Here is a 56,905-nt window from a genome sequence, read left to right on the forward strand (position 1 = left end):
CTGAACCGGTCATGCCCGTCTTGCTGCCATCAACAACGGCGCTTCTACTCCAGTCCACTCAAGTCAGACACCGCCACGACTTTGCCGGGGCCCTGAAGCCCGACCCCCGAACGGGGATCAAGCCGAACTCATCACTGCCAATGCCTTCGGCAGTAGTTAAAGGTGCCGACGAAACCACGAGAACTCCTTGGTTGAACCTGTGGGATGTGATGTTGCTGGCGTGGTCGGATGACCACAGCGCCGCCGGAGCGGAAAGGATCCGGTGAGAGATGCATCCCGGCGCCGCCCCTGCCTTGGTCGCCGTCAGCGGCGCACGCGTGCCGGCCGCCGGGAGCATCGGCGAGACGAATGGCGCGGAAAAGCGCGGAGGTCCGGTGGCGGGGTGAGGGCTAGCCTCTAGGGTCATGTCCGCCCCTGCGCCGCGTCCGTTGCTGTTCCTTGACGTGGACGGCACCCTCATCCCGTTCGGCACACCCGCGGCGGCTGGGCCGGGCATGTCACATGGTCGCCCCGTCGCCCCGTCGCCCCGTCGCCCCGTCGCACCGGCTCTACCGGCCGATCCCCATCCCCTGCTGCACAAGATCGATCCGGGACACGGCCGCCGGCTGGAGGCCCTGCCGTGTGACTTGGTGTGGGCGACGACCTGGATGAGCGACGCGAACGACGTGCTCGCGCCGCTGCTGGGGTTGCCGCCTCTGCCCGTCTTGGGCTGGCCCGACTCCGACGAGATGGGGCCCGTGCACTGGAAGACCCGTGGGCTGGTCGAGTGGGCGCAGGGACGCCCCTTCGTCTGGGTCGACGACGAGATCTCCCACGCCGATCAGCAATGGGTATCGACTCATCACCACGGCCCGGCCTTGCTACATCGGGTCGACCCAAGCCGCGGGCTGACCGAGCACGACTTCACTGTCATTGAAGGCTGGCTCATGCAGGCGCGGTAGTGCGAGCTCCATGCCGTCGCGGTTGCTGCGCTTGACGGCTGTGTGCCACTCGGGACTGCCGTTGGTGAGGTCCAGCACCGCAGACCGTGCTGCTGGCGTTGGCGGCGGCAGGGGCATCCATCGTGACGTGGTGCGGTCAGGATCCGACCTCGATGAGGCGACGCCGGCCATTCTCGCCCGGCACCTGCCATACCTGCTCGTCCGGCCATTGGCGATACAACAACTGCTCCGTGGTCGTAGCGAGAACGTTCCGCAGCGGCCGGCGGAGCAGGTCGGCCCGCAGTCGGTCCTCCCGCTCGGCATCCTGCGCGATCAGAAGAACCACCCCGACCGGCACCAGCCGGTCCGCACGCCGGTAGCCGGCCAGCAGTCCACCCAGCCCTGACACCGGCCGCTCGTGCTCGGCGACAACGTCGCCGATCGGCCCACGGTCGACGTGTACCAGGAACCGCAGGCACCGCCCGTCCTGCAGCCATACGCCGTACCCGTCGGCCCGCAGCTGCGCCAGGTCGTGCTGGCGCAACCACGACGAGGTCTCCATCGTCGCCAGCCACTGGAACAGCTCGCACCGCCCCGGGTTGCGCCGCGACACCTCGACCAACGGCAGGAACAACAGGGCATCCGCCACACCAGAGGACCGCTGACCCAACCGCAGTGGAACCGGCCGCCCCGATCCCGTCAGGGCGCGGCGGAGCACGTCGGTCCCCTCGGCCGTGACCCCGTACCACCAGGTATGGGTCCGGTCCTCCGGCGAGCGCTCGCGGCGCACCAGTCCCGCCTCGTGCAGCCACACGAGATCCCGGTGAGCCGTCAGCCGCGACACCGCACAGACAAGCGCCACGTCCAGCGTCGACGCGGAACCATGCTGCGCCAGGTACGACAGGATCCGCCACGGCCGCGGAGACAACCGCCGCGTGGCACCCTGCTCACCCATCCCCCGATGATCCCTCCGGGTGCCGACAGTCCGACACCCCGTTCCCGAAGACCGCAACAGAGAGTATTCAATGCGCCAACCGGGATACCGAAATTCAGGGCCACCGTGACCGGAGACAGCGCTCGCCGCGGGCCGCTGGGCGACGCGTCAGCGGGCCGTGCGAGCACCCACATATCCAAACCGTGGTTTTGGGGTCGATTTTGAAGATCACTGTTCAGTGAATCAGCCGAAGAGTTGAGGACAGAAAACACAGTACGGTCAAATCGGACCGCCACTAGTTGATCTCCACGATTAGCGCCATACTGCGGCGCCGATCTTCCAGAAGCACGCGACAAGCCTCGTCCCGACTCGGCGATGACGCGCCACGCGCCGAAGCGGCTGTTACTGAACGTAACAACGCCAGCGGGTCATTCCTGCGTCTTCCCTCGGTAACGAGCTATGCGCCAAGGGCCCATCCAGGTAGACGACCGGACTAGCCGTGGACGGTGTCTGCGACGAACTGGCCACTCGCTCGATCTCGCGGCTGTTGCCTCAACCAAAGCCGCAGCCGGTAGCGGCGTCAGCGGTCGTGGCCCCGCGCCGCGTCGGCACGGATGTCGATGCTCAGGGCGTCGATGGCCATCCGGGTCAGCTCGGGAAGCTGCTCCTCGGTGAGGACGACGCCCTGCAAATTGTCCAGTGATGCCGCGAAGGCGTGCAGTCGACTGCCCCGCAGGTCAGCGCCGTCGAGACGGCAGGAGTCCAGTTCCAGATCGCTGAGGTCGCACGACCGCAACACAACACCGGAGAGCCGGCAGGATGACCAGGTGCCGTGGACGAGGGTGCAGTCGATGAAGGCCACCGAACCGGCGGCGCTGACTCGGTTCAGGGTGGCGTAGTCGAACCGGCAGTTGTCGAACAAAACGTCTTTCAGGCGAACGTCGATGAGTCGGGTTCCAGTGAGGCGGGAGCCGGTGACCGAGCACCGCTCGATGCTGACGCCGGTGAGGGCCGCTCCGGACAGGTCCGTCTGGACGATCTCGCAGCCGTAAAGGGCACCACCCTCCCAGGCGATCTCACCGAGATCCGCTCCGGTGATCCGGCAGCCTCGGATACTCCAGTCGGCGATCTGTCGACCTCGCCAGGAAGCGTCCTGCACGAGGCCGTCGTGAAGGTCGTCGTCGGGTAGGTCGCTGACTTGGTCGAGGTCTTCCGGGTCAAGGTCGGGCAGGAGGATCGTCACGTCGCCCACGGTGGTCGTACGCATGTCTTTCCAACCTGTTCGGACGCGGGGTGGGCACGCCACCCCGCGCGTCGACTCGAGCCGCCGGTCGGCGGGCTACTTCTTCTTGTTCCAGTTGTCCCAGCCGGGGCGGCTGTCGAACTTCCCCTTGTTGTCCCAGGCGGGTCGGTTGTCGAACTTCGCCGCGTCGATCGACGCTACCGCGCGCTGCGGGTCGACGCCGAGGAGGGCGAGGCGGTCCGACGGTGCGTCGAGAAGCGCAGCGAAAGCGTTGGTCATGACGGTCCTCCTTGAGGGGTGAGGTCATCCGCGGCGGCGCGGATCAGGGCTTGCCGAGTCGTGCGGCAGTAACCGGTCTCCCGGGCGGTGAAGTTGCCGTGTTCGAAGTAGCGGTTGCCGGCCTGAGCGCCCCGGCAGAAGTCGTAAAACGCGCAGCGGTCCGCACAGTCATTGAGCGCCGTCACGAACTCAGCGACGTATCGCAACTCACCGGCGCGGGCCACCATGTCGCCGATCGCTTCACCGAGCACGTTGCCCGCGATGAAGTCGCCGTACCGCGGGCTCTTGATACCCAGCAGTTCCGGTGACAGCAGAACCACCTGGCCGTCGTGGGCGACTGTGGGGATCGGTTCGTACGGGCCGTGGTCGGTGAGGCCGGCGCGGGTGGCGCCGAGGTAGTCGGCCAAGCGATCCAGGTCGCGGATCCGCAGCGGACTACCGGCAAGTCGGTTCCGGACGAGTCGACTCCAAAACCGGTACGCGGCTTCCTCCGGCACCGGCGTGCGGGCGGCGCCTTCCTGTTCCTCGATGTTGAAGCCCACCGACTCGCATCCCGGCAGTGCGGTGAAAAACTCGACGAGGTCATTGGCGTGGTCGATGGTTTCGGGTGTGACGACGCAGATCACCGAGTACGGCAGGCCGGCCTCGGCCAGTGCACGCGTGCCGCGGATCGTCCGGGCCGTCGTCGCATGTCCGGCCCGGTCGAGCCGGTTCCTGTTGAGCATGCCGGGCCCGTCGATGCTGACGCCGATCGCGAAGTCGTAGGCGGCGAACAGATCGCACCACCGCTCGTTCATCAGCGTCGCGTTGGTCTGGATCTCGTGGCGCACCCTCCCAGCCCGCCTCAGAGCCTCGAAGGGAGCGAGCAGCTCATGGAAGACGTCGATCGGGGTGGCTGTGGGCTCGCCGCCGTGCCACACGACGCTCACCGGATGTGCGCTGTCCTGCTGCTCGATTGAACGGGCGCAGGCGGTCGCAACGGAGACGGACATGAGCTGGCGCGAGCGCCGGTCGGGCAGGTAGCAGTAGCTGCAGTCCAGGTTGCAGAAGCTGGTGGGCTGCAGGACCAGGGTGTGGAAGGTCCCGGCGATGGCCGGCTGCCCTGTCATGGCGATAATCCCGATCTCCCGGCCGGTCATGTCTCCTCCGGTCTCTGCGGTTCGGCGGTGGACGGGCGGCGGCGATGCCGGGCCGGCCAGCCGAGGAAGCGGTCAAACAGGTGCCTGACGTCGCCGGTGGTGCTCGGGTTGAGTCGGTGCAGGTCGTCGATGGCCTCGTGCAGGCAGCCGGACAGGTAGAGCAGCAGGTTGAGCCGGCTGCCCTGGTAGCTGGTCAACAGGGCGAGCTTGGCCCGTCCACAGGGCCAGGGCTGCCCGCAGGCCCGGCACAGCCAGAGCGGACGCAGCGGCACATGCTCCGACTGCAGTTCCGGGTCCGTCTGAGCGGCAGACACTCCGTCGCCGCTCATCGGCGGTCGCTTTCCCGCGCCTGCCGCTCGAACACGATCCGCCAGACGTGTGTCAGCAGTGGCGGATCGGTCTTGCCCCGCCGCGCCGACGCCGCAGCTGCGGCTGCGCGGTCTGTCGTCAGCTCGCCGGTCGCCGCGTAACGCGACACGTACACCGTCATAGCCCGCTCCCGGTCGGTGCTGGCGCGTGTGTGCGGTGGGCTTGCCGGCATTCCGGCAAGCCCACCGCCGTAGGCCGGCGGCTGGGAGCAGACCGCCCGTCACCCGCCCACGCAGCCCTGCTGGCGGTACGCGAACGGGGAGTCACCCGTGCGGTCGACGGAGCGCCCGGCGCGAGCACTTGCCGGTGCGTCGGGTCGCGTTCCGACCTGTCGCCGATCGGCACATCCATCTGGGTCTCCCTGGCGTGACATTGCCGCTGGCCCGTCGGCGCGCCATGGGGGTCAGGATGTTCCTGGACCGTTCCGCCGACGTGTTCCTGACGTCCACGATCGCTACCGGCACCGGCCGGAAATAGACCCAGCGTGGTGGGGCACGGTGGGCCTCACCGTGTCCCGCCTGCGCCAACGCGGAGAGGACAGGCAGTGCCCGCCCTACGAGACTCGGTTCAGAGGATTTGCCAGCGGCGGAGTTCCGCCGGGTCGTCGACGAGGCCAGCGATCCGGTGGCGCACCTCGTCGGCGGCCTCGGTTCCGGGCCGGGACTTGCGAGCGTTGGTGGCGATCATCTGCAGCTCACGGAGCTGGCACAGCTCCTCGAACCTCGGCCAGGATGTGGCATCCCAGCCGTAGGCGGCGGTGAAGCCGGCGAAGGCATCGGGACCGGGCGGGTCGAACCGGCGGCAGTGGACAGCGACCGTGGCGATGTCCCACTCCCGGGGCCCGAGGGCGGCGCCGTCCCAGTCGGCCAGTACGGGCGTGCCGTCGAAACGCCGGAGCGCGTTGCGGATCTGCGGATCGGACTGGATCATGCTCGTGCCGCGGGGAAACCGCATCGCCTCCCAGCCGGCGGCCAGCGCCTCGAGCCGGCCCATCAGCAGATCCTGTTCCTTGCCGTTCAGGATCTCCGAACGGGTGACGGCCCGCTCGATGCCGTGGATCGGTCGCAGTGAAGGCAGCGGCACCGGCGGAGCGGGCAAGGCGTGCAGGTCCCGGAGAAGGCTTCCGAGCTCGGAGACGGTGATGGGGTCGTCGTGTGCCGGGTCCAAACGCTGCCAGACCGTAACGGCGTACCCGCCCACCCGCATCGGCTGGGACACGCCCGGATGAAGGCCCACCGTGGGGAAACCTCGGGCCACCAGCCAGTCGACCACGGCCACCATCCCGCGCACCCGTTCCAGGTCATGATCGCCCGGGGCGATCTTGACGACCACGTCACCGACTGCGTAGACGGCGTTGGTGTGGTGCCGCAGCAGGATCGCGTTCGAGTCGGGGTAGCCGAGGAGACGACACACCTCGGCGAGCACCGGCCGGGTGCGCGCCTCGACGAACATGGGGCTCCTAGGGACCGAGTGCGGCTGTGGTCCCAAGACTACGGGCGCGCTCGCGGCACGCCCGTAGGTAATCCGTCAAGCTGGCGACCTCGCCGCGCCCGTTTTTCTCGGGGATCGCCGTGGCCACGTCGTTGGCCCTGGTCAGGATGATCTCCGTACGCTGCGTCTCGGGCAGGTCCGCGACGGCATCACGCGCGGTCAGCGCCGCTTCGGTCGCCCGCCGGTCCTGCGCGAGGCACATCGACCGGTCCAGGGCGATGAGCGCCACGTCGATCGGTACGGCCGGAGCCGCGCCGTACAGCCGCAACGCCTCGTCCTGGATCCGGTACGCCCCAGCCGTGTCACCGAGCCACGTGTGGGCCCCGGAGAGGTAGAACAGCAGCCGCTTCGCCGGAAACCTGAACGCCACGTCAGTGTCCCCGTCGCCAGCCTGATCGAACAGCCGGCGTGCCTGATCGATGGCCGACCGCGCCTGCTCGGTGGCGCCGATTCGGGCCAGGGCACGCGCCCGGCCCGCAGCTGCCAGGGCACTCGGCGACGATGCGATCGGCGTGACTGCCAGAGCCGCATCAGCCAGGGCGACGGTTTGGGTTGGATCCCCGAAGTAGTACGGCAGCATCGCCGCCTGGGCGCGCACGAGTACCTTCATTCGGGCCTGCCCGCTGTCGTCCGCCGCGTGGATCGCCGTGCCGTACCACCGTCGAGCCTCGGCCACATCCCCGAGCCTCATCAACGCATCAGCGCACATCGTCGCCAGCAGCGCCGCCACCTCGGACAGCCGGGATTGGACCGCCGCCGGCTGCCGCCGAAGCGACAGCACCTGAACCTCTCGGCAGTCGGCGGCCAGCAGCGACAGCATGCTCTGTGGCGAAGCTGAGGGATAGACCTTCAGGTGCTCGCCAGCAGCCTGCTCGATCAGCTCAAGCTGCCGAGAAGCGACGCTCGACGCCGCCAGAGCCTCGTCCAGTCCCAGACGGAGTCTGACCAGACTTCCGACCTCGCTGGCCCCCACGCCGGCAGGCGATCGATCCGCCCCGCCCTCCCCGGCCACGCGGCTGGCGTCACGCGGCATGACGCTGTCCTCGTCGCGCCCGAGCCCCATGGCCGGACGCGGAATGTTCAAACCAACCGCGATCCTCTCTAATACGTCGTACGCGGTAACCTGCCGGACGCCCTTGGCGATCTCAGTAGCGCGGTGGGGCGAGACGCTGACGAGAGCCGCGATCCTGCCGTAGGACACGCCCCGGGCGTGAAGGAAGCGGAAGACGGCAGTGATGTCCCGTCGTCGCAGAAAGTCACTGATCGGTCGGCCATTCCACAGCCCCGAACTCCACCACTCGGGATCCACCTGCGCGGCCACGATCACCTCCAATCGGACGACGACCACCTGTCAGCACAGCGCATCCGCGCCGTCACATCAAGTCAATGGCGGTCGATGGCGGTCGAGTCGACCGCCCATCCAGAGTCGACGCTTGGGGTGGCATCCGGAAGACCCACGATGAGCCCTCACGGTGTCCCTCATGGGATCAAGCGCAGGCTCCGGAGTGCCCCGCCGCCCGCGCCGCGTTACCGCGAGAAACCAGGCCGCCCTCGCCCTACACCAAACCGCGGCGAACCGCAACACAGAAAACAGCTCATTTCGAGATGATCACAGGTCACAACAGTTCGTTCATTTCAATTCTCAAGCTTCTTCAGAAGTAAAGATCCTAGCTGCTGGGAGCGAATTCGGCGTGACCCCAGGTCGGACGAATTCCTAATACCTGCCATATAGCCTTCGATGGCCTTATCAACTTCCTCTGGTGCCATTTCGAGCATTACTGAAAGAGATGCGGTGAGGTCGGCGCTTTCACCGTTCTCACTGTTTCGCTTCCTGGCCGAAACTGCGCGCTGAAATAGGTCCAGAAAATCCCGAATCTGCTCCGTCTGAACCGCGTCGGCATTACCGAACTGCTCCCGCAGCCCCCAAGAAACATGTAGCAGCGTGAACATATCGACAATGTTCGACCACCTGGTTCTGCCTGCCCACTTAATAGTGTTCTTCAGGAACGTCAGTAGCGCGAGGAATTCTATTGAACGATCCTGGTAATCTTCGAAATCTGCGGATATTTTGTCATAGCGCTCGTCAAGTTCAGTCTTTTTATTGGACAGCCCGAATATGCAGGTGCCGAATACCTCGGCATAGAACTCTAGGTCACCGCCCCGCTTGCGTCGCTCACCACTGAAAACTCCGGACACCGCGCTTATTGGGTGAGCCACACAGTCCTTCAGAAAATCGTTGAACGGGCCAGGCAACAGAGCGTTTCGGAGTTCTTGCTCCGTTAGCACCATATTAACCCTGTTGACGCGGGCGAAAACTGCGCGCACGAACTCATCGGCAAGGTTCGATAGGCGCCGAATCGGGAAACGGTACTGGAAGAACTCTTGACGCACATCGTCAGGGAGTTCCGTGAACAACAACCCCTCGAACTTCTCCCTCAGCTTTTCGTCCTCTAGCCCATCCAGCGGGAATTTGTTGTTCAAAAACCCAAGCAGTGAGGTAAGGCGCTGTTGACCGTCAACAACGGAAGCTTTTTGCTCACCTTCCGGCGAGGTCTCGTAAGCGAGATAGATCTCAGGGATTGGATATCCGAGGAGGATGGTCTCCATCAAGGACACCTTGGCCCGTTCGGGCCAAACTGCTTGACGCTGGTACTCAGGCTGAAGGATAAGTTCGCCGGATTTGTTCAGCGACCGAAACTCCGCTACAGTCTTCGACTCGATCTCGAACTTGAGCCCGTGATCAGCCATTGTGCACACCCTCCTCGATCGCGCGATTCCGCGCGATATTCACACTCTTCACCTGATAGACCCTGAGTGACTTATGGTTGCGGTACAGTCGATAATTGACTTCGCAATTTATGAAAGCCTCGCCGAGGTCCTCGATGAAGCTATCTCTCGACCGTGACCACCGCTCACCGAAAGATAGGCGAGGCAGTATGACGTCGAGGGCGATACATTCTTCGAAAACCAGCTTCCGGAGATAGTTCTTCTTATTGGAAAAGAATTCGTCCTCGATGATATCTCGGAGCTCGCCCCACGCTCGATCGAACAGCTCTGGCGAGATCACCGCGATGTCCAAGTCCGAGCTTTCATGGAACTTCCTAAAGTTCTTTCTTGGGTTGAGCGAATAGCCCAAACGGGCGCTTCCGACCAGCTGGACCGCCATAGGGTCGACGCCAAGTTCGGTTGCAACCCGATGCCGCCATTTGATGTAGTTAAGCTCGTGAGGCCATGCCGCGGGTGTCCCGTCGAATAGCCGGGCGGTTACAAAATAGTCAACTTCCTTTCCTAGGGAACAAAACTCCTCCCAGAATTCGGGTAGTCCTGAAATCTCGTTCATGCTCTCCCTAGCGAACATCGAACTGAATACGTCCCTTGTGCGTCTTAGCGATTGACGAATCGCCTTCGGTCATCCGCGATCTCCCCGAATTCGTGCTAAGAGGGTAGCGTGTCTTTCCCAATCGCCGCACCGGCAGAGAGCCAGGGCCCCGGCAACATCGTGGTGATGTCCGACTTAAGTAGACTGGAGCGGAAGCGCCGTTTTTGATGCCAGCTAGACGGGCATGGCCGCCACGTTCGCTACCGGCTCTCGGTGGTGGTTTGCGCGGGGGTAGCTGGCCACCGGTCGTACGCGGCGATCGCTGAATGGATCGCGGACGTGCCGGCGATACCGGACAGCAGCAACGCGTCGCCAGTGGGCATCCCTGCCGGGCCTGGATCCACGCCGCGACCCGCTACCGAGGATGCCGTGACGGTGTATGGGTCCACGCAGCCCGATAGCTGATCTTACTAATCCAGGCAGCGCTGTCGCCACAGGCTTAGCCCGGTTGAACCGCTCCCGAGCACCCGCCGAGCGACCACCCACCACCGCCGTACACGAAAAAGGCCCCGAGCCGGTGTGAACCACCAGGTCAGGGCCTTGATCGTTGGTGCGCCGCCAGGGACTCGAACCCCGAACCCGCGGATTAAGAGTCCGCTGCTCTGCCAGTTGAGCTAGCGGCGCTCGTCGGCAACGGAGAGAACATTAGCACCCCGCCGAGCCGGGCTCCAATCCGGTTACCCGGGTCCCCCCTTCGGTCGAGCTTACCGGGCAAAAAGGGTCAAACCGTCCAGGGCGTCCGTGACGGGGGCGTGCGCCGACGTCGTGATACGGCACGATGTCCGCCAGGTACGCGAGAACAGAGGTGGGGATGGCACGGTTCACGCGAGCCGGGGCGGTGGTGGGCGCTCTGACCCTGGTGGCGTCGCTGGCACTGACCGGATGCGGCGACGAGCAGAAGAACCCGGAATTCGTCGGCGGGACCGGGCCGAGCGCGAGCGCCGGCGCCGAGTCCGGTACGGCGGAGCCGACGGCGCCGGCCGCGCCGAGCGGGCCCGCGCTCGCGCTGAGCCCGGGCGATGGCACGAAGAACAAGCCGGTGAGTACGGAGATCAGCGCGAAGCTCCCGGACGGCGCGAAGGTGTCCACGATTACCCTGACCGCCGCGGGCGGCGGCACGGTCGCGGGCAAGCTGCGCACCGACGGCTCCGCCTGGGTGCCGTCCGCCCCGCTGAAGTACGGCACCAAGTACACCGCCACGGTGACGGCGACCGGGGCCGACGGGACGAGCAGCCAGGGCACCAGCAGCTTCACCACGATGGCCAAGCCGAAGTCGACCATCGGGTCCGGCCTCTACCTCTTCGACGACAAGAGCTACGGGGTGGCCATGCCGGTGGTCACCGAGTTCCATCCGGGCATCCCGAAGAAGGACCGGGCGGCGGTACAGAAGCGGATGTTCGTCCGCACCGACCCGCCGCAGCCCGGGGCCTGGCACTGGGTCGACAACGGCACGCAGGCCTACTACCGGGCGCCGGAGTACTGGCAGCCGGGTACCACCATCACCGTACGGATCGCGCTGGCCGGCGTGCCGCTGAGCAACGGCCGCTACGGCGACGTCGATCGCAAGGCCACCGCCAAGATCGGCCGTTCGTTCGTGATGAAGGTCGACAACGCGACCAAGAAGATGTCGGTGTACGAGAACGGCGCGCTGGTCCGCACCGTGCCGGTGAGCCTGGGCAAGAGGAGCACCCCTTCCTCCAGCGGCACGATGGTGGTGATGGAGAAGAAGGAGTCCACGACCTTCGACACCCGCGACGACCCGGACCCGGCCAACCGCTACGTCACCGAGATCGACTTCGCTCAGCGGCTCACCTGGGGTGGCGAGTACATCCACGCCGCACCCTGGTCCGAGCACGTGCAGGGTCGGCAGAACGTCTCGCACGGCTGCGTCAACGTGTCGATGGCGAACGCCCGGTGGCTGTTCAGCAAGACCCGGATCGGTGACCCGATCACGGTGAAGGGGACCGAACGCAGGCTCGCCGCCGGCAACGGCTGGACGGCGTGGAGCCTGAGCTGGTCGGAGTTCGTCAAGGGCAGCGCCCTGCCGGTGCCCAAGGGAGGGTCCGGCCCCGCGCTCTGAGCCGTCCGGCGACCCACGCCGGCCCGTGCGACCGTACGGGCCGGCGCGTACTCTTTGCACTGCCCGCGGCGCGACGGCGCCCGCGGCGACCCCTCAGTCCCGGCACGGAGACGAGCCAGGCTCACGAATCGCCGGATTCTAACAAAATTCCGGCATCATCGTCGGCGTGTTCCGGTTCACCCTCGGCAACCGGGACCAGTCCTGGTGCGTCAGTAGGACGATGGGTCAGGGACCACGACTGTGAGGGAATCATGCGAGCTAGCCACGACCAGCTGATCCGGCCCGGTGGGCGACGCCGCGTATTCGCGGCGGGGCTTCTTGCCGTAGCACTGGCCTTCACCTCCGCCTGCACGGATAGTGACGGCGGCAAGCCGTCCTCGTGGCAGGGCGGCAGCGAGAGTCCGGCGCCGAAGGCGGCGGCGACCATCAGCGAACCGGCGACCGACGCCAAGGACGTGCCAGCGTCCACCGGCATCACCTTCACCACGACGGACGCCGTCGAGACCGCCGTCGAGCTCAAGGACGCGGCCGGCAAGGCGGTCGAGGGCACCCTCGCCGCCGACGGCAAGACGTGGCTGCCGGCAGGGGCACTGGAGTACGGCACGAGCTACACCGCCACGGTCACCGCCACCGGTGACGACGGCCGTCCGGCCACCGCGACCAACACCTTCACGACCATGGCCAAGCCGGGCAAGCAGGTGCGGGTGAGCAGCTTCCTCGGCGACAACCAGGTCGTCGGGGTCGGGATGCCGCTGATCGTGAAGTTCAGCCGGGCCATCGGAGAGGACTACCGCGACGACATGCAGCGCCGGATGACGGTGACCTCGACGCCGGCCCAGGAGGGCATCTGGCACTGGGTCAGCCCCACCGAGATCCGGTACCGGCCGAAGGTGTTCTGGAAGGCCAACAGCAAGGTCTCCTACCGGGTGCAGGCCGGCGGCCTGCCACTGGGTGACGGCTGGTACGGCCGCGCCGACCTCACCGTCGACGTCAAGATCGGCGCGTCGCTGATCATGACGGTGGACAACAAGACCAAGCGGATGACGGTGACCCGGAACGGCTCCGTGGTGAAGACCATCCCGGTCAGCCTGGGCAAGAAGAGCACCCCGTCGTCCAGCGGCACCATGGTGGTCATCGAGAAGCTGCGCAAGACGGTCTTCGACACCATGGAGGAGCTGGGCCCCGAGGAGGGCTACCGCACCAAGATTGATTTCGCGCAGCGGCTCACCTGGGGCGGGGAGTTCATCCACGCCGCACCCTGGTCCGAGGGCCAGCAGGGCAGTGTCAACGTCTCACACGGCTGCGTGAACGTGTCCATGGCCAACGGCGACTGGCTGTTCAAGAACACCCAGATCGGCGACCCGATCACCGTCAAGGGCACCGAGCGGAAGCTTCAGAACGGCAACGGCTGGACCGACTGGAACATGAGCTGGGACGAGTACGTCAAGGGCAGCGCGCTGCCGTACGAGCCGCCCGCCGACCCGGACACCTCGCCGACGCCGGAAGCCGGCACCCCGACGCCCACGCCGACCGCCTGAGCAGCCCCAACGACGAAAGCCCCCTCCGCGACGGAGGGAGCTTTCGTATGTGGGCCGATCCACGCATGACCCTTTGATCTTCGATCCCACAAACGGCTCAGGCCCCCTCGTCGGAGGGGGCCCGAGATCCACTGCTGGGTGACTGATGGGAATTGAACCCACGACAACCGGGACCACAACCCGGTGCTCTGCCAACTGAGCTACAGCCACCATGCCGCCGTCGCCCGGTGAATCGCCCCGGGCGGGGTGCGGACCAATAATAGCCACACCGCCGTCGACCCCGTCCAGCGGGTTCCCGGCTCCCCCGGGCTTCACCGCGGGTCAGAGGTCGGCGGCGATTCCCTTGGCGGTCTCCACGTCCGGGCCGGGCAGCGGCACGAAGATGGTCCGCCGGTAGTACTCCAACTCCCGGATGCTCTCCCGGATGTCGGCCAGCGCGCGGTGCGCCAGGCCCTTCTGCGGCTGGCCGAAGTACACGCGGGGGTACCAGCGGCGGCACAGCTCCTTGATCGACGACACGTCGATCAAGCGGTAGTGCAGGTGCGCGTCGAGGCGGGGCATGTCCCGGGCGATGAAGCCGCGGTCGGTGGCGATCGAGTTGCCGCAGAGCGGCGCGGTACGCGGATCCTTGACGAAGCTGCTGACGTACTCCAGCACCCGGTCCTCGGCCTCGGCCAGTGTCACCGGCGAGCGGCGCACCTCCTCGGTGAGGCCGGACTTGGCATGCATCGTCCGGACGATCTCCGGCATCGCGTCCAGCGCGGCCTCATCGGCGTGGATCACCACGTCGACGCCATCACCCAGCACGTTGAGGTCAGGATCGGTGACCAGTGCCGCAACCTCGATCAGCTTGTCCCTGCCGAGGTCCAAACCGGTCATCTCACAGTCGATCCAGACGAGGAGATCAGCCACCGGGACAGCCTACGCGCCGCCCACGACCCGCGGCTGCGCGCTCTCGACGGAGCAGCCCGCTAGGGTTTCGGAGTGCCAGCCGAACCCGTCGTACCGCCCGCCGTCACCGACGACGACCCCGGCGGCCGTGCGGTTCGTCGCCTGGTCGCGGTGGTGGCGCTGATCGCCGTGCTGCCGGCGCTCTACCTGCCCGGTCTGGTGCACAACTTCTTCGACCTGAAGATTTACATGTCCGCGATGGACTGGTGGACGGCGGGGAACCCGCTCTACGACTACGTCCAGCCGGATCGGGTGCAGGGTGAGCTGTATTTCACCTACCCGCCGTTCGGCGCGCTGCTGCTCTGGCCGTTCGGGCTGATCCGGCTCGGCGTCACCGTGGCGATCTTCACGGTGCTCACCGTGCTGGCCGTGGTGGTGACCACGCGGTGGCTGGTGCTGCCGGTGATCGCCCGGCACAACCTGCCCCGGACGTTCACCCTGACCGTCGCCGTGCTGCTGGTGCTGGCGGTGGAGAGCACCCGCGAGACGATCACCTTCGGGCAGATCAACATGCTGCTGGTCGTGCTGATCCTGGCCGACCTGCTGTTCGCGGTGCCGCAGGCGCGGCGCTGGGCCGGGGTCGGAATCGGGCTGGCGACGGCGCTCAAGCTCTTCCCGGGCATCTTCATCGTGTACCTGCTGGCCACCCGTCGGTGGCGGGCCGCGGTGGTGGCGAGCGCGACCGCGGCGGCGGCGACCCTGCTGGCGGCGGCGGTCGCGCCCGGCGACTCGTGGCGCTTCTGGACGCAGGAGCTGTGGGACAACGACCGGGTCGGCCGCACCGACTACGTCGGCAACCAGTCGCTGTTCGGCCTACTCAGCAGGTTCACCGCACCAGAGAAGCCGGACCGGCTGCTCTGGCTGCTGGTGGTCGCCGTGGTCGCCGGCTACGGGCTGTGGCGGGCCGCCCGCGCGGCTCGGGCCGGTGATCGTTTGACGGGTCTGACGTTGACCGGATTGGTCGGCGCCCTGGTCAGCCCGATCACCTGGACCCACCACATCTACTGGTTCGTGCCGGCGGTGGTGCTGCTCGCGGACGCGGCGCTGCGCGCGGACCGGCCGGACGAGGTACGCCGACGTCGGTGGTTGGTCGCACTCGCGCTGGGCACCGCCGCTGTGATCATCTACGGGGTGGTGACGTTCCAGGACTGGGGTACGGAACCGGTCCGCACCCATGACCCGGTGGACTTCGTCGTGCAGAACGTCTACGTGCTCCTCAGCCTGCTGCTGCTGGTGACGCTGCCGGTGCGGGCGGGTCGACGAGTGGAAAAGTCGCACCAAATGGACAGATCTCCCCAGTAGCGACCATCGGCGCTAACCTGGTCTCATCTACCTCAAGCGTCGCTCGGGTAGCACCGATCCCCCGGTGAGGGTGGCCCTCCGCGTCGGCAGCGCGGAGGGCCACTCGCCGTTTCGTCCACCGTCACCGGCTGGGCCGTCGGCCCCGGAGCGGCCGGCGGCCAGGCCAGACTCAACGCCACCTCCGGTGGACGGGGCAGTCGGGCCGGCGCCTCCAGGTCGGCGAGGGTGCTCGGCCGGGCCGGTTCGATCGCCGACCTCGGCCGCTCACCGGCCCCGGAACCGACCGGGGTGAGTTGCCGCCCGGCCGGCAGGGACCGTGCCACTGGGGCGTCCCCGACGGACGGGCCGCCCAGTCCACTCAACGAGCTGACCCCGAGCCGGCCGGCGAGCACCGGCACCTGGTCCGGCTCGACCACGAAGACCACCTCGCGCGGGCGTGGCGGGCGCAGCAGGAGCACCGCCGCTCCGACCACGAGCAGCACCCCGACCGCCAGCAGCCCCCAGGTGGCCGGGGTGGTCCAGCCGGCCCGCAACTCGGCGCGCAGATCCAGGGCCAGGTCGCCGGCGCCGTCGGGTCGCATCACCACCAGGCTCATCGGCGCACCGGCCAGGTCGTCCGCACTCCACTCCAGCGAGCCGATCCCCTCGCGTACCCAGAACGGGCGACCGAGCGGGGTGACCGGCCCGGCGGTCGGGGCGTCGGTGGACGGGCCGGCCGGGTCGAGCCGGACGGGCAACGGACCCCGCGCGAGCGCCACCCGCCGGACCGAGGCGTGCGGCACCGGCTCCAGCCAGCGGCGTACCTCGGCGGTGGGCGCCAGCCCCACGAAGGCCGGGCCGCCCGGCGTGCGGGCGTCCACCCGCAGCCGGGTCTGCGCGGTACGCGCGAACGGCGCCTCCTGGCGCAGCAGCCGGTCGAGGTCGGTGACGACCACCGCGTGGCCGGGCGTGCGGACCGTCTCGAACCGGGCGGCGAAGGTCCCACCGGGGTCGGCGTGCCGGGTCACGAGCCAGAGCGCGCCACCGGCGAACAGCACCGGAATCCCGATCACCAACAGCAGCACTCCGGCGATCCCCCGCACGAAACGCATTCGCACCGTCCCCCTCCGTAGCCAGATACCCGGCCGACCTTACCGACGTACACCGTCTGATCAGGGGATATCCGCGGCACGGTCGGTCCCGTTCCCGGAAAGCACGCTGGCCCGCCGGATTCCCGGCGGGCCAGCGGGTGTGCGGTGGGGTCAGGACTTGGCGGCCGGCTCCCGACGGGTCCGGGCGAACGCCAGCCCGCCCAGCACCAGACCGGCGATGCCGGCGACCAGACCGGCGATGCCGAGGCCGACCGCGGTGCCCTCGCCCTCGTCGTCGTCATCGTCGGCCGGCGCGCCGGCCGCGTTGGCGGACGTGGCGGGCGCGGCCGACCCCGACGGCGCGGCGGCGGCCAGGGTGAGCACCGGCGCCGGGTTCTCCGGCTCCTCGCCGCCCGCCGCGGGCTCGTCGATCCAGCGCGACACATTGCCGTCCGAGTAGGTCTGCAGGGTCTTGAAGACCATCGAGTCGACCTGCGGGAGCGGCCCCATCGAGACCGGGAACTCCTGGAACTGGCCCGGCTTCACACCCGCGTCACCCGTGGCCGTCCAGGTGAGCTTGGCGACCGCCTCGGTGATCGGGGTGCCGTGCACCTCGATCGGCGGGTCGACCTTGCGCTTCTCCACGGCCACCGTCCAGCCCGGCACCGGCATCGTCGACACCGAGCCGACCGGGGCGTTCTCCGGCAGCACGATCTCCACCTTGGTGGTCGACGCGGTGTCGCTCTCGTTGGGCACCCGGAACGCCACCCGGGCGTAACCGCCCTGGGTCGCCTCCTTCGGATTCACCGTGACGTGGGCGGAGGCCGGCCCGGCGAAGCCGAGCACGGCGGTCGCGACGGCGGTGAACGCCAGGGCGGTGGCGGCGGTTGCGGTACGCCGGAGACGGGTCATGGGTTTCGGGAGCCTCTCTAACGGATGGGCACGGTGGCGGTCACCGTGGCCTGGTCGATGTCGGACGTGCGAACGGTGATCTTCAATTGCCAGTCGCCGGCCGCCGGCAGGCTGACGTCCCCGTAGGCGTGGCTGTCCGTCAGCGGCAGCAACGGGACCTCGATCGGCTCGATCCCGGCCGAGGGCAGCGCGGCGGTCGCCCGCCACTCCACCGCCGGCAGCGGCTGGTTGGTGTCCTTGGCGTACGTGTACAGGTGCATCGAGTTGTTGCCCCGCTGGGCCGGGTCCAGCTCGACCTGGAGCGAGAAGAGCGGGCTGGACAGGGTGGTGGAGAAGAAGCCGGCCTGGGTGCCGGACGGCTCGGTCACGGCGGTCCGGGCGGGCGTGGTCTGCACCAGGGTCGCGGACAGGCCCAGCACCACCACGGTGACGGCCAGCTCCACCAGAACCGCCCGGCGCACCGGCACGGGCCGCTGCGCCGCGGTGCGCCGGCGCACCAACTGCCGGGAGTACGCGGCCACGGCGATCACCAGCGCGAACAGCCCGATCTTGGCCAGCAGCAGCCGCCCGTACGTGGTGTTGACCAGGGCGTCGAAGGTGGCCACCTCGATCAGCGCCTGGACGGTGCCGGCCAACAGCAACGCCGAGACGGCCAGCGCCGCCCAGCGCGACCAGATCGGCAGGATCGCGCCCAGCTCGCGCTCGTCGGCCTGGCGCAGCAGGAAGCCCGCGAGCATCAACAGGCCGCCCAGCCAGACGGCCATGCTGCCCAGGTGGACCGCGTCGACCACCACGGAGACCGCCGGGGCCGGGGACGCCGCCGGGTGCCCGGCCAACGGCCAGGTCAGCAGGGCCGCCCCGCCGAGCACGGCCAGGATGATCGCGTCGGTGCGCCCGGACGGTCGGGCCAGCAGCGGCCGGAGCAGGAACGCCGCGGCCGCCAGCAGGCCGAGCCGGACCAGGTGGGCGGCGCCGAAGGCGCTGCCGAACACGCTGCCGAACCCCTCGCCGGTCACCTCGAAGAGGCCGCCGCCGGCGGTGTAGGGCACCTGCAGCCACAGGTCGGCGAGGGTGGCGACGGCCACGAGACCGAGGCCGGTCCAGGCCAGCCGTGCCGGTCCCCTGCGCGACAGCCGGCGTGGCCACAGCGCGGCGAGCACCAGCGCCGGCCCGACCAGCAGCACCAGGCCGGCGTACCCGAGGAAACGGGCCACCTTCACCGCGTTGCCGACCACCGGGTTGGCCCGGCTGTCGTCGCCGGAGTCGACCGGCGGTGTCGAGGGTGCGCCGACCGAGTAGGTGAACGCGCCGGACACCGGGTGGCTGTCCGCGGAGATCACCCGGAAGCTGACCAGGTAGGTGCCGCGCTCGCCGGCCGGATCGACCGGGATGGACACGGCGGCGCCGTCGAAGCTCGGCTCACCCCGGTCGGCGCGGGAGCCGTCCGGCGCGATCACGCGGATCTTGCCGGGAACCTTGCGTACCGACTCGCTGAACGTGAGGACCACCTCGGCCGGCGCGCTCGGCACCACCGACGAGGCGGCCGGGCTGCTGCTCTGCAGCACGGCGTGTGCGCTGGCGGGAGTGGCCGGGGCGATCAGGAGGAGGACGACGGTGACCAGAAGGCCGGCGGTGGCGGCCAACCGGGCGAGCCAGCGGCGGGGGGCGACAGTCATGCTGGCCATGCTCGCCGACGGGAGTGGATCTCGGCGACCCGAGTCCGGTGAGTCGTTCACCCGCGCCCTGCCGCCAGCACCGGCGTGAGCGGCCGGTCATTCCCGCCGGTACGAACCAGCGCCCACAGCAACCCCGCCTGCACCACGGCGGCAAGGTGGCCGACCTCGTTCATCAGCGCGGTGGTCGAGTTGGCGATGTCCACCACGCTGGTGCCGGCCAGGCAGACCGCCAGCACCAGGGCCACCGGCAGGAAGGCCCGGGCTCTCTCGGGCCGCCAGGCGGCCAACGCGAAACCCACCGCCAGGGCAACGTCGAACGAGGCCATCTCCCGGCTGGTGTGCGGGTCCACCGACACGCCCAGCCCGGCGAGGAGGATCGGCAGCGCGATGGCCAACTGCGCCACCGCGGCCACCGCCACCGCGATCCGCAGCACCTGTCGGCGGGCCCGCCGGACGGCGGCCGGGCTCCGGTGGGCGGAATCGGCGGCGACCGCGGCCAGCACCGCCGCGGTGAGGTCGGGCACCTCCACCGGCTGCACCCGGACCAGCCGGGTCACCTGCTCGGCGCGGGCCAGCCAGGCGCGGCAGCCGGCGCAGGTCGCGGTGTGGGCGTCCAGCGCCGCCGGGGACGCCTGCGGGTCCTCCTCGTCCAGGCGCGCCGACAGCGCCGCGCGTACGTGGTCGCAAGTCATGACGGGGTAGTCGGCCCAGGGCGGGGAAAAGTTCCGGACGTGGCGCAGAACATCCAGGGGCCGAAGGGCTCTGCTGTCGCGCCCGGCGCCGCGTAACCTGGTTTGTCGTGATCCCCGTCCCGCGTGACACCGGTGCCGCCGGTCCGGCCGACCCGGCCGATGGCGGCGCCCGGGATCCGGCCACCGAGTGGGCGTTGACCGCGCGCGGCGGCGACCCGACCGCCCAGGCCGCGTTCGTCCGGCTGACCCAGGTCGAGGTCTGGCGGTTCGTCGCCGCCCTGGTGGACCCGGACAGCGCCGACGACCTGACGCAGGAGACGTACCTGCGGGCCTTCCGGGCGCTGCCCGCGTTCGAGGGTCGCTCCAGCGCCCGTACCTGGCTGCTCGGCATCGCCCGGCGGACCTGCGCCGATCACCTGCGTACGGTGATCCGGCGACGTCGGCTCGACGAGCGGCTGGCCGCGAACGCGTACACCGACCGCCCGCACCCGGAACCGGCCGGGCAGCTCGGCGCCGCCGACCTGGTTGGCCGGTTGAGCGCCGAGCGGCGGGCCGCGTTCGTGCTCACTCAGCTGCTCGGTCTGTCGTACGCCGAGGCCGCCGCCGTGGAGGGGGTGCCGGTGGGCACGATCCGATCCCGGGTCGCCCGGGCCCGCGACGACCTGGTCGAGGCGGTCGGCGACGCCCTGACCGGCTGAGCCGGGAACTTCCGGCGGAGACGGGACGACCAATGACCGTGACAGCACCTTCCGGCCACGTCGGTCGCTGGGCCACCGCCCGGCCCTGGCTCGGCATCGCGGCCCGACTCGGCCTCGCCGCCGTCTGGCTGATCGCCGGCGCGTCGAAGGTCGGCGACCTGGCCGCCTCCGGCCGGGCCGTGAACGCCTACCAGGTGCTGCCGTACGACGTGGCGACCGCGGTCGGCGCCGCGTTGCCCTTCGTCGAGCTGGCGCTGGGTGTGCTGCTGCTGCTCGGTCTGGCCACCCGGCTCACCGCCGGTGTCTCGGCCGCGCTGCTGGTGGTCTTCATCGCCGGGATCGCCTCGGCCTGGGCGCGTGGCCTGGCCATCGACTGCGGCTGCTTCGGCAGCGGCGGGCAGCTCGCCGAGGGGCAGGCACCCAGTTATCTCCCGGAGATCCTGCGCGACCTGGGATTCTTGGTGCTAGCCGGCTTTCTGCTGATCTGGCCACGTACGCCCGTTTCGGTGGACGGGTGGCTGTCCGGTGAACCCGCCGTGGAGGACGAGGATGAGTAGTCGCAAGGGGCAGCGGGACGCGGCCCGGGTTGTCCGCCAGCAGCTGGCCCGCGAACGGCGGCGCCGCCGCACCGTCTGGGTCTCCGCCGCCGCGGTCGCCGTGCTGGTCATCGCCGGCCTGATCGGCTGGGGCGTCTGGTCCAGCCAGCGCTCGGACGACTTCACCACCCCGCCCGGCGCCAACGCGGACGGCACCGGCATCGTCACCGGTGGCGGGCCGGTCACCGTCGACGTCTACGAGGACTTCCTCTGCCCGGCCTGCAAACAGTTCGAGCAGACCAGCGGGGCGACCCTGGAGCAGTTGGTGACCGAGAACAAGGCGAAGGTCGTCTACCACCCGGTGGCGTACCTCAACCGCTTCTCCACCACCGAGTACTCCACCCGCTCCTCGGCCGCCTCCGGCTGCGCCGCGGTTGGCGGCAAGTTCCGCGAGTACGCCAAGGCGCTCTTCGACAGGCAACCGCCGGAAGGCAGCGCCGGGCTCACCGACGACGAGTTGATCGACATCGGCGCGGGCGTGGGCCTCGACCGGGGCTCGTTCGGTGGCTGCGTCAAGGACAACACCTACCGGACGTGGACCGAGCACGTCACCGACGAGGCCAGCCGGGGCGACGTCACCGGCACGCCGACCATCCTGGTCAACGGTCAGCCGCTCGCCGACCGCAGCCCGCAGGGTCTCACCGCGGCTGTGGCGGCGGCCGGCAAGTGATCCGTACCCTGCTGGCCCGCGCCGGCCTGGTCGCCACCGCCGCCTGCGCGGCCACCCTGCTCACCGCGGCACCCGCCGCCGCGCACGGCGCCGACGCCCCGGACGCCACCGACTACCGCACCCGGACCACCGGCGTCGCCCCGGCCCGGCCCGGGCTGGAGGTACGGGTGGTCGAGGCGGGCGCCCGGCTGGAGCTGACCAACCGCACCGGCCGCCCGATCGAGGTGATCGGCTACTCCGGTGAGCCGTACCTGCGGATCGGCCCGGACGGGGTCTTCGAGAACACCCGCTCCCCCGCCACGTACCTGAACCGCACCATCGCCGGGGACACCACGCTGCCCGCCGAGGCGGACCCGGCGGCCACCCCCTCCTGGCAGCGGGTCGCCGAAGGAACCACGGTGCGCTGGCACGACCAGCGCGCGCTGTGGCGGGAGTCGCAACCGCCGGACGCGGTACGCGCCGCGCCGGACCGCGAGCACCGGGTCCGGGACTGGACGATCCCGCTGCGCGACGGCGGCGACCCGGCGCAGATCCGCGGCACGCTGGACTGGCTGCCGCCGCCGGACGCGTACACCTGGTGGGCGGTGACCATCGTCGGGCTGCTCGCGGTGGGCGCGCTCGGCCTGCTCGCCGCCGCCGCGCCGGCCGGAGCCCGGGCGCTGTCCGCCCTGGGCGTGCTGCTGATCGCCGGCGGCGCCGTCGCCGTGCTCTACCCGGTGGGCCGGGAGCTGGACGCCGGCGCCCAGGGCGTGGGCGGGGTCCTGGTCGGGCTGCTGTCCGGGCAGGTCTGGTCGCTGCTCACCGGTCTCGGCGCGATCGCCGCCGGTTGCTACGCGCTGGGCCGCCGCCCGGCCGCCGACTTCGCGGTGGCGCTGGCCGGGGCCTGCCTGGCACTCTTCGCCGGGGTGGCCAACGCCGCGGTGTTCGCCCGGTCCGTCGCGCCGGTGCCCTGGCCGGCCGAGGTCGCCCGGGTCATGGTGGCGCTGGTGCTGATCATCGGCGCCGGCGCGACCACCGCCGGCGTCCTGCGCCTGCACGTCGCCTCCCGAACCGCCGCCGCCGCCCGGACCTGACCCGCCGCCGGTCAGGGGCGCGGAGCGAAGCCGTACGGCAGTTCCAGGCGGTGGCGGGCCAGGAGCGTCGAGTCGGCCAGCAGGTCCAGCGTGGGGGCGTCGGCGACGATCCGGCCACCGTCCAGGATCACCGAGCGCTGGCACAGCTCCGCCGCGTACGGCAGGTCGTGCGTCACCATCAGCAGCGTCACCGGCAGCTCGCGCAGGATCTCGGCCAACTCGCGCCGCGCCGCCGGGTCCAGGTTCGACGACGGCTCGTCCAGCACCAGGATCTCCGGGTGCATGGCGAGCACGGTGGCCACCGCCACCCGGCGGCGCTGCCCGAAGGAGAGGTGCTGCGGCGCCCGGTCCCGGTGCTCACTCATCCCCACCGCGGCCAGCGCCTCGTCCACCCGGGCGGCCAGCTCCGCCCCGCGCAGGCCCAGGTTCGCCGGCCCGAACGCCACGTCCTGCGCCACGGTGGGCAGGAAGAGCTGGTCGTCCGGGTCCTGAAAGACGATGCCCACCCGGCGGCGCACCTCGGACAGGGTGGCCCGGTCCGGCGTCACGGTCAGCCCGCCGACGCTCACACTGCCCTCGGTCGGAGTGAGGATGCCGTTGAGGTGCAGCACCAGCGTGGTCTTACCGGCGCCATTGGGCCCGAGCAGCGCCACCCGTTCCCCACGCGGCACGGTCAGGTCCACCCCGTGCAGGGCGACATGCCCATCCGGGTACGCGTACCGAACGCCACGTACGTCCAGCGAGACAGCGGTCTGCACGACACCGATCATGTCAGCACGACGGCGGTGGCGGCGATGGAGGCCGCAACCACCGGCACGGTCGCCGCGACCAGCCACTGACCGGCGGTCGCCGCACCGTCGCCCTGCCACACCTCGGGCATCCGCCCGGAATAGCCCCGGGACAGCATCGCCAGGTAGACCCGCTCGCCGCGTTCGAAGGCCCGCAGGAACAGCGCCCCGATCCCGGCGGCGAAGCCCCGCAACTGCCACAGGAAGCGCGGATCGTCACCCCGGGAGATCCGGGCCACCCGCATCCGCCGCGCCTCGCCGACCAGCACGTCGAGGTAGCGCAGCATGAACGTGGCGATCTGGGTGAGCACCTGCGGGCAGTGCAGCCGGTCCAGCCCGACGATCAGGTCCCGGGTGGTGGTGGTCGCGGCGAGCAGCAGCGAGGCGAGAACGCCCAGGGTGCCCTTGGCCACGATGTTCCACGCGCCGTGCAACCCGTCCTCGGACAGCCGCAGGCCCAGCACGTCGACCCGCTCGCCGGCACCGAGGAACGGCAGCGCGACGGCGAACAGCACGAACGGCAGCTCGATCAGCGCCCGGCTGAGCAGCCACCGCGGCCCCACCCGGGCCAGCGCCGCCACCGCCGCCACCAGCAGGGCGTACGCGCCGAAGGCCCAGAACGCGGCGCGCGGGGTGGCCACCACGGCGACCGTGAAGACCACCATCGCCACGATCTTGACCTCGGGTGGGAGCCGGTGCACCGGCGAGTCGGACTCCCTGTACAGCACGTGCCCGTGACCGGCACCCATCCGCGTACTCCCCTTGCTCAGCCGGCCGCGCCGGCGCGGGACGTGGCCGCGTCACCCTCGGCCGGCGTCGCGCCCTCGGCGGGCGTCGCCGTGTCGCCCTGGGTCGCCGTGCCGCCACGGCGGCGCAGCAGCCAGAAACCTCCGGCGCCGATCGCGAAGGTGACCAGCACGCCGAGCACCCCGGAGAGGCCGGTGGAGAGGAAGCTGTTCTCCACGCCGCGCACCCCGTAGTCGGCGAGCGGGCTGTCCCCCAACTCGTGATCCCGGGCCTGCTGGGCCGGGCAGTTGCCGCCGACGATGTTGTCATCGGCGTCGACGGTGCACCCCTTCAGCAGCGACGAGTCCAGCCCGTCCGGGTGGGACGAGGCGTAGTTGCTCACCAACCCCGCCAGCAGCAGGGCGACCAGGAGGCCACCGGCCAGGAAGGCCCAGGAGCGGTTCTTCATCGGACACCTCCGACGGCCGGAACGGTGGGTACGGTCGCGGGACGCAGCCCGCGCAGCGCGTAGACGAGATCGGGGCGCACCTTCGCCACGGTGACCACGGTGGTGGCGGTGATCAGACCCTCGCCGATGCCGATCAGCAAGTGAACGCCGGCCATCGTGCCGGCCAGGCCGGCCAGGTTGCCGCCCAGGTCGGTGGTGCCGCCCAGCCAGTACTGCAGGACGAAGCCCTGGGACGCGACCACCACGCTGAGCATCGCGGCGACGAACCCGGTGACCGCCAGGCCGGCGGGCGTGCGGGGCAGCACCCGCAGCAGCACCGCGATCAACACGTACGCCGCGGCGGTGCCGAGCAGCGCCATGTTGGTGATATTGAGCCCGAGCATCGCCACGCCCCCGTCACCGAAGATCAGCGCCTGCACGACCAGCACCACCGACACACAGAGCGCGCCGACCCACGGGCCGACCAGCATCGCGGCGAGCGCACCACCGAGCAGGTGGCCACTCACCCCGGCCGTGAAGATCGGAAAGTTGAGCATCTGGACGGCGAAGATGAACGCGGCCACCAGGCCGGCCATCGGGGCCAGGCGGTCGTCCAGGTCGCGCCGGCCGCGCAGGACGCAGCCGGTGAGCGCGGCCAGGGCGAGCGCCGCGAAGACCGCTGCGACGGGACCATCGATGATCCCGTTCGAGATGTGCATCGCCAGGGTTTCCACGCGACCTCCCACGCGTCAGCGGACCCGTTCGGGCCGGCGGGGTCAGCCTATTTCCCAAACCTCGTTGTTGCCATACCTTGGCAACAAGGCATGTCCTTGATCACCATTTCGGACCGGGGTCACCGACCGTCGGCCGCGAATGCTCGGCGCGTCGCCTGCGGCGGCACCGGCGAGCCCGGCGGTATCGTCGGGCCATGACCGCGCCCGACCGCCTCTCCCCCGGTGACCCCGCACCCGAGTTCACCCTCCCCACCGACAACGGTGACCAACTAGCCCTGGCCGACCTGCGAGGCCGCAAGGTCGTCCTCTACGCCTACCCGGCCGCGATGACCCCCGGCTGCACCAAGCAGGCCTGCGACTTCCGCGACTCGCTCGCCTCCCTCCAGGCCGCCGGCTACGAGGTGGTCGGCATCTCCCCGGACAAGCCGGAGAAGCTGGCGAAGTTCCGCGACCGCGACGCGATCACCTTCCCGCTGGTGTCCGACGCGGACAAGGCGGTGCTCACCGCCTACGGCGCCTACGGCGAGAAGCAGATGTACGGAAAGACCGTGACCGGCGTGATCCGCTCGACGTTCGTCATCGACGCCGACGGCAAGATCGAGCGGGCGCTCTACAACGTCAAGGCCACCGGGCACGTCGCCAAGCTCCGCCGCGACCTCGGCCTGGACTGACTGTCGTACCGGGCCCTTAGCGTGCGTTGATGGTTCGCTACAAATACACGCCCGACGTGCTCGCCGAGGCAGCCGCCGCCGCCCGGAACATCACCGAGGTGATGCGGCTGCTCGGCGTACGCGTCAGCGGCGGCTCCCATGCGCACATCAGTCGGCAGCTCAAGAAGTTCGGCATTGACACCTCACATTTCACTGGCAGCGCCCACAACCGCGGCAGTTCGGCGCCGCGCGTCCCCGCGCATCAGGTGCTCATCAAACTGCCCCGGAACGCTCGGCGCACTCCCGGCACCAGGCTGAAGCGGGCGCTCCTGTTCATCGGGTTACCGGTCGAGTGCGAGGCCTGCGGCGTGGGTACGGTCTGGCAAGGGAGGTCACTCGTCCTACATGTTGATCACATCAACGGGGACTTCCTCGACAACCGTCCGCCCAACCTGCGACTGCTGTGCCCTAACTGCCACAGCCAAACGAACACCTACGCAGGCCGGAAGCCGCGTGCCGACGCGGTCAACGGCCGAGCAAGCGGCAGCCAACCCGCCGCCGACGCTGAGCGACCTCCGCCACCACTCGCAGACGATGACATTTACAGGCTGCTTCGTCAGGTCGAGAAGGGCGAGGTAACGGCGGTTGAGGCTGCTCGGCTGATCAAGTGCTCGCGGCGTCACGTCAGTACCCTGGTCGGGCGCTTAAGGGCAACCGGGACTATAGATCCTCCCTCGCGCGCTCGCACCCGTGAGATGCAGCAGCGTTTCACAGACCTCGTGATCGGCTTCGCTCTTGCCCATCCCGAGTGGGGAGCGCACCGGGTTGCGCAGGGCTTGGCGGACATGACCGCGGGCGAGTGCGCCCTAGGCGGCCACGCCGTGTCGGCGATACTCCGATCGGCCGGCCTGTGCACCCCGGCGGCCCGACACTCTAGAATCAGCAAGTTGGCGGGAGTGGCGTAACGGCAGCCGCGGTAGGTTTAGGTCCTATTGTCCTATTTGGACGTGGGGGTTCGAATCCCCTCTCCCGCACAATTGAGTCGCACGTGAGTGCTCGGCGTGCGAGCTGTCGGTCGGATCACACCTCGGGCCGGCCGGGTGCTCGAGCGGTCAGGATTGGCGCCGTGAGTCTGCGCCTCGTCCTCGACCCCGACCTCACCCCGCAGTTGCGCGCCGAGATCGTCGCCCTCTGGGTGGACGTCAGCAACGCCGGCGGCGCGGTCGGCTTCGTGCCCCCGGTCACCGCGGCCGATGTCCGCGCCACCGCCGACCCGACCTTCGCCGGCATCGCCGACGGACCGGACCGGCTGCTGGTCGGGTACGCCGGCGACCGGCTGGTGGCCGTGCTGATCTTCTGCGACAACAGGTTCCCGCTCAAGGCGCACTGGTGCGTGCTGAAGCGGGTGATGGTCCACCCGGACACCCAGGGCGCCGGCTACGGCTCGTCGCTGATGCGCGAGGCCGCCCGGCTGGGCCGGGAGCTGGGCCACGAGGCGCTGCACGTGACGGTGCGGGACGGGCTGGGGTTGGACGGGTTCTACCGCCGGCTGGGGTACCGGGAGATCGGTCGCCTGCCGCGCGCACTGCGGGTGGCGCCCGGTGACGACCGGGACGAGATCCTGATGTGGCTGGACCTGACGCCGATTGACTGAGCGGTCAGCTCGCGCACCAGCGGGCCGTGGCCCCGGCCGGGCGGGTGGCCGGCGGGTTGGCCACCGCCGTGGCCGGCGCGCTCGCCTTCGCCACCTCGGCGGGGCGGCGGGCCGGCGTCGGCGTACCCGCTGGTCGGTTGGCGGACGGCCGGGCCGACGCGGACGGACGAGAGGTGGCGGTTACCGCACCGCGCCCGTACATGCGGACCGTGCTGGTCTGCACCTGGCCGGGCGCCATCCGGATGCCGGCGACGGTGGCCCGGTTCCCGTACACGTCGGTCACCCGGATCGTGTACGGGCCGGCGCCGGCACCGGAGGCGATCAGCCAGTAGTTGTAGTCCTGCCGGGCGGTCGACTGCCACGGGCCGCTGTCACCTCTCCGGACCTCGACGGCGTGCAGCGGGTTGCCGTGGTTGCCCACCCGGACGGCGAACCAGAACTGCGACGCGCCCTCCTTGATCCGGAAGGTGAGCGGGCCGGGTAGTGGCGGGTTGACCACCGCGCGGTAGGTGATCGGGACGAGGCCCTGGACCGGGTCGGCGATCCGGGCGAACGCCTCGCGGGACAGGTCGAGGTGCCCGGGTTCGCACTCCGGGCACTGGTCCATGATCAGGACGCGGACGCTGCCCTTCGGGCCGGTCACGTCGAGGAATCCGCCGCAGGCGGCGCCGGCGGCGTACTCCGTCGGTCCGAGCGCGACGTAGAGCCGGTTGGCCGGGGCGGCCGGGTTCGAGCAGTTACCACCGGCGCCGTTCGAGTCGTAGAAGGTCGCCTTGCCGCTGTGCGTGGCGGTGCCGGTGGGCGGCGCGGCGAGCGCGCGGCCGGCAGCGCAGGCCGGAGTGGAGCCGGAGCGCAGCGCAAGGGTGAGCCCCAGGACGGCCGCGAGGACGGTGACGCCGGTGGCGACCAGCCAGGGGATGGGGCCGGACGAGGGCGTGGGCCGGTCGTCCGGAACCCGGTCGAGGTCGATGTCGATGTCGACGCCGCCGGGAGCGCTTCCGTCCGTCACGCCGCGATGCTGCCCGAACCGTCGTCGGCCGGACAAGCCGGCTAAGCGAAAGCTAAGACAGTGTCGACGGACGGTGATCGCTGCGCTCCCGCAACAGACCTGCGGTCAGGCTCGCCGCCGCTAACCGGGGGCGGTCGGCATCCGGTCAGGCGTCGATGACGACCGGGGCGCCGACGACCATCGGTCCACTGTCGACGGGCACCAGGTGCAGCCCGAAGAGGAGTTTCTGTTGGACGTTGCGGTACCGGCCGAGGGTGCGCAGGGGCTCCTTCGTGCGTACCCCGGTCTCCTGGTCGGTCGTGGTCACCACGCAGCGGTCGCACGGCCCGGCGGCATGGAACCGCAGGTCGCCGATGCGCAGCGACCGGCCGGCCCAGTCGTCCTCGGCCCACGCAGGGGCTCCGTCGACCACCAGGTTGGGCCGGAACCGGGCCATCGGCACCGGCTCCTCCCCGGCCTCGGCGAGCCAGTCGTTGAGCGCGTCGAGGGAGGCGGCGTTCGCGAGCAGCAGTGGGTAGGCGTCCGCGAAGCTGACCTGGTCACCGGTGTCGTGTTCGCGATCTCCGGCGGCAAGGTGTCGGGTCGGCCGGGCCAGCCAGACCAGTCGGACCGGCCGGCCGAGCAGCGCGCCGAGCCAGGCGTCGGCCACCGGCCCGGCGGGTAGCGCGGGGACCGGGATCTTCCGGCTGCGGAAGGTGCGCACGGCGATCGGATCTCCGCCGGCCGGCTCGGGCACGTCGAGGTCGGGTTGCCCGTCGGCGCGCAGCGAGAGGCCGCCGGGATGAACCGTGGCGCGCAGGTCGACCAGCCGGGTGGTCTCCCGCTGGGTGACGCCGACGCCGTCGGCGTCCACCATCATCCAGCGCCGGTCGCCCGCCAGGCCCCACGGATGCACGAGGGCGTCGTCGTGGTCGAGCCGGTGGCAACCCTTGACGGGGTACGTGTGGATCGAGGTCAGCCGCACCCGGCTACCATGCCACGCCGATGCCGTCCCCGGGGTACCAGTGGTTGGCGGGGCTTTCCCGGTAGGCGAGGAACCGCCGGCCGGTGAGCTCGGCGTGTTCGGCGAGCACGTTGGTGCTGGTGACGTTGTCGGTGAGCAGGATCGCGCCGGGGGCGAGCTTCGACTCCACCGCGTCGAACTCGCGCTTCTCGTGTGCCCGGCTGTGGTCGCTGTCGTGCAGGAACAGGTTGACCGGGCGGTCCAGAGCACCGATTGAGGCGATCGAGTCGCCGATCACCAGGTCGACCACCTCGGACCAGGGAGCGGCGTGGGCCAGGTAGCCGGCCTCGGGGTTGATGTCCAGCGAGGTGGCCCGGCCCGGGTGGCCCTCCTGCGCGTTGCGCAGCAGTGCCGCGGCCAGCACACAGCTGCCCAGGCCCTTGTCCACACCGGTCTCCACCACGTGCGCCGGGCGGGTGGCTCGGACCATCGCGTACCAGCCGATTCGGCGGGCGTAGCGGACCTGTTTGTCGGCCAGCCCTCGCCGGGCGGAGCCCGCGGTGGCCCGCTCGATGTGCTGCCGCAGCGGCTGGTCGGACTCGATCTCGTCGAACCAGCCGCGGACCTGCTTGACCGGGCGGTCGCAGGCCACACTGACGAACCAGGCCAGGTGGTGGCGGCTGAGCTTGGTGAGCTCGTAGGTGTAGTTGTGGTGCTCCCGGGAGGTGACCAGCCAGCGGGCCGAGGTGCGCAGCACCTTGACGTCGTGCCGGGCGACCCGCGCGAGCCGTTTCGGGAAGGCTGCGACGGGCGCGAGCCGGGTACGGGCGATCGCCCGTCGGAGCTTCGTTGCGTCCACCGGAGCTTCTTATCAGGCCGACGCGCCGTGCGGCAGAGGAAGTTGCCATTGAGTTCGGTCGACAGTTCAACCCGACGGCGGGCGGCGCCGACCGGACGAGGGTACTCGGGCCGCAGGCCGGGTGAGTAGCATCGCGCCATGCCACGTCACAATGAGACCGCGCAACCCGGCGCGTACTACTCGACCGGGACTGCGGGCCAGCCACAGCGGGTGGACGACGGCGAGCCGGTCGGCCCGCAGCCACCCCAACGACGCCGCTGGCGGCGGATTCTCCTGATCAGCCTTCTGGTGGTGACGCTGGTGGGGGGTGGAGCGGTCATCGCCGGTGGCCTCTACCTGCGCTCCGTCGAGGGGGGCATCGATCGCGTGGACGCGTTCGACGGCGTGCCGGAGGAGGGTCGCCCGCAGGCGACGGTCGAGGGCGCGATGAACATCATGATCCTGGGCAGCGACTCGCGCGACCCGGAGAAGACCTCCGGCTCGCGGACCGACACGATCATCCTCGCCCACCTGCCGAAGGACCGGTCCAGCGCTCAGCTGATCTCGATTCCCCGGGATACCTGGGTGTCGGTGCCCCGATCCGCGAACGGCAACAACGGCGGTCGGGACGCCAAGATCAATGCCGCGTACGCCTGGGGCGGGATTCCGCTGATGGTGCAGACCGTGGAGAAGTTCACCGCGGTACGGGTGGACCACGTCGCGGTGGTCGACTTCGCCGGGTTCAAGGAGATCATCGACGCGCTGGGCGGCATCGAGGTCAACTCGGAGAAGCAGTTCACCTCGATCCACGCGCCGTTCCGCACCTTCAGCAAGGGCATGCAGCGGATGGACGGCGAGGCGGCGCTCGACTACTCGCGCCAGCGCAAGCAGTTCGCCGACGGTGACTTCGCCCGGATCCGGCACCAGCAGCAGGTGATCAAGGCGATCATCGACAAGGCCTCCTCCGGTGGCCTCCTCACCAACCCCGGCAAGCTGAACTCGTTCCTCAAGGCCACCTCGAGCTCGGTCTCGGTGGACAAGGAGCTGTCCCTGCTGGAGACGGCGAACCAGATGCGCGGCGTCCGCGGCAGCAACCTGACCTTCGTCACCAGCCCCACCAAGGGCACCGGCCGGATCGGTTCGGAGAGCGTCGTCCTGGCCGACACGAACCGGGTCAAGTCGTTCTACGACGCGGTGCGCCGGGACGCTGTCCCGGACATCATCGCCGGCGCGAAGAAGCCATAGGTTCTCTCGCCCGGCAGGGCGCCGTCCCCGGACCGCGGAGGCGGCACCACGAACAGCGACGGGCGGTGGCCAGGAGGCCACCGCCCGTCGGCGTTCCACGGATTCGGGATCAGTACGCGCCCCGCCGGGCCAGCACGACGCTGGCCGTCTTCCACAAAATGGCGAGGTCGTACACCAGCGACCAGTTGTCCACGTAGTGCAGGTCCAGCCGGACCGCGTCGTCCCAGGTCAGGTCCGAGCGGCCGGAGATCTGCCAGAGGCCGGTGATGCCCGGGCGCACCAGCAACCGCCGGCGCACGTCACCGCGGTAGTCGTCGTCCTCGGTGGGCAGCGGGCGCGGGCCGACCAGCGACATCTGCCCACGCAACACGTTGATCAGCTGGGGCAGCTCGTCCAGGGAGAGCGCCCGCAGGTGCCGGCCGATCGGGGTGACCCGCGGGTCGTCCTTCATCTTGAACAGCAGGCCGTCGCTCTCGTTCCGATGCTGCAGGGCGGCCAGCCGCTCCTCCGCGTCGGTGTACATGGTCCGGAACTTCCAGACCTTGAACGCGCGGCCCTCGTGGCCGATCCGGGTCTGCCGGAACATCACCGGCCCCGGGTCGGTGAACCTGATGGCCAGTGCGATGGCGAGCAGCACCGGGCTCAGCAGCACCAGACCGACCAGCGCGGTGACCCGGTCGAGCACGGTCTTGACCAGCAGCGACAGGCCGGAGATGGTGGGTTCGTCCACGTTGAGCAGCGGGAGGCCCTCGATCGGCCGGACATGGATGCGCGGGCCGGTCACGTCGGTGACCTGGGGGACCACCACCAGGTTCAGGCCGGTGCCCTCCAACTGCCAGGCGAGCTTGCGAAGCTCGTACGACTCCAGACTGGCAGGGCCGCAGACCGCGATGGTGTCCGCGCCGAGCTGCTGGACCAACGGCACCAGGTCCCAGCCGACGTAGACCGGCACCGGAGCGTTCACCCGCTCGCCCGGCCGGGGGTGGTGTGGCAGGTGGATGGCGACCGGGTGCAGCCCGGCTCCGTAGTTGCGGGTCACCACCTCGTGCAGCGCGAGCGCGTCGGAGAGCCGGCCGACCAGCAGCACCTTCTGCGAGGCCCGCCCGCTGCGTCGGATCCGGCGCAGCACCACCCGGGCGGCGAAGCGAGCCACCAGGGTGTAGAGCAGCAGGCAGATGATGATGGCGGCGACCGTCGCCCGGGACAGGTCCTTTTTGAAGCCGAGTGCGAGGAACGAGACCGTGGCGGCCATCGCGAGGTTGGCCCGGGCCACCCGCTTGAGTTCCTCGGTGCCCAGCCCGAGTGCACGCTGGTCATACGCCCCGGCGGCGACGAGCAGGATCAGCCAACCCAGGGGGACGCCGATGTTCGCCACGAGGGTGAAGGAGCTGACGTTCCCCAACACGCGCTGGTCCCAGAAGCCGGCGTCGGCCTCGTCCAGCAGGGCGACGACCGTCCGGCTGGCGGCCAGGGCAACGAGGGCATCGAGCAGGACCAGCCAGGCCACGTAGCGCCGACGCCAGTTGGCCCGTGGCGCGACCGGACGCGCGAACACCGACCGGGCCATGCCGTTGGAAGGCGGCGTGATGACCCCCAGGTCGGGGTCGAACCTCGGCGTCTGCTGTGGCGTGACAGCCGAGAGGAACTGAGTGTGCGCGGACACGACCTTCCTTTCCCACATCGCCCCCGACGGGAGATCGCGACGTGCACCTTATGCGTCGGTGCGGTGCCCTGCCTAGTGGCGATTCGGGCGCTCCTGCTGTGGTCCGACCAGTCCTTCGAGAAATCGCACCACACCGACAGCTCCGGGATCAGAGCGTCATGAGCCGGCTTCTCGCGGTGCCGATCGCTCGGCGTCGAGGCGGTAACCACGGAGCCGTTCCATGCGTTCGACGACGCCGTCCCGTACCGGGGCGGATCACCGCCCGGCGGCCGTGACCAACCATTTGCCGATCTCACTCACCGCACGCACCGCCACGACAACGAGGGCCAGCCCCGGAACACGTGGACGGCTGTACATCTTGATCATCTTGCGCCAGGCGACGAGACCGGCGATGCGCCGCCGGCTGATGCTGCCGCTGTGCCGATGGAATCGAACGATCGGCTCGTCGAGTCGCTGCAGGTGGACCCCGTTACTGAGGGCACGCAGGACCAACTCGACATCCACCTTGATGGACATCTGCTCGTCGTACCCGCCGAGCTGTAGCAGCAACTCACGGTCGATGGTCATGCCGGAGTGCTTGAAGGGCAGCCGGGGCCGAGTCAACACGGACCGGAGCATCCGACGCGCATCCGGGTACGAGGGGAGCCTGATCACCTTCGCCGAACCGCCGACGATCTCCTCGTAGTCGGTGTAGACCCAGCGCGCACCCGTTTGAGCAAGGAAATCCTGCATCCGGGCCAGACCGTCGGGGGCCAACTCGTCGTCCGAGTCGAGCACGGTGACGAACCGGCCGCGGGCGATGCGTAGGGCAGCGTTGCGCGCGGCGCTGATCCCCGTCGGCTTTTGCTGGACGAGGCGGATCCGCCGGTCGGCAAGCAGGCCCGCCTCGGCCAACCCGTTCCGAACGGGTACGGCCGAACCGTCGTCGACCACGATGAGCTCGAAATCGTCGAAGCTGCCGGCGAGCACACTCTGGATGGACTTCACCAGGAGCTCGGGCCGGTCCCGGACAGCGATGCAGACGGAGATCGCTGGGGTCACCTGGTCTGCTGCCCGCGTCAGCGGGAGGGTCGAGGCGCCGACGGCCGGCATCGAGGGCACCGTGGGCCCGTCGATCACCGGCTGCGGGGGCCCGTGCTCGGAGGGGAGGGTGCTGCCAGCGGAGTCACGCGCGGAAGGGGGAGAGTATGCGGGGTGGTTAGTCACGGACGGCGGCCGTTTCGCAGCCCGCCCGTACTACCTGGGCCGCCCAGCACGCCAGCCCCGCCGGTCCACAAGACACAACGATCCGACCCGCCCATCTTCGCCACCCCCATGAAAAGCCACCATTCGCAGCGATTTCAGCGACGCGTTCGCAGGACTTCCCTCGATCGACGACAATGAAGATCCATCGCGCAACAAGACGGAGTATAACCATCGTCGCACCGCCACACCATCACCTGTCAGGCGGCCGGATGTCGATCGAAATCGCTGTCCCTACAAGGGATTTACCTGGCCACCGCTCAGATCCACACGGGCTGAACGCCCCGCTGAGGCCGGCGAACCACGGGGCCGTTCGGTGGGAATCGAGTCAACCGAACATCTGATCTTTGGGTGGGCATGAATTTTCGTGGGCTGGTGAATGACCAATGAGGGCGATCACTGAGACGGATCATCAGCACTTATTCCCATGTGTCCGATCCGGCGAATTTGTCCCGTCACCGGCCACTCAGCGGCCGCGACGACGGACGAGCATCACGACCAGGACGACAAGGGCGATGAGCAACACGGCCGCGAACCCGACCAGCACGAAGACGAGGGCATCCGACTGCGCCCGCGACGCGTTCTCCAATCGCTGGCGCTCGGCGGCGTTCTGCCGGTAGGCCTGCGCGAGCACGTTGGCGGGTGACGCCGCCGCGGCCTTCTCAAGCTGCGTGACCGCGCCCGACGAGTCGCCGCCGAAGTACGCGTCCAGCCCGCTGCGGTAGAGCTTGTCGGAGTCACCGAGTGCGTTGCCGATGCCGGCCTCGGTCAGCAGCGTGGCGATCGTCGACGCCGGCAGCACCGCCCGGTTGGCACGGTCCGGTCGCGCCTGATCCTGGTAGATCAGCCCGGCGACCCGGCCCGCGGGATCGAGGGCGATACCCCCGTGTGACACCGTGCCGAGGTCCTCGTTGACGAGGTAGATCGAGACGGGTCCGCGCTGGCTCGTACCGGTGATCGTCACCAGCTTCGACTGGGGACGGTAGGTGGCGTTGCGGAAGACGACATCGGTGGTCGTGAAGGCGAGGATGCGTACCGAGGCGTCCTCCGCGAGGCTGGCGGACGGGTTGAGTTCCACCGCAGGCAGGCCGCCCTGGGCGAGCTTGATCAGTGCGGTGTTGCCGCTGTCTTCGGGCAGGCTCCGGACGACCTCGGCCGGGATGGCCGGCTCCTTCGTCACGTTGCCCGTGCCGGTGTTGAGCTGGCCGTACACCGCACTGGTCGGCTCGGTGCCCGGTTCCACACCGGTGAACCGCACCTTGCCGAGGTTGGCCGCGATGTAGGTGGAGATCTGCGGGGCGGAGAGCTTCTTCTCCTGCACGAGCAACCTGGCCAGCGCGTCGACGGCGAGCCAGCGGGCGTGCTCCTCGGTCGGCTTGACGCAGGATCCGTTGGTGACGGCATGGCCGTCAGGAGTCACCACGAAGCCACTGCACCGACGGATGAAGGAGACGGGCTGGGGGTGCACCAGAGCGTTCGTCCTGGTGTCCCGGACGTACCCGGTGAAGACCGCCTCGATGAAGACCAGCGACGGCGCGGCGACCGCGAGGGCGCGCTCCTCCGGGCTGTACAGAGTGGCCTGTGCCCACGGCTTCAGCCCCGGCTCGGCCGCGGCGTCACCCGGGGACGCCGTGACGATCGCCGTCGGCGGAGTGTACGGATCGGGCTGGTCCTTGCCGGCGATCGCCCAGATGGCCACGCCACTGCCCACAGCCGCCACCAGCACGAGCGCGGCCAGCCCCGCCCAGAGCCCGGTACGGCGCGGCGGCGGCTCCGACGGCTTGATGCGCCGGACCGGGGCGCCGAATGGATCGTAGGGCGGCGGATCCGCCGGAGCGGCGGACACCGGCGCGGGCGACTGGGGCGCGTCGGCGGCGGGCGGTGGCATCGGCGCGGGCGGCACGGTCGGCAGCCCGCCGGCGTGCAGCGCCCACGGCGCGAACGGTGCTCCGGACGTAGGCAGCGGGGCACCGGAGACGGGCTGCGGGGCGCCGGACACCGGCTGCGGCGGCGCGGAGAACTGCTGCGGAGGGCCGGACACCGACTGCGGCGGCCCGGAGACCTGCCGCGGCACCCCGGTGACCGGCTCCGTCGAGCCGCCCTCCTCGGTCGAGCCGCCCTTGTCCGTCGGCACCGGGTGGTACTCCTGCCCCAGTGCGCGGAACAACTTCTCGGCGCCCTGGCCGGCCTCCGCCGGGTAGGCCGCCCACGGCTCGGCGGAGAAGAAGTCGGCGTACGCGAAGGCCTGGCCGCCCGGCCTCTGCGACATGGCGTTGGCAGTCCCGGCGAAGGCCTCGCGCCACCCCGGCGTGCTCGCGGCCACGGCGTCCAGCACCGCTACGGTCACGAACCGGCCCTGCTCGTCGATGGCAGCCCAGGCCTTTCCCACTGGGCAGGTGCCCAGCATGTGGGTGAACCGGTACGGGCCAACCGACTGCATGCGCACTCCTCTGCTCGACCGCCGTGCGGATCCTACAGAGGGGACGCTCGCCCGGTCGTCCACCGGTCGGTCCACCAACCGGTGGGTGGAACGTGCGGCGAGGAACGGTTGCCCTCTGAAAGTTTTCATGCATAGAGTCTCGGTGTGAATGAAGGAGCTGTCGCCGCGCCCACCGAGCGGGTGCTCGACCTGTTCCAGGGGGTGCGGCTCACCCCGACCCAGCGTCGGATCGCGCACTGCCTGGTGCAGCACGCCCCCGCCGTGGCGTACCTGTCCGCGGCCGAGGTGGCCGAACTGGCCGGGGTCAGCCAGCCGTCGGTCACCCGGTTCGCCGTCGCGCTAGGCCACGACGGTTACCCCGCACTGCGCCGCCGGTTGCGCGACCTCACCACCGCCGCGCCCGGCGGACCGGCGGACGCCGGCAACGAACTCCAGCAGGCCGTACGCGCCGAGATGGGCAACCTCGACCGCCTCGCCGGTCAGCTCGCCGACCGGGACCGGATCGCCGAGACCGGTCGGCTGCTCGCCGCCAGTCGCCCGCTGCCGGTGCTCGGCCTACGCGCCGCCGCGCCGCTGGCCGCGTACTTCGCCTACTTCGCCGCCAAGGTGCACCCGGACGTCCGGGTGCTCGACGACGGCGGCAGCCTGCTCGCCGACCGCCTGGAGCAGGCCGCCGAGGCTGGCGCCTCGGCGGTCCTGGCCTTCGTGCTGCCCCGCTACCCCCGGGAGACCCTGGACGCGCTGCGCGACGCGCGGGCCGCCGGGTTGACCGTGGTGGCGATCACCGACTCGCCGGTCAGCCCGGCCACCGAGCACGCCGACGTGGTGCTGCCCGCCGCGGTCGGCGCCCAGCTCGTCTTCGACCTGCACACCGCCCCGATGACCCTGGCCATGGTGCTGTTGCAGGCGATCTGCGACGCCGCGCCGGCCGACACCCAGCGCCGGCTGGAGGCGTTCGAAGCCTCCGCGGCCCGCCGTCAGTTGTTCCTCGGATAGTGACCGGAGGAGACCCGAGATGACCCAGCACGTCCGTGCCGCACGGGGCAGCGAGCTCACCGCCCGCGGTTGGCCGCAGGAGGCCGCCCTGCGGATGCTCATGAACAACCTCGACCCCGAGGTGGCCGAACGCCCCGACGACCTGGTCGTCTACGGCGGCACCGGCAAGGCGGCGCGGGACTGGCCGTCGTACCACGCGTTGGTCCGCACGCTGACCGACCTGCGCGAGGACGAGACGATGCTGGTGCAGTCCGGCCGCCCGGTCGGCGTGCTGCGCACCCACGAGTGGGCACCCCGCGTGCTGCTGGCCAACTCCAACCTGGTCGGCGACTGGGCGACCTGGCCGGAGTTCCGCCGGCTGGAGCAGCTTGGTCTGACGATGTACGGGCAGATGACCGCCGGCTCGTGGATCTACATCGGCACCCAGGGCATCCTCCAGGGCACCTACGAGACGTTCGCCGCGGTGGCCGCGAAGCGGTTCGGGGACACCCTCGCGGGCACGCTGACGCTGACCGCCGGCTGCGGCGGGATGGGCGGCGCGCAGCCGCTCGCGGTCACCATGAACGGCGGCGTCTGCCTGATCGTGGACGTGGACCGGACCCGCCTCGACCGGCGCGTGCACGACCGCTACCTGGACGAGGTGGCCGACTCGCTGGACGACGCGGTCCGGCGGGTGCTGGCCGCGAAGCGGGACCGGCGCGCGCTCTCCGTCGGCGTGGTCGGCAACGCGGCCGAGGTCTTCCCGGAGCTGCTCAGCCGCGGCGTCGAGATCGACATCGTGACCGACCAGACCAGCGCGCACGACCCGCTGTCGTACCTGCCGGTGGGGGTGGAGCTGGCCGACGCCCGGGAGTACGCGGCGGCGAAGCCGGCCGAGTTCACCGACCGGGCCCGGGCGTCCATGGCGCGGCACGTCGAGGCGATGGTCGGCTTCCTCGACGCTGGCGCGGAGGTCTTCGACTACGGCAACTCGATCCGGGGCGAGGCGCAGCTCGCCGGCTATGAGCGCGCGTTCGACTTTCCCGGCTTCGTGCCGGCGTACATCCGGCCGCTGTTCTCCGAGGGCAAGGGCCCGTTCCGGTGGGCGGCGCTCTCCGGCGACCCGGCCGACATCGCCGCGACCGACCGGGCCATCCTGGAGTTGTTCCCGGAGAACGAGTCGCTGGCCCGGTGGATCCGGCTGGCGGGCGAGCGGGTCGCCTTCCAGGGCCTGCCCGCGCGGATCTGCTGGCTCGGGTACGGCGAACGGGACAAGGCTGGCGTGCGGTTCAACGAGATGGTCGCCTCCGGCGAACTCTCCGCCCCGCTCGTCATCGGCCGGGACCACCTGGACGCCGGCAGCGTGGCCAGCCCGTACCGGGAGACCGAGGCGATGGCCGACGGCTCCGACGCGATCGCCGACTGGCCGCTGCTCAACGCGCTGGTCAACACGGCCAGCGGCGCCTCCTGGGTGTCCATCCACCACGGCGGCGGGGTGGGCATCGGCCGGTCGATCCACGCCGGGCAGGTCTGCGTGGCCGACGGCACCGCGCTGGCCGGGCAGAAGATCGAGCGGGTGCTCACCAACGACCCGGCGATGGGCGTCATTCGCCACGTCGACGCCGGCTACGACATCGCTCGCGAGGTCGCCACGCGTACCGGCGTCCGCACCCCGATGACCGAGCAGTGAGGAAGGGCCCCTTGTTATCGGATTCTGTTGTAGAAGGGCCCCTTGCCAACAGGTTTCGGGAGCTGTGGGACGAGATCGCGCCGGTCGGGCGGGACGCCGGCAGCGGCGGCTACCTGCGCTACGCGTTGACCAAGCCCGAGCTGGAGCTGCGCAGCTGGTTCCGGTCCCAGGCCGACCGGCGCGGCCTGCCGGTCACCGAGGACGGCAACGGCAACCTGTTCGCCCACTGGGGTGACCCGGAGGCCGGGGACGCGGTGCTGACCGGCAGCCACTTCGACTCGGTGCCGCACGGCGGGGCGTACGACGGGCCGCTCGGCATCGTCAGCGCGTTCCTCGCCGTGGACGAGCTGCGGGCCGCCGGCGTCACCCCGGGCCGCCCGCTGGTGCTGGCCGCGTTCGTCGAGGAGGAGGGTGCGCGCTTCGGCGTACCGTGCCTGGGGTCGCGGCTGCTCACCGGGGCGCTGCCGGCGGAACGCGCGGCCGGGCTGCGCGACGCGGCCGGGGTGAGCTTCGCCGAGGCGCTCGGCGACCAGCCGGCGGGCGCCCGCCCGGACCTGCTGGGCCGGTTCGGCGCCTTCGTGGAGCTGCACGTCGAGCAGGGCCGCGCGCTGGACGAGACGGACGCTCCGGTCGGTGTGGCCAGCGCGATCTGGCCGCACGGCCGGTGGCGCTTCGACGTGGTCGGCGAGGGCAACCACGCCGGTACGACCCGGATGGCCGACCGCCGCGACCCGATGCTCACCTACGCGTTCACCGTGCTGGCGGCCAACAAGGAGGCCCGGCTGCGCGGCGCGCACGCCACCGTGGGCCGGGTCGCCGTCGAACCGAACGCCACCAACGCCATCCCGTCGAAGGTGACCGGCTGGCTGGACGCCCGGGCCGCCGACCCGGAGACGCTGACCGGGCTGGTCGACGCGGTACGGGGCAAGCTCGCCGAGCGGGCCCGCCGCGACGGTACGGCGGTGACGGTGACCGAGGAGTCGACGACCCCGCTGGTCGCCTTCGATGGCGGGCTGGCCGGCCGGCTGGCCACGCTGCTCACGGCACCGGTGCTGCCCACCGGCGCCGGGCACGACGCCGGGGTGCTGGCCGCGCACCTGCCCACCGCGATGCTCTTCGTGCGCAACCCGACCGGGGTGTCGCACTCCCCCGCCGAGGCGGCCACCGACGTCGACTGCGCCGCCGGCGTACGGGCGCTGGCCCGGGTCCTGGAGGAGCTGACATGCCGGTGACCCGCTGGCTCGCCGAGTACGCCTGGCTGCCCGAGTACGCCGAGCCCACTCCGGACGTGCTGATCGAGACCGACGGTGAGCGGATCACCGCCGTGACGCCGCTGACCGCGGGCAGCCGACCGCCCGCCGGGGTCGAGGTGTTCGCCGACGCCAAGCCGCTGCCCGGGCTGACCCTGCCCGGACTGGCCAACGTGCACTCGCACGCGTTCCACCGGGCGCTGCGCGGGCGTACCCACGGTGGCCGGGGCGACTTCTGGAGCTGGCGAGACCGGATGTACGCCGTTGCGGACCGCCTGGACCCGGACACCTACCTCGCCCTGGCCCGGGCGGTCTACGCCGAGATGGCCCTCGCGGGGATCACCTGCGTCGGTGAGTTCCACTACCTGCACCACCGGCCCGACGGCGGCGCCTACGACGACCCGAACGCGATGGGCGAGGCGCTGGTCGAGGCCGCCGCGCACGCCGGGATCCGGCTCACCCTGCTGGACACCTGCTACCTGACTGCCGGCGTGGACGGCCGGGCCCTGGCCGGGCCGCAGCGACGCTTCGGCGACGGCGACGCGGCCCGGTGGGCCGAGCGGGTGACGGCGTTCCAGCCGACGGACGGGCACTCCCGGGTCGGCGCGGCCGTGCACTCGGTACGGGCGGTCCCCGCCGACCAGCTCGGCACGGTGGCCGACTGGGCGCGGGACCGGCGGGCGCCGCTGCACGTGCACCTCTCCGAGCAGCCCGCCGAGAACGACGAGTGCCGGGCCGTGCACGGGCGTACGCCGACCGCGCTGCTCGCCGAGCACGGCGTGCTCGGGCCGGACACCATGGCCGTGCACGCCACCCACCCGACCAGCGGTGACCTGGCGCTGCTCGGGGAGAGCAGGACCGGGGTGTGCCTGTGTCCGACCACCGAACGGGACCTCGCCGACGGGATCGGCCCGGCCCGGCGGATGGCCGAGGCGGGGATCCGGTTGAGCCTGGGCAGCGACAGCCACGCGGTGATCGACCTCTTCGAGGAGGCCCGGGCGGTGGAGTTGGACGAACGGCTGCGCACTCGACGCCGCGGCCACTTCACGCCGGCCGAGCTGCTGATCGCCGCCACCTCCGCCGGGCACGCCGCACTGGGCTGGGCCGACGCCGGGCGGATCGCCGTCGGCGCCCGGGCCGACCTGGTCACGGTACGGCTGGACAGCGCCCGCACCGCCGGGGTGCCGCCGGTGGGCGCGTTCTTCGCCGCTGGGGCCACGGACGTCGTCCAGGTCGTCGTGGACGGGCGGGTGGTGGTGGCCGAGGGCCGGCACCTGACTGTGGACGTGCCGGCTGAGCTGTCGGCCTCGATCGAGGCGGTGACTCCCACATGAGCAGCCTGCTGGTGGACAACATCGGGGAGCTGGTCACCAACGGCGCTGGCGAGGGCCCGCTGGGCATCCGCCGCAACGCGGCCGTGCTCGTCGAGGAGGGCCGGGTGGCCTGGGTCGGGCCGGCGGCGTACGCGCCCGCCGCCGGCCGGCGGGTCGACGCCGACGGGGCCGCCGTGCTGCCCGGATTCGTGGACAGCCACGCACACCTGGTCTTCGCCGGGGACCGCGCCGCCGAGTTCGCCGCCCGGATGGCCGGCCAGCCGTACACCGGGGGCGGCATCCGGACCACGGTCGGCGCGACCCGGGCGGCTTCCGACGACGAGCTGCGCGCCACCGTGCGCCGGCTGCGCGGGGAGGCGCTACGGCAGGGCACCACCACCATGGAAATCAAGAGCGGGTACGGGCTGACCGTCGCCGACGAGGCCCGCTCGCTGCGGATCGCCGCCGAGGCCAGCGCCGAGACCACCTTCCTCGGCGCGCACGTGGTGCCCGCCGAGTACGCCGACCGCCCCGACGACTACGTCGGCCTGGTCTGCGGGCCGATGCTGGCCGCCGCCGCGCCGCACGCCAAGTGGATCGACGTGTTCTGCGAGCGGGGCGCCTTCGACGTCGACCACGCCCGGGCCATCCTGGCCTGCGGGCAGGCCGCCGGGCTGGGCGTGCGGTTGCACGCCAACCAGCTCGGCCCCGGCCCCGGGGTGCTGCTCGGCGTGGAGCTGGACGCGGCGAGCGTCGACCACTGCACCCACCTCAGCGATGCCGACGTGGCCGCGCTGGCCGGCACCGCCCACACCGACGGGTCGGGGACCCGCACGGTGGCGACCCTGCTGCCCGGCGCCGAGTTCTCCACCCGCTCGCCGTACCCGGACGCCCGCCGCCTGCTCGACGCCGGCATCACCGTCGCGCTCGCCACCGACTGCAACCCCGGCTCGTCGTACACCTCGTCGATGCCGTTCTGTTTGGCGCTGGCGGTCCGCGAGATGCGGATGACCCCGGCGGAGGCGGTCCGGGCCGCGACGCTGGGCGGCGCGCGGGCGCTGCGCCGCGACGACATCGGCGTGCTCACCCCCGGCGCCCGGGCCGACCTGGTCGTCCTGGACGCGCCGTCGTACCTGCACCTGGCCTACCGGCCCGGTGTTCCACTGATCCGCCAGGTCCTGCTCAACGGAGTGCCGCAATGACGACCGTGACCATTCAGCCCACCGGGGTCTCCCCCGCCGACGTGCTCGCGGTGGCCCGCGGCACCGCCAAGGTCGTCCTCGACCCGGCCACCATCGACGCCATGGCGACCAGCCGGGCCATCGTGGACGGCATCGAGTCGTCCGGCCGCCCCGTCTACGGGGTCTCGACGGGATTCGGGGCGCTCGCCAACACGTTCGTCGCCCCGGAGCGCCGGGCGGAACTCCAGCACGCGCTGATTCGCTCGCACGCCGCCGGGGTGGGCGCGCCGATGCCGCGCGAGGTGGTCCGGGCGATGATGCTGCTGCGGGTCCGCTCGCTCGCGCTCGGCCACTCCGGGGTCCGCCCGCTGGTCGCCGAGGCGCTGCTCGACCTGCTCAACCACGACATCACCCCCTGGGTGCCGGAGCACGGCTCGCTGGGGGCCTCCGGCGACCTGGCGCCGCTGGCGCACTGCGCGCTCGTGCTGCTCGGCGAGGGCTGGGTGCTCGGGCCGACCGGCGAGCGGCAGGACGCGGCCGACGTGCTGACCGCCGCCGGGCTCAAGCCGATCGAGCTGGCCGCCAAGGAGGGGCTGGCACTGATCAACGGCACCGACGGCATGCTCGGCATGCTGTTGATGGCCATCCACGACGCCGCGCACCTGTTCACCATGGCCGACGTCACCGCCGCGCTGGGCATCGAGGCGATGCTCGGCTCCGAGCGGCCCTTCCTGCCCGAGCTGCACGCCATCCGTCCGCACCCCGGGCAGGCGGCCTCGGCGGCGAACATCCACCGGCTGCTCCAGGACTCCCGGGTGATGGACTCGCACCGGGACGACCTGGCGCACGCCGTGCAGGACGCGTACTCGATGCGCTGCGCGCCGCAGGTGGCCGGGGCGGCCCGGGACACGCTGGAGTTCGCGCGGACGGTGGCGGCCCGCGAGCTGATCTCCGTGGTGGACAACCCGGTGGTGCTGCCGGACGGCCGGGTCGAGTCGACCGGTAACTTCCACGGGGCTCCGCTCGGCTTCGCCGCCGACTTCCTGGCCATCGCCGCCGCCGAGGTGGGCGCGATCGCCGAGCGGCGGGTGGACCGGCTGCTGGACGTCACCCGGTCCCGGGAGCTGCCAGCGTTCCTCTCCCCCGACGCCGGGGTCAACTCCGGTCTGATGATCGCCCAGTACACGGCGGCCGGGATCGTCGCGGAGAACCGCCGACTGGCCGCGCCGGCCTCGGTGGATTCCCTGCCCACCAGTGGGATGCAGGAGGACCACGTCTCGATGGGCTGGGCGGCGGCCAAGAAGCTGCGCACCGTGCTGGACAACCTGTCCAGCGTGCTCGCGGTCGAGCTGCTGGCGGCGGTACGCGGCCTTCAGCTGCGCGCCCCGCTGGTGCCGTCGCCGGCCGGCCGGGCCGCGGTCGAGGCGGTACGGGCGTTCGCCGGCGAGCCGGGCCCGGACATCTTCCTCGCTCCGGCCATGGAGGCGGCCCGCCGTACGGTGTCCGACCGCGACCTGCGTACCGCCATCGAACGCGAGGTCGGTCCGCTGGCCTGACCATCGGCGGCCCCGATGACCGGCGTCGGGGCCGCTGGGTCACCCCGGCTCAGCTCCTGAGGACCGTCCGTCGGATCTCCGCCCAGGAGGGTAGTTCGGCGCCCGCCACGACGTCGCGCTTCGCTCGGGACCAGAACAGGACGAGAACGATCGCCTCGGACAGCACCGTCGCCCATGCGGCGCCGGCCACACCGAACAGCGGGATCGCGGTGGCCAGCGCGGCCAGGTAGGCGAGCGAGCCCAGCCCCTGATACAGCACCTTCTGCCGCACCAGGCCGCCGCTCATCAGCAGCGACTCGACACTGGCAGCGCCGAAGCGCAGGGGGATCGCCAGCGCGAGGATGGCCATCACCGGGACGGAGGTCCGGTACTCCGCGCCGAAGATCAGGGGAATGGCGTACCGGCCGACCAGCGCGACGACGGCGCCGAGGAGCAGACCGAGACCGATCATCCCGACCGTGCCGGCGCGGTACGCGATGAGGACCGCGTTGCGGTTCGAGCGGGACCACCGGTGCAGCTTCGCCAGGAAATACTGCTGGTAGACGATGCGCGGCAGCAGGTAGATCGCGGTCAACAGCGTCATGGGCACGGCGAGCACCGCGGCGGACTCCGAGCTCAGAAACTCGGCGGAGACGACGATGCCCAGTTGCATGCCGAGCTGGTAGAACAGGCTGCCCAGCAGGAACAGCCACGTGGCGGCGACGAGGTGGCAAGCCCGGGGTGGACGCGCCGGGCGACGGCGCACCGGAAGGTGGCCCTCCAGCGTCGCCCGCCCGTACCAGAACGGCGTGATCATCAGGACACTCATGGCCACCGTGACGGCAGCCACGAGCGCGTAGCCCAGTGCCACCATGAGCGCCGACAGCCCGAAGGACAGGGTCAGAACGGCCACGAGGAGTCGACCGACCTGCGGCGCCAGTTGCAGCGCCGCGAGTCGCCCATAGGCGCCCTGCAACTGGAGGGCCGACCCGGACAGCGCCATTGCGACAAGCGACAGGATGATCGGGGCGAGCCCGATCCGAAGGTCGCCGGTGTCGGGATCATGCCGGTCGAGCAGCCCCCACCCGACGAGCGCGACGACCAGCAGGCCGGACGTGACCGCGACCAGCGCGATGGACGGCCGTACCCAACGGAACGCCCGAGACCCCTCGCGTCCGAACCGTTGCAGCCAGAACTCGGCGACCCCGAAGATGGCCAGCGGCCCGGCCAGCGTGACCAGGGACATCACCGACATGAAGGCGCCGAAGTCCGCCTTGGGCAGGCTACGGGCGAGCAACACCTGGGTGAGGAACGCGAGCACGGTGACGCCGGCCTGGCTGATCCCGAGCAGGCCCAACTGGCGGAGGCGGCGCGCCATGCCGCTGCCGGACCGGCTGCCTGCCGGCGGGCCGGTCCGCACCTCGACTCCGGTCATCGTCCGACCATCACGCGGCCGCTCCGGCCGGCACGTGCGATCGCAACATCTCCAACTCGGCCTCCGTGCGACCCATCCACGCCTCGCGGGCCGCCGCGATCCGCCCGGCCGCGGCCGGGTCCTCGTCGATGGCCTCGCGGACTCCGGCGACCAGGGCATCGCTCTGGTTGGCGACGAGCGTGGCGAAGCTCCCGAACAGAGCCTCGGTGGTCCGGGTGCGAGACAGGACCAACGGCCGACCCGCGCTGAGCGCCTCGCACGCGCCACTGGGCTGCGTGGCGTCCCGGTCGGTCAGCACGACAACCGCGCGCGAGGCGGCGACGGCCGCCTCGTAGTCGGGGAGGTCGAGGAAGCCCAGGGTGGTGAAGTTGGGCAGGCGCTCCGCGCGCTCACGAAGCGGCGGCGGCAACCGGTGCAGTGGCGCGGTGGTCGCGAAGGTGACGTCCGGCATCGCCTCGATCGCGTCGATGAGGACGTCCATCGGCTCGTCCGGGGCGACGGTGGCCACGACGAACACCCAGCCACGTGGTGCCGCCGGCGGGATCTCCCGAAGCGGATCGTGCACGACGAGCGTACGCAGGCCCGGGAACTCCGCACGGGCGATGGCGTCGGCCTCTTCGGTGTGGGTCAGAACCAGTTGCGCCCCCCGCAGGATCGACGCGGTGCTGGGAGCCCGGCGCCACCACGACTGGAACTGCCCGTTGTGCGCGTCGACGATGTACGGAACCCGGCTGAGGTAGGGGGCCAGCGCGGACAGGTGGGGCTGCGCCTGCGCGACCACGAACGATGGCCGACGCGAGCGGAGCAGTTGGAGATCGTTCCACGTGTGGGCGACGTAGTCGAAGGGGCGAAGGATCTTAGGCGTCGCCTTGGACGGGCGCCACGCCACCTCGGCGCCCAACGCCTCGGCCAGCACGTCGGATCGACGCTGATAACGCTTCCACGAAATGAACAGGGGGGAGCTCATTTGTGATCACCACCAGCATCGATTGGCGCGCCGACCGGCGTGCTCGAAAGGGGGAAGAATCTGACAAGAAGAATGAGGGAGAGGAAGAACAACCACATGAAGTACGAGTACGAGGTCGGCTTCTGCGTGAGAGCGGAGATGACCGTCAGGACGTAGAGGATGGTCAGCATCCACCTCGCCTCGACCGCGATGGCCCGCTTCGTCACCCGCCACAGGTTGACGAAGATAATCGTCATGAGAATGAGCCCGAGCAATCCCCACACCACGAAGACGCGCAACGGATCGGCGTGGGTGTTCCAGGGTTCGTAGCCCAGCCCGATGAGCCAGATGTCCCAGGGCGCGTCCTGCCACACTTCCGCTACGCGGAACCAGATCTGCCCTCGACCGTGCAGGAACTCGTCGTTGGTCGGATTGAGTGAGCCGATCTGCGTGACGAGAAAGAGCGCGCGATCCAACAGATAGGCGCCCCAACGGATCGCCGCCAGGACCACGAGGACGACGAGGACGACCGCTCCCCAGACGGCGGTGCGGAACGGCAGGTTGGAAATCTGCCGGAGGAGCTCCGGGAGCCGGCGCAGCTCGAACGCGACGATCACCAACGCCACACAGAGGATGGTGATCCGGTGTGTGCTGACGACCGCGGTGGCGGCCAGGAGCGCGACGGCGGCGTAGCGGGCCACCGGACTGAGCCGTAGCCGGTCACCGGCGGCGTAGAGGATGAACACCGCGAAGATCAGGAGCCGGCCGAGGGACGCCGGATGGAAGTAACCCCCCGACGCCCGCCCGACCTTGCCGCTCATCAGGTTGAAGAAGTAGGTGTACGGGACGACGCCGACGACCTGCAGCCAGGCGATCACGGAATGCGCGACGGCGCCGAGGATCACGAGCAGCAGCACCCACCGCAGCCGTTCGACGGAGAACCAGTCAGGCTTGCGGAACATGACCGCCAACAGCATGATCGGCGCGAACCCGACCGCGAGCTGGGCGCCCTGCGTGATGACCCCGCTCTTCGGCGCGACGTCCGGACCGAAGAGCGCGACCACGTCGGCCGTGGTGAAGATCTGGAGGAAGTCCTCCCGCGCGGATATCGCCAGCAGGCCGATGATGGAGAACAGGCCGAGAACCAGCAGCGCGACGATGGAGGGCGCCAGATCCGTCGGGAAACGCTTCATCGCCACGACGATGGCGACAAAGGACCCCGCCATGAAGAGGGCGCCAATCACCGTCGCCACCATGCCGGCGTCAACGGTGTCGGCCGCGACCTTTTCGCCGAAGATGTCGAAGAATGATTTCACGCCGATCATTACCATGGCGAGTGCGGCCATGATCTGGGCTGTGGCCAACGGATAACGCCCGAGGCGCCGGCCACTGCCCTCAGTCGGGGCAGCCGCCGCCTTTCGAGGCATTATGTCCATTTCATGATCCTCTCAGCGCCATCCCTCGGGGCACTATACGCGAGCGTCATAACCGATAGAGGTTGCCCGGGTCGACGGCGAACCGACCGGCGACCGCCACGGCACCGAGTGCGATTTCCCCTCTTTCGCCCACTTTCCGCGACCACGCCGCCGGAGCGAGAAGTCGAGGTGACCGCAATGGACTTTCGGCTGCATCTCGCGGTGAACTTCCATGCCTGTGGGTCGCGGGCTCGGCGTTACATTGCGAGTCGTGCCGCGACGCGCTCGACGAGGTGGGACCCCAGGGTTCGCGCGTAGGTCGCCGTCATGTGGTGCGTGTCGCGGTAGACGATGACGTTGCCGATCACCAGCGGACACTGGGTCGCGGTGCAGAACAGGTCGGTGAGATCGACCGTCCGCACCTTTCCGTCGGTCCGCTTCGCGGCCTCCTCGAGGGCGTCCCGGGTGCCGAGCGCCGCCTGCCGGTCGACGGCGCATCGCCTCGGATCCCCTCCGTTCGCCGCGTCGTCGACGAGACAGCTCAGGTTGGCCGAGCCGAGCCCCGGATTGTCCACCACCACGACGATCCTGGTTCCCCGCTCCAGCACCGGACGCCACGCCTCGACGTATTTGCGGATCTGGCCGCCCGCCGCCCGGGGGTCGGCGCTCGCGTTCCGCCTCCCGCTGACGATGACGAGGTCGTACTTCGGGCCCTCACCAAGTCGCTGAGCCATCGCCTGCCGTCGCGCGTAGCACGGGTCGGACTGGTCTGCGGCGTCCACCTTCGCCCAGATGCACCCGCGGGCGACGTAGGTGTCGACCGCCCAGTTCCGAGCGTCGAGCTGACCCTCGATCGCCGGAATGAGCATCGCCGCGTGCGAGTCCCCGACGAGTGCGACCCGGGTCGCGTCGGGCCGTCGCGATCCGATGCGACACGACGTGAGCGTGGCGCCCGGCTCCTGGTCGTAGCACCGGTACGCGGAGCCCGTGTCCTTGGTGAGCATCGACATCTCGGGGAACAGCTCCCGGCCGAGGGCGCCGTCCTCGCAGCGTTGCGGCTCGATCCTGGCACCCGCCCCGAGGCACGGCGTGCCCGCCGCCAACAACTGCTCGAGACGCGAGGTGTTCGCCTGGCTGCCCTGTTCGAGCAGGCGGTTTCCGGCGACGACGACGGACAGGACCAGTGCCATCGACATCGCGGCGGCCGCGTACTGCGGCCACAACCGGCGCCCGCGGGTGAACACGCCGAACCGCACCGGGTCCTCGACGAGGCGCTTGGTCAGCGCGGCCAACACCACCACACCCGCGATGACGACGAGCTTCACCGGCCAGGTCATCCGGTCGCCGGTCGCCAGCTGGAAGATCACGATGGGCGGCCAGTGCCAGAGGTAGACGGAGTACGACCAGTCGCCGAACTTCTGCACCGGCGCCCAGGCCATCGGCCCGAGAGGAGACCAGTGCGGACCGGGAGCACCGGCCCAGATGGCGGCGAGCGTGCCGACGACCGGCAGCGCCGCGGCGTAGCCCGGGAAGGGGGTCCCGGAATGGAGTACGAAAGCGGCGACGCCGATCAGGAGCAGGCCCAGCCAGGAGACCGCCGCCCGGGTACGCTCTCCGGCCGACCGGCCGAGCCCCGGCAGGGTCGCGAGCATCGCGCCGGCCCCGAACTCCCACGCCCGGGTGGGCGTGACGAAGTAGGCGGCGGCACTGTTCGCGGACGTCTCGTAGACGGAGTAGGCGAAGGAGGTTGCGACGATCAGGGCGAGCGTGACCCGGATCGCGCCCATCGGGTCCTTCCGCCGGAGCCGGCCGGCGATCACCACCGCGAGCACGATCAACAGGGGCCAGACCAGGTAGAACTGTTCCTCCACCGAGAGTGACCAGTAGTGCTGCACCGGCGACCGGACATTTTCCGCGGCGAGGTAGTCCACGGCGTCGTGCGCCAGTTGCCAGTTCTCGACGTAGATGGTCGCCGCCGCGATCTCGCGGAGTATCTGCGGCCAGTAGAGCTGTGGCACCCAGATGAAGACGGCCGCCGCGGTGGCGACGAGGACGAGCAGGGAAGCCGGCAGCAGGCGCCGGATCCGGCGGGCCCAGAAGGCCCGGAGGCGAACCGAGCCGGATTGCCGCACCTCGCGCACGAGGTGCGCCGTGATGAGGAAGCCGCTGATCGCGAAGAAGACGTCGACGCCGACGTATCCGCCCGGGATCCGGTGCGGCCAGAAATGAAACAGCAGCACCAGGAGCACGGCAAGGGCCCGCAGTGCTTGGATCTCCGGCCGCAGCAGCCCACGAGACGTCGGCTTCGAGTCGCTCACTGTGCCTCACCACTGCGGTAGGGGTGGGGTGGCGTGTACCCGCCACACCGCCATGCATTAGCGGCGACGGCGAGGGTATACGGCCGGAACGCCCGTACTCCATCCGGGGACCGTCGGTGCGCAGGCGGTGCGCTCAGCTCCGTACGAGCGGTCGCCGGACACAGTGGACATCGGTCACGGTGCGTCGGAACTCCCTGCTCAGGCCCGTCCCGTGGCTTGCCACAGTGACACGGTGACCCCGGTGAGCCGGACCACCCGGACCTGCTCGAACCCGGTGAGCTGCTGGCTCAGCGACGGATTCATGCCGGTGCGCTGGTCGGCCTCGGTCGACCCGCTGACCAGCCACAGCCGCTCGGCCGTGCGGAGACAGTCGCCGTTCCGGCAGGTCCGCCCGTACGTCGCGACGCCGCCGGGCCAAGCGGTGAAGACCGTGTTCAGCTCCGGCCCGTCGGCCCGGCGAAGGTAGTAGTTCACACCGTCCTGCAGTCGACTGGCGTATCCGGCATGGATCCCGACCGCGTCGCCAGCGTTGGCCTCCGCCGCGAGGACCGCCACCGCGCCCCGCAGGTCGGGCTCGCCCGGCACGACGTTTTCGCGGTTCGTCGCGTGCATCGGCAGCGCGAAGGCGGCGCAGAGCACGACCAGCAGCGCGGGCAGGACGGCCCGCCGCCAGGACGACGTCGCCGTACCGGGCGCCGGTTGGGCGTGCCGGGTCACGGTCGCGACGGCCAGCAGGCACCACGCCGGCAGGGTGAACAGCACGTACCGGTGGATGAGCAGCGCCGCCACCGGTGAGATGAGCAGCAGTACATAGAACGGCGCGACCGCCCACGTGCCGAGCAGAGCGCCACGACGCCCCAGCGTCACGGCGCCGAGGAGGGCCAGCCCGATGATCAGCGCGCTGACCGTGACACTGCCCGTCACCCGCACGATCTCGTTGTTGGTGCTGTCCCAGGCGGCCTCCGGAATCCACGACACCTGCTTGGCCTGCTCGGACCCGATCCAGGCGAGGGGAAGCACGGGGATGACAGCCGCGACCGCCGCCAGGAACCAGCGCAGGATCACCCTCTTCTGACGAAGGCTCAGGACGTACACCATGTGCGCCGGCAACAGCAGCAGCGCGACCATGTGCAGCAACCCGGCCACGGCCACCACCACGGCGTACGCGAGCCACCGCAGCCACGTCGGCCGCTCCGCCGCACGCAGCATCAGCAGGGTCGCCAGCGCCACCGCGGCGGCGGCGAGAGCGTAGGGGCGCGCTTCCTGCGCGTACCGGGAGACGGTCGGCAGCACGGCGACGAGCAGACCGGCGAACAGACCGGTCGTCGGGTCGAACAGCTTGCGGCCGATGACCGCGGTCATCGCGGCGGCGAGCGCCACCGCGATGATGGACGGCATCCGCAGGGACGCCTCCGATTCGCCGAACACCGCGATCCAGCCGTGCATCAGGATGTAGTAGGGCGCGATGACCGCGTCGGTCACCTCCACCAGGCCCCGCAGCGCCCCCATTGACTTCGTCGACGCCGCCCACGTGGCGATCTCGTCGCGCCAGAGCTGCCGGCGCTCAAGGCCGTAGAGCGCGATGAGGAACGCGGCGAGGGCCGGTACGACCGGCACCGACCAGCGTGCGAGTCGATCCGTCAGGGGAGCTGAAGGGCGTGCTTCCGCGCGCGCCTCACCCGCTGCGGTCACCTCCGGCGAACTGGTGGAGGGGGCCAACTCGACCATTCGTCCTGGTCCTTTGGATCGGGCTGGGCCGGCACGGCGGCCGCCGCCCGGGATGTGGCTCGCAGCTGCGTAGCCTAGACGCCCCTGGTTGCGACCGGCCACGGGGTGCTGCCGGCCGTTGCGCGCAGGCCAGGGCGCGTCGACAGGGGTCCAGCGGTCAGAGCTGGCCGCGGTGGCGGGAGCCGACGTGCGGTCAGTTGGGGTTACCGGCGTGGGTCAGCGTCTCCCAGGCGAAGAAGTAGGCGGCCGGCCCCGCGGGCCGGTCGGCCTCCACCACGCGCCTGGTGTTCGGCAGGTCGAGCCCCATCCTGGTGGCGTAGTGGTTGAAGGCGATCTCGGGTGACGGCGCCAACCCGGTGACGAGCCGACCCCCGCACAGCCACGGCGGCACCGGCCTGCCCAGCTCGAAGCCGGTGTGGAACTCCAGCGCACGAGTGAGCCGCTCGCGCGCCTCGGCGTACAGGTCCCGCCCCTGGATCCACGCCGTCTCGGCGACATGCGCCGCCGCTGCGAGGCCCCACCCGGTGTGCAGAAAGTCGCGGCAGGTCTCCTGGGCGAGCCCGTCGACGAGCGGGTTCTGCCCACCCCAATAGTCGATGAGCTGCGTCTTCGTGAAGACGTCGCCGGGTGGCGCGTAGGGCAGGGGGCCGTCGCCACTGAGATAGACGTACGCCCGCAGCCGCAGCCGCCACTTCTCGACGGCCTTGAGGAACGAGGCGCGATCGTCGAGGAAGACCGAGATGCCCACCGCCGCGTCGAGCATGATCAGTTCCCAGTTCCCCGCCCTGGAGCCGTTCGTCCCGGCGAGGACCGTCGGTAGGTAGACAGTGCGGAGCATCCGCTCCGTACGGGCCAACCAATCGGGGGGCCAGCCGGTGTAGGTGTGCTTGATCAGTTCCGCGGCTCGCGCGAACGTCGCCCCGGCCCACCCCGCCTGCAGCGGCGCGTTGGCGTTGGTGTGCTCCTTGAGAACGCCCGACCACGCGTCCAGGATGTCGATGGCCTTCTCCGCGTACCTGCGGTCACGCGTGAAGGACCACATCAACGCCTGGGTGTACGCGGCCACCGCGTCCTCGGCCTCGGCGGTGCATCCGCTGTCCGGCTGGGAGTAGAAGCCGCAGTCCACGGTGGACACCGGTCGGGGGCGCCAGGACAGCTCGGCGTACTGGCTGCGCTGCATGGCGAGCCATGCCGAACGCCAGGGCTCCTCACCGGCCCTGACCTTGCGGCTCACGAAGTTCAACTGCTCGCTGCGCACCAGCACGCCAGGGTGGACGAAACCGCTGCGGGCGTCGCGCGACTCGGTCAGCGGTGGCGCCGGCGGGATGGGCTCCACGACCCACGCGCCGGCCGCCTCACCCTCCGGCGTCTTGGTCGAGAAGGCCAGGAGACCACCGCTGGCGGCCAGCAGGGCAAGACCCATCAGTGCCGCCAGCACGCCGCGCCTACCGGCCCACGCCATCCCGTCTCCCCGACCACCTGCCGATCCGGATGCCCGGACTTCCGGATTCAGTACATGCCATCGTCCGATCACCTGGCCACCCCGGGCTGCCGACCGGACTGTCCCGGTCTCAGGCCGCGGTGGGCGGCAGCACCTTGGCGATCAGCTTGGCCAGCTCGCGCAGCGCCTTGCCGCGATGGCTGACCGCGTCCTTCTCGGTCGGGGTCAGCTCGGCGTTGGTCCGGTCCTGTCCATCGCCCAGGAAGATCGGGTCGTAGCCGAATCCACCATCACCGCGCGGAGCGCGCAGCACCTGCCCGGACTGCCGGCCGTCGACGAGGTGCTCCTTGCCACCGGGCAGCACCAGCGCCACCGTGCAGACGAACGAGGCGGCCCGCTGCTCGTCGGGCACGTCAGCGATCTGATCCAGCACCAGCTGAAGGTTGGCGTGGTCGTCACCGTGCTGCCCGGACCAGCGGGCGCTGAACACCCCCGGCATCCCGTTGAGCGCGTCCACCGCAATCCCGGAGTCGTCGGCGATGGTCGGCAACCCGGTACGCCGGCAGCCCTCCCGCGCCTTGATCAGCGCGTTCTCGCCGAAGGTCAGACCGGTCTCCGGCAGTTCCGGGTACTGCTCGACGTCGTCCAGCCCGAGGAGGGCGATCCGGTGCGCGCCGAGCGCGCCGTCCAGGATCCGCTGGAGTTCGACCAGCTTCTTGCGATTGCGGGTGGCGAGCAGGACCTTGTTCATGAGAGAGCCTTCCGCTGGGCCTCGGCCAGGTCGGCGCAACCGGCGACGGCCAGGTCGAGCAGGGTGTCGAGCTGCTCCCGGGCGAACACGCCCGCCTCACCGGTGCCCTGCACCTCGACGAAATCGCCCGCGCCCGTGCAGACCACGTTCATGTCCACCTCGGCGGCCACGTCCTCCTCGTAGCAGAGGTCGAGCCGCGCCTCGCCGGCGATGATCCCCACGCTGACCGCGGCCACCGAACGGTGCATCACGTTCTCCGGCTTCCCGGCCAACGCCTTGCGGGCGGCCAGCCAGTCCACCGCGTCGTGCAGCGCCACGTACGCCCCGGTGATCGCGGCGGTCCGGGTGCCGCCGTCGGCCTGGAGCACGTCGCAGTCGAGCACCACAGAGTTCTCGCCGAGCGCCTTCAGGTCGATGCAGGCGCGCAGGCTGCGGCCGATCAGCCGGGAGATCTCGTGGGTCCGGCCACCGACCCGACCCTTGACGCTCTCCCGGTCGGAGCGGGTGTTGGTGGCCCGGGGCAGCATCGCGTACTCGGCGGTCACCCAGCCGAGCCCGGAGCCCTTGCGCCAGCGGGGCACGCCCTCGGTGACGCTCGCCGTGCAGAGCACCCGGGTGCCGCCGAACTCGACGAGCACCGAGCCCTCCGGATGCGTGCTCCAGCCTCGGGTCAGGGTCACCGGTCGAAGTTCATCGGGCCCTCGCCCGTCAGGTCGCGCCATGCCTGCACCCTATGCGGTGCGGCGCCGCACCTGCCCCGGGGTGCCCCGACCGGACACCACCGACGGCGGCGCCCCTGCACCTCGGGCAGCGCGCTGGTCGCATCGACCACCACGTGCGGCCGGGGCGAGGTGGGTCAGACGTCGTAGCTGGCGCCGGCCCGGACCACCTCGAGCGGCCCGGTGTACCCGGCGGCGGCCGACTCCAGCGTGTGCGCCTCGCTGCCCCAGGCGGCCACCAGGTGGGTGAGCAGCAACCGGCCGACCACGGCCTTGGTCGCCGCCTCACCGGCTTCCCGGCCGGTGAGGTGCAGGTCCGGTGGGTTGTCCACGCCGTCGAGGTAGCTGGCCTCGCAGAGGAGGACGTCGGCGTTCTGGGCCAGCCGCAGCAGCGCGTCGCAGGGCGCGGTGTCCGAGGAGTAGCAGAGCGACCGACCGCCGTGCTCCAGCCGCACGCCGTACGTCTCGACGGGGTGGTTGACCCGGTCGACGGTGACCGTGAACGGGCCGATCGGGAAGGTGCCCGGTTGGAGGGCGTAGAACTGGTAGACGTCCTCCACGGAGCCGTCGTCGCCGTAGGCGGCGCTGAGCCGGTCCGGTGCGCCGGAGGGCGCGTACACCGGCAGCGCCGGGTAGGGACCGTCCGGGGCGTACCGGCGGACCACCACGTACGACACGGCGTCGAGGATGTGGTCGCAGTGCAGGTGGGTCAGGAGGATCGCGTCCGGGGCGTGCAGCCCCGCGTACCGCTGGAGGCTGGACAGCGAACCAGGGCCGAAGTCGACCAGTAGCCGGAAGCCGTCGGCCTCGACGAGG

53 protein-coding genes and 3 tRNA genes (1 of these 56 cut by a window edge) are annotated in these 56,905 nt (G+C 70.5%); 20 read left to right on the forward strand and 36 right to left on the reverse strand.

Annotation, left to right across the window (positions count from 1 at the left end; all coding sequences use genetic code 11):
• Together ACWD6N_RS07590 and ACWD6N_RS07595 are read left to right on the forward strand one after the other, a co-directional pair.
• A partial coding sequence (locus ACWD6N_RS07590) for a hypothetical protein (protein ID WP_450004535.1) occupies window positions 1-266 on the forward strand: 266 nt, incomplete at its 5' end.
• 138 nt (window positions 267-404) lie between these two features.
• Window positions 405-941, forward strand: coding sequence for an HAD domain-containing protein (locus ACWD6N_RS07595; RefSeq protein WP_450004536.1), 537 nt, complete (start codon window positions 405-407; stop codon window positions 939-941).
• 136 nt (window positions 942-1,077) lie between these two features.
• Here ACWD6N_RS07595 and ACWD6N_RS07600 read toward each other — a convergent pair whose 3' ends face one another.
• The 11 genes from ACWD6N_RS07600 to ACWD6N_RS07650 form a co-directional block, all read right to left on the reverse strand.
• Complete coding sequence (locus tag ACWD6N_RS07600; protein ID WP_450004537.1) at window positions 1,078-1,875, reverse strand: DeoR family transcriptional regulator; 798 nt, start codon at window positions 1,873-1,875, stop codon at window positions 1,078-1,080.
• Between the two features lie 559 nt (window positions 1,876-2,434).
• Entirely contained in the window at window positions 2,435-3,121 is a 687-nt protein-coding gene (locus tag ACWD6N_RS07605) for a pentapeptide repeat-containing protein (protein ID WP_450004538.1), read from the reverse strand.
• Between the two features lie 72 nt (window positions 3,122-3,193).
• Complete coding sequence (gene amcA / locus ACWD6N_RS07610) at window positions 3,194-3,376, reverse strand: multiple cyclophane-containing RiPP AmcA (protein ID WP_450004539.1); 183 nt, start codon at window positions 3,374-3,376, stop codon at window positions 3,194-3,196.
• Window positions 3,373-4,515 (reverse strand): cyclophane-forming radical SAM peptide maturase AmcB, encoded by a 1,143-nt coding sequence (gene amcB, locus ACWD6N_RS07615; RefSeq protein ID WP_450004540.1) that lies wholly within the window; start codon window positions 4,513-4,515, stop codon window positions 3,373-3,375. Before amcB ends, amcA (ACWD6N_RS07610) begins: the two co-directional genes overlap by 4 nt.
• Window positions 4,512-4,844, reverse strand: a complete 333-nt coding sequence (locus ACWD6N_RS07620) for a hypothetical protein (RefSeq protein WP_450004541.1) — start codon at window positions 4,842-4,844, stop codon at window positions 4,512-4,514. The genes amcB and ACWD6N_RS07620 overlap by 4 nt, the downstream gene beginning before the upstream one ends.
• Window positions 4,841-5,005 (reverse strand): multiple cyclophane-containing RiPP AmcA, encoded by a 165-nt coding sequence (gene amcA, locus ACWD6N_RS07625; protein ID WP_450004542.1) that lies wholly within the window; start codon window positions 5,003-5,005, stop codon window positions 4,841-4,843. Before amcA (ACWD6N_RS07625) ends, ACWD6N_RS07620 begins: the two co-directional genes overlap by 4 nt.
• 446 nt (window positions 5,006-5,451) lie before the next feature.
• Window positions 5,452-6,336 carry a phosphotransferase gene (locus ACWD6N_RS07630; RefSeq protein WP_450004543.1) on the reverse strand — a complete coding sequence of 295 codons (885 nt, stop codon included), beginning with the start codon at window positions 6,334-6,336 and terminating at the stop codon, window positions 5,452-5,454.
• Between the two features lie 7 nt (window positions 6,337-6,343).
• Entirely contained in the window at window positions 6,344-7,702 is a 1,359-nt protein-coding gene (locus ACWD6N_RS07635; protein ID WP_450004631.1) for a hypothetical protein, read from the reverse strand.
• A 308-nt stretch (window positions 7,703-8,010) separates the two neighbouring features.
• Window positions 8,011-9,123 carry a DUF262 domain-containing protein gene (locus ACWD6N_RS07640; protein ID WP_450004544.1) on the reverse strand — a complete coding sequence of 371 codons (1,113 nt, stop codon included), beginning with the start codon at window positions 9,121-9,123 and terminating at the stop codon, window positions 8,011-8,013.
• Window positions 9,116-9,715, reverse strand: coding sequence for a hypothetical protein (locus ACWD6N_RS07645; protein ID WP_450004545.1), 600 nt, complete (start codon window positions 9,713-9,715; stop codon window positions 9,116-9,118). Before ACWD6N_RS07645 ends, ACWD6N_RS07640 begins: the two co-directional genes overlap by 8 nt.
• 587 nt (window positions 9,716-10,302) lie before the next feature.
• Window positions 10,303-10,378, reverse strand: a tRNA-Lys gene (locus ACWD6N_RS07650).
• A 187-nt stretch (window positions 10,379-10,565) separates the two neighbouring features.
• Here ACWD6N_RS07650 and ACWD6N_RS07655 point away from each other — a divergent pair.
• Window positions 10,566-11,834, forward strand: a complete 1,269-nt coding sequence (locus ACWD6N_RS07655) for an Ig-like domain-containing protein (protein WP_450004546.1) — start codon at window positions 10,566-10,568, stop codon at window positions 11,832-11,834.
• 251 nt (window positions 11,835-12,085) lie between these two features.
• Window positions 12,086-13,372: a L,D-transpeptidase gene (locus ACWD6N_RS07660; RefSeq protein ID WP_354967991.1), complete on the forward strand. Its 1,287-nt coding sequence runs from the start codon at window positions 12,086-12,088 to the stop codon at window positions 13,370-13,372.
• A gap of 137 nt (window positions 13,373-13,509) precedes the next feature.
• On the opposite strand, the gene ACWD6N_RS07665 is transcribed toward ACWD6N_RS07660, so the two are convergent.
• Window positions 13,510-13,582: transfer RNA gene (locus tag ACWD6N_RS07665), tRNA-His, on the reverse strand.
• A 111-nt stretch (window positions 13,583-13,693) separates the two neighbouring features.
• Entirely contained in the window at window positions 13,694-14,284 is a 591-nt protein-coding gene (gene orn, locus ACWD6N_RS07670; RefSeq protein ID WP_354967990.1) for an oligoribonuclease, read from the reverse strand.
• Between the two features lie 72 nt (window positions 14,285-14,356).
• On the opposite strand from orn, the gene ACWD6N_RS07675 reads away from it, so the two are divergent.
• Window positions 14,357-15,625: a glycosyltransferase 87 family protein gene (locus ACWD6N_RS07675; protein WP_354967989.1), complete on the forward strand. Its 1,269-nt coding sequence runs from the start codon at window positions 14,357-14,359 to the stop codon at window positions 15,623-15,625.
• Between the two features lie 32 nt (window positions 15,626-15,657).
• Here the strand turns inward: ACWD6N_RS07675 and ACWD6N_RS07680 are convergent, their stop codons facing one another.
• The 4 genes from ACWD6N_RS07680 to ACWD6N_RS07695 all read right to left on the reverse strand — a co-directional run bounded on the left by ACWD6N_RS07680 (window position 15,658) and on the right by ACWD6N_RS07695 (window position 19,975).
• Complete coding sequence (locus tag ACWD6N_RS07680; protein WP_450004632.1) at window positions 15,658-16,716, reverse strand: hypothetical protein; 1,059 nt, start codon at window positions 16,714-16,716, stop codon at window positions 15,658-15,660.
• A gap of 150 nt (window positions 16,717-16,866) precedes the next feature.
• The gene (locus ACWD6N_RS07685; protein ID WP_450004547.1) at window positions 16,867-17,607 is read right to left on the reverse strand and encodes a YcnI family copper-binding membrane protein; all 741 of its coding nucleotides are present in this window, start codon (window positions 17,605-17,607) and stop codon (window positions 16,867-16,869) included.
• Between the two features lie 17 nt (window positions 17,608-17,624).
• Complete coding sequence (locus ACWD6N_RS07690) at window positions 17,625-19,292, reverse strand: copper resistance CopC/CopD family protein (protein WP_449938372.1); 1,668 nt, start codon at window positions 19,290-19,292, stop codon at window positions 17,625-17,627.
• A 47-nt stretch (window positions 19,293-19,339) separates the two neighbouring features.
• Window positions 19,340-19,975, reverse strand: coding sequence for a zf-HC2 domain-containing protein (locus tag ACWD6N_RS07695; protein WP_450004548.1), 636 nt, complete (start codon window positions 19,973-19,975; stop codon window positions 19,340-19,342).
• A gap of 107 nt (window positions 19,976-20,082) precedes the next feature.
• Between ACWD6N_RS07695 and ACWD6N_RS07700 the strand changes: the two genes are divergently transcribed.
• Genes ACWD6N_RS07700 through ACWD6N_RS07715 form a run of 4 tightly spaced genes read left to right on the forward strand, consistent with a single transcriptional unit; the run spans window position 20,083 to window position 23,012 of the window.
• Window positions 20,083-20,673 carry a sigma-70 family RNA polymerase sigma factor gene (locus ACWD6N_RS07700; protein ID WP_450004549.1) on the forward strand — a complete coding sequence of 197 codons (591 nt, stop codon included), beginning with the start codon at window positions 20,083-20,085 and terminating at the stop codon, window positions 20,671-20,673.
• A 32-nt stretch (window positions 20,674-20,705) separates the two neighbouring features.
• Window positions 20,706-21,230, forward strand: a complete 525-nt coding sequence (locus tag ACWD6N_RS07705; RefSeq protein WP_449938376.1) for a MauE/DoxX family redox-associated membrane protein — start codon at window positions 20,706-20,708, stop codon at window positions 21,228-21,230.
• Window positions 21,223-21,939 carry a DsbA family protein gene (locus ACWD6N_RS07710; RefSeq protein ID WP_387326859.1) on the forward strand — a complete coding sequence of 239 codons (717 nt, stop codon included), beginning with the start codon at window positions 21,223-21,225 and terminating at the stop codon, window positions 21,937-21,939. Before ACWD6N_RS07705 ends, ACWD6N_RS07710 begins: the two co-directional genes overlap by 8 nt.
• Window positions 21,936-23,012 (forward strand): hypothetical protein, encoded by a 1,077-nt coding sequence (locus tag ACWD6N_RS07715; protein ID WP_450004550.1) that lies wholly within the window; start codon window positions 21,936-21,938, stop codon window positions 23,010-23,012. The genes ACWD6N_RS07710 and ACWD6N_RS07715 overlap by 4 nt, the downstream gene beginning before the upstream one ends.
• A gap of 11 nt (window positions 23,013-23,023) precedes the next feature.
• Here ACWD6N_RS07715 and ACWD6N_RS07720 read toward each other — a convergent pair whose 3' ends face one another.
• Genes ACWD6N_RS07720 through ACWD6N_RS07735 form a run of 4 tightly spaced genes read right to left on the reverse strand, consistent with a single transcriptional unit; the run spans window position 23,024 to window position 25,708 of the window.
• Window positions 23,024-23,782: an energy-coupling factor ABC transporter ATP-binding protein gene (locus ACWD6N_RS07720; RefSeq protein WP_450004551.1), complete on the reverse strand. Its 759-nt coding sequence runs from the start codon at window positions 23,780-23,782 to the stop codon at window positions 23,024-23,026.
• Window positions 23,779-24,549 (reverse strand): cobalt ECF transporter T component CbiQ, encoded by a 771-nt coding sequence (gene cbiQ, locus ACWD6N_RS07725; protein ID WP_074317458.1) that lies wholly within the window; start codon window positions 24,547-24,549, stop codon window positions 23,779-23,781. Before cbiQ ends, ACWD6N_RS07720 begins: the two co-directional genes overlap by 4 nt.
• A 17-nt stretch (window positions 24,550-24,566) precedes the next feature.
• Window positions 24,567-24,995, reverse strand: a complete 429-nt coding sequence (locus tag ACWD6N_RS07730; RefSeq protein WP_450004552.1) for a PDGLE domain-containing protein — start codon at window positions 24,993-24,995, stop codon at window positions 24,567-24,569.
• Window positions 24,992-25,708: an energy-coupling factor ABC transporter permease gene (locus ACWD6N_RS07735; RefSeq protein ID WP_449938389.1), complete on the reverse strand. Its 717-nt coding sequence runs from the start codon at window positions 25,706-25,708 to the stop codon at window positions 24,992-24,994. Before ACWD6N_RS07735 ends, ACWD6N_RS07730 begins: the two co-directional genes overlap by 4 nt.
• 194 nt (window positions 25,709-25,902) lie before the next feature.
• Here ACWD6N_RS07735 and bcp point away from each other — a divergent pair, with 194 nt between their 5' ends.
• The 4 genes from bcp to ACWD6N_RS07755 all read left to right on the forward strand — a co-directional run bounded on the left by bcp (window position 25,903) and on the right by ACWD6N_RS07755 (window position 28,012).
• The gene (gene bcp, locus ACWD6N_RS07740) at window positions 25,903-26,379 is read left to right on the forward strand and encodes a thioredoxin-dependent thiol peroxidase (protein WP_450004553.1); all 477 of its coding nucleotides are present in this window, start codon (window positions 25,903-25,905) and stop codon (window positions 26,377-26,379) included.
• Between the two features lie 29 nt (window positions 26,380-26,408).
• Complete coding sequence (locus ACWD6N_RS07745) at window positions 26,409-27,323, forward strand: hypothetical protein (RefSeq protein WP_450004554.1); 915 nt, start codon at window positions 26,409-26,411, stop codon at window positions 27,321-27,323.
• Window positions 27,309-27,392: transfer RNA gene (locus tag ACWD6N_RS07750), tRNA-Leu, on the forward strand. Before ACWD6N_RS07745 ends, ACWD6N_RS07750 begins: the two co-directional genes overlap by 15 nt.
• 92 nt (window positions 27,393-27,484) lie before the next feature.
• A complete protein-coding gene (locus ACWD6N_RS07755; RefSeq protein ID WP_450004555.1) occupies window positions 27,485-28,012 on the forward strand; it encodes an N-acetyltransferase family protein in 528 nt (175 codons plus the stop codon).
• A gap of 4 nt (window positions 28,013-28,016) precedes the next feature.
• Here the strand turns inward: ACWD6N_RS07755 and ACWD6N_RS07760 are convergent, their stop codons facing one another.
• The 3 genes from ACWD6N_RS07760 to ACWD6N_RS07770 form a co-directional block, all read right to left on the reverse strand.
• Complete coding sequence (locus ACWD6N_RS07760; RefSeq protein ID WP_450004556.1) at window positions 28,017-29,021, reverse strand: expansin EXLX1 family cellulose-binding protein; 1,005 nt, start codon at window positions 29,019-29,021, stop codon at window positions 28,017-28,019.
• A gap of 145 nt (window positions 29,022-29,166) precedes the next feature.
• The gene (locus tag ACWD6N_RS07765) at window positions 29,167-29,985 is read right to left on the reverse strand and encodes an MOSC domain-containing protein (RefSeq protein WP_450004557.1); all 819 of its coding nucleotides are present in this window, start codon (window positions 29,983-29,985) and stop codon (window positions 29,167-29,169) included.
• Window positions 29,986-29,989: 4 nt separating this feature from the next.
• Window positions 29,990-30,823: a class I SAM-dependent methyltransferase gene (locus tag ACWD6N_RS07770; RefSeq protein WP_450004558.1), complete on the reverse strand. Its 834-nt coding sequence runs from the start codon at window positions 30,821-30,823 to the stop codon at window positions 29,990-29,992.
• Window positions 30,824-30,961: 138 nt separating this feature from the next.
• Between ACWD6N_RS07770 and ACWD6N_RS07775 the strand changes: the two genes are divergently transcribed.
• Window positions 30,962-32,047, forward strand: coding sequence for an LCP family protein (locus ACWD6N_RS07775; protein ID WP_354967972.1), 1,086 nt, complete (start codon window positions 30,962-30,964; stop codon window positions 32,045-32,047).
• Window positions 32,048-32,156: 109 nt separating this feature from the next.
• Here ACWD6N_RS07775 and ACWD6N_RS07780 read toward each other — a convergent pair whose 3' ends face one another.
• From ACWD6N_RS07780 to ACWD6N_RS07790, 3 genes are all read right to left on the reverse strand, one after another.
• Window positions 32,157-33,614, reverse strand: coding sequence for a sugar transferase (locus tag ACWD6N_RS07780; protein ID WP_450004633.1), 1,458 nt, complete (start codon window positions 33,612-33,614; stop codon window positions 32,157-32,159).
• 351 nt (window positions 33,615-33,965) lie between these two features.
• Window positions 33,966-34,751 (reverse strand): glycosyltransferase family 2 protein, encoded by a 786-nt coding sequence (locus ACWD6N_RS07785; protein ID WP_450004559.1) that lies wholly within the window; start codon window positions 34,749-34,751, stop codon window positions 33,966-33,968.
• Window positions 34,752-35,418: 667 nt separating this feature from the next.
• The gene (locus ACWD6N_RS07790; protein WP_450004560.1) at window positions 35,419-37,392 is read right to left on the reverse strand and encodes a hypothetical protein; all 1,974 of its coding nucleotides are present in this window, start codon (window positions 37,390-37,392) and stop codon (window positions 35,419-35,421) included.
• Window positions 37,393-37,536: 144 nt separating this feature from the next.
• On the opposite strand from ACWD6N_RS07790, the gene ACWD6N_RS07795 reads away from it, so the two are divergent.
• The 6 genes from ACWD6N_RS07795 to hutH are packed head-to-tail and all read left to right on the forward strand — an operon-like array spanning window position 37,537 to window position 45,357.
• Window positions 37,537-38,388 (forward strand): MurR/RpiR family transcriptional regulator, encoded by an 852-nt coding sequence (locus ACWD6N_RS07795; RefSeq protein ID WP_354967969.1) that lies wholly within the window; start codon window positions 37,537-37,539, stop codon window positions 38,386-38,388.
• Between the two features lie 19 nt (window positions 38,389-38,407).
• Window positions 38,408-40,057, forward strand: a complete 1,650-nt coding sequence (gene hutU / locus ACWD6N_RS07800) for a urocanate hydratase (protein WP_450004561.1) — start codon at window positions 38,408-38,410, stop codon at window positions 40,055-40,057.
• 11 nt (window positions 40,058-40,068) lie between these two features.
• Window positions 40,069-41,289, forward strand: coding sequence for an allantoate amidohydrolase (locus tag ACWD6N_RS07805; RefSeq protein WP_354967967.1), 1,221 nt, complete (start codon window positions 40,069-40,071; stop codon window positions 41,287-41,289).
• Entirely contained in the window at window positions 41,286-42,641 is a 1,356-nt protein-coding gene (locus ACWD6N_RS07810) for a formimidoylglutamate deiminase (protein ID WP_450004634.1), read from the forward strand. Before ACWD6N_RS07805 ends, ACWD6N_RS07810 begins: the two co-directional genes overlap by 4 nt.
• On the forward strand, window positions 42,638-43,822 hold the full coding sequence (gene hutI, locus ACWD6N_RS07815) for an imidazolonepropionase (protein WP_450004562.1): 1,185 nt from the start codon (window positions 42,638-42,640) through the stop codon (window positions 43,820-43,822). The genes ACWD6N_RS07810 and hutI overlap by 4 nt, the downstream gene beginning before the upstream one ends.
• Window positions 43,819-45,357 (forward strand): histidine ammonia-lyase, encoded by a 1,539-nt coding sequence (gene hutH, locus ACWD6N_RS07820; protein ID WP_450004563.1) that lies wholly within the window; start codon window positions 43,819-43,821, stop codon window positions 45,355-45,357. Before hutI ends, hutH begins: the two co-directional genes overlap by 4 nt.
• Before the next feature lie 49 nt (window positions 45,358-45,406).
• Here the strand turns inward: hutH and ACWD6N_RS07825 are convergent, their stop codons facing one another.
• From ACWD6N_RS07825 to ACWD6N_RS07865, 9 genes are all read right to left on the reverse strand, one after another.
• Window positions 45,407-46,771, reverse strand: coding sequence for a lipopolysaccharide biosynthesis protein (locus ACWD6N_RS07825; RefSeq protein ID WP_450004564.1), 1,365 nt, complete (start codon window positions 46,769-46,771; stop codon window positions 45,407-45,409).
• Between the two features lie 10 nt (window positions 46,772-46,781).
• Window positions 46,782-47,738: a hypothetical protein gene (locus tag ACWD6N_RS07830; protein WP_450004565.1), complete on the reverse strand. Its 957-nt coding sequence runs from the start codon at window positions 47,736-47,738 to the stop codon at window positions 46,782-46,784.
• A complete protein-coding gene (locus tag ACWD6N_RS07835; RefSeq protein ID WP_450004566.1) occupies window positions 47,735-49,063 on the reverse strand; it encodes a hypothetical protein in 1,329 nt (442 codons plus the stop codon). The genes ACWD6N_RS07830 and ACWD6N_RS07835 overlap by 4 nt, the downstream gene beginning before the upstream one ends.
• A gap of 326 nt (window positions 49,064-49,389) precedes the next feature.
• A complete protein-coding gene (locus ACWD6N_RS07840; protein WP_450004567.1) occupies window positions 49,390-51,450 on the reverse strand; it encodes an acyltransferase family protein in 2,061 nt (686 codons plus the stop codon).
• A gap of 198 nt (window positions 51,451-51,648) precedes the next feature.
• Window positions 51,649-53,067 (reverse strand): glycosyltransferase family 39 protein, encoded by a 1,419-nt coding sequence (locus ACWD6N_RS07845; protein WP_450004568.1) that lies wholly within the window; start codon window positions 53,065-53,067, stop codon window positions 51,649-51,651.
• 304 nt (window positions 53,068-53,371) lie between these two features.
• Entirely contained in the window at window positions 53,372-54,640 is a 1,269-nt protein-coding gene (locus tag ACWD6N_RS07850; protein WP_450004569.1) for an alginate lyase family protein, read from the reverse strand.
• A gap of 109 nt (window positions 54,641-54,749) precedes the next feature.
• Window positions 54,750-55,370: an RdgB/HAM1 family non-canonical purine NTP pyrophosphatase gene (rdgB, locus tag ACWD6N_RS07855; RefSeq protein WP_354967958.1), complete on the reverse strand. Its 621-nt coding sequence runs from the start codon at window positions 55,368-55,370 to the stop codon at window positions 54,750-54,752.
• Window positions 55,367-56,092, reverse strand: a complete 726-nt coding sequence (gene rph, locus ACWD6N_RS07860) for a ribonuclease PH (protein ID WP_449936480.1) — start codon at window positions 56,090-56,092, stop codon at window positions 55,367-55,369. The genes rdgB and rph overlap by 4 nt, the downstream gene beginning before the upstream one ends.
• 134 nt (window positions 56,093-56,226) lie before the next feature.
• Window positions 56,227-56,905: the 3' portion of an MBL fold metallo-hydrolase gene (locus tag ACWD6N_RS07865; protein WP_450004570.1), read on the reverse strand. Its footprint extends 65 nt past the window's final position; only the last 679 of its 744 coding nucleotides appear in the window; its start codon lies off the right edge, out of view; the stop codon is at window positions 56,227-56,229.

This window comes from Micromonospora sp. NPDC005163, from assembly GCF_053599835.1.

Coding starts and splice junctions, on each gene's coding strand:
- hutU (WP_450004561.1), top strand. CDS start 38,408: ATGACCCAGCACGTCCGTGCCGCACGGGGCAGCGAGCTCACCGCCCGC.
- ACWD6N_RS07705 (WP_449938376.1), top strand. CDS start 20,706: ATGACCGTGACAGCACCTTCCGGCCACGTCGGTCGCTGGGCCACCGCC.
- bcp (WP_450004553.1), top strand. CDS start 25,903: ATGACCGCGCCCGACCGCCTCTCCCCCGGTGACCCCGCACCCGAGTTC.
- ACWD6N_RS07645 (WP_450004545.1), bottom strand. CDS start 9,715: ATGAACGAGATTTCAGGACTACCCGAATTCTGGGAGGAGTTTTGTTCC.
- ACWD6N_RS07605 (WP_450004538.1), bottom strand. CDS start 3,121: ATGCGTACGACCACCGTGGGCGACGTGACGATCCTCCTGCCCGACCTT.
- ACWD6N_RS07595 (WP_450004536.1), top strand. CDS start 405: ATGTCCGCCCCTGCGCCGCGTCCGTTGCTGTTCCTTGACGTGGACGGC.
- ACWD6N_RS07730 (WP_450004552.1), bottom strand. CDS start 24,995: ATGAAGAACCGCTCCTGGGCCTTCCTGGCCGGTGGCCTCCTGGTCGCC.
- amcA (WP_450004542.1), bottom strand. CDS start 5,005: ATGACGGTGTACGTGTCGCGTTACGCGGCGACCGGCGAGCTGACGACA.
- ACWD6N_RS07680 (WP_450004632.1), bottom strand. CDS start 16,716: ATGCGTTTCGTGCGGGGGATCGCCGGAGTGCTGCTGTTGGTGATCGGG.
- ACWD6N_RS07720 (WP_450004551.1), bottom strand. CDS start 23,782: ATGATCGGTGTCGTGCAGACCGCTGTCTCGCTGGACGTACGTGGCGTT.
- cbiQ (WP_074317458.1), bottom strand. CDS start 24,549: ATGGGTGCCGGTCACGGGCACGTGCTGTACAGGGAGTCCGACTCGCCG.
- ACWD6N_RS07790 (WP_450004560.1), bottom strand. CDS start 37,392: ATGCAGTCGGTTGGCCCGTACCGGTTCACCCACATGCTGGGCACCTGC.
- ACWD6N_RS07830 (WP_450004565.1), bottom strand. CDS start 47,738: ATGAGCTCCCCCCTGTTCATTTCGTGGAAGCGTTATCAGCGTCGATCC.
- ACWD6N_RS07655 (WP_450004546.1), top strand. CDS start 10,566: ATGGCACGGTTCACGCGAGCCGGGGCGGTGGTGGGCGCTCTGACCCTG.
- ACWD6N_RS07745 (WP_450004554.1), top strand. CDS start 26,409: ATGGTTCGCTACAAATACACGCCCGACGTGCTCGCCGAGGCAGCCGCC.
- amcB (WP_450004540.1), bottom strand. CDS start 4,515: ATGACCGGCCGGGAGATCGGGATTATCGCCATGACAGGGCAGCCGGCC.
- rdgB (WP_354967958.1), bottom strand. CDS start 55,370: ATGAACAAGGTCCTGCTCGCCACCCGCAATCGCAAGAAGCTGGTCGAA.
- hutH (WP_450004563.1), top strand. CDS start 43,819: ATGACGACCGTGACCATTCAGCCCACCGGGGTCTCCCCCGCCGACGTG.
- ACWD6N_RS07775 (WP_354967972.1), top strand. CDS start 30,962: ATGCCACGTCACAATGAGACCGCGCAACCCGGCGCGTACTACTCGACC.
- ACWD6N_RS07850 (WP_450004569.1), bottom strand. CDS start 54,640: ATGGCGTGGGCCGGTAGGCGCGGCGTGCTGGCGGCACTGATGGGTCTT.
- ACWD6N_RS07620 (WP_450004541.1), bottom strand. CDS start 4,844: ATGAGCGGCGACGGAGTGTCTGCCGCTCAGACGGACCCGGAACTGCAG.
- ACWD6N_RS07660 (WP_354967991.1), top strand. CDS start 12,086: ATGCGAGCTAGCCACGACCAGCTGATCCGGCCCGGTGGGCGACGCCGC.
- ACWD6N_RS07695 (WP_450004548.1), bottom strand. CDS start 19,975: ATGACTTGCGACCACGTACGCGCGGCGCTGTCGGCGCGCCTGGACGAG.
- ACWD6N_RS07825 (WP_450004564.1), bottom strand. CDS start 46,771: ATGACCGGAGTCGAGGTGCGGACCGGCCCGCCGGCAGGCAGCCGGTCC.
- ACWD6N_RS07780 (WP_450004633.1), bottom strand. CDS start 33,614: ATGGCCCGGTCGGTGTTCGCGCGTCCGGTCGCGCCACGGGCCAACTGG.
- ACWD6N_RS07835 (WP_450004566.1), bottom strand. CDS start 49,063: ATGGCCGCACTCGCCATGGTAATGATCGGCGTGAAATCATTCTTCGAC.
- rph (WP_449936480.1), bottom strand. CDS start 56,092: ATGGCGCGACCTGACGGGCGAGGGCCCGATGAACTTCGACCGGTGACC.
- ACWD6N_RS07685 (WP_450004547.1), bottom strand. CDS start 17,607: ATGACCCGTCTCCGGCGTACCGCAACCGCCGCCACCGCCCTGGCGTTC.
- ACWD6N_RS07630 (WP_450004543.1), bottom strand. CDS start 6,336: ATGTTCGTCGAGGCGCGCACCCGGCCGGTGCTCGCCGAGGTGTGTCGT.
- ACWD6N_RS07640 (WP_450004544.1), bottom strand. CDS start 9,123: ATGGCTGATCACGGGCTCAAGTTCGAGATCGAGTCGAAGACTGTAGCG.
- amcA (WP_450004539.1), bottom strand. CDS start 3,376: ATGACCAACGCTTTCGCTGCGCTTCTCGACGCACCGTCGGACCGCCTC.
- ACWD6N_RS07710 (WP_387326859.1), top strand. CDS start 21,223: ATGAGTAGTCGCAAGGGGCAGCGGGACGCGGCCCGGGTTGTCCGCCAG.
- ACWD6N_RS07690 (WP_449938372.1), bottom strand. CDS start 19,292: ATGGCCAGCATGACTGTCGCCCCCCGCCGCTGGCTCGCCCGGTTGGCC.
- hutI (WP_450004562.1), top strand. CDS start 42,638: ATGAGCAGCCTGCTGGTGGACAACATCGGGGAGCTGGTCACCAACGGC.
- ACWD6N_RS07600 (WP_450004537.1), bottom strand. CDS start 1,875: ATGGGTGAGCAGGGTGCCACGCGGCGGTTGTCTCCGCGGCCGTGGCGG.